Here is a 57,379-nt window from a genome sequence, read left to right on the forward strand (position 1 = left end):
CGCCATCGTCGCGCCGGCCTCCGCGGCGCCTGGCGCCAGCGACGAGGCGGCGGAATGGCTGGAGGCTCGCGGCTTCATCGCCCAAGTCATGCCCGCCAGCCGCACCCGGCTGGACACGCCCTATGACTATCTGGCCGGCAGCGATGCCGACCGGCTGGCCGACTTGCACAACGCGTTTGCCGCCCCCGACGTGGGCGCGGTGTGGTGCTTGCAAGGCGGGTTCGGATCATGGCGCTTGCTGGACCAGCTGGATTACACGCTGCTACGCAAGCACGCCAAGCCTTTCATCGGCTACAGCGACATCACGGCGCTGCATCTGGCCTTGCAGCGTCATGCCGGTTTTGTGACGTTCCACGGGCCGATGCTGGGCCAGGACTTGCTGGCCGGCAAACGCGAACCTACGGAATCCAGCCTGCTGGCGATGGTCACCGGCCAGATGGGTAACGGCGCATGGATAGCGCCCCCGCAGGACGCCTTGGCCACCGAACTGGTGCCGGGCGTGGCCAGCGGGCGGCTGATCGGCGGCAACCTGGCGCTGATAGCCGCGCTGACCGGTACGCGCAATGAGATCGACACGCGCGATGCCATCCTGTTCATCGAAGACGTCAACGAAGCCGTGCCGCGCGTCGACCGCTTGCTGGGCCAATTGGCGGCCGCCGGCAAGTTCGATGGCGTGAAGGGCCTGTTGGTGGGCAATTTCACCCGCCTGGGCGTGCAGATGGATGACGCGCAGGCGCAGGGCCTGCTGTATCCCCTGATTCTGGACCAGTTCCGGTCCCGTGGGATTCCGGTGCTGGCCGGTTGGCCCAGTGGGCACGGCGACCCGAACCTGACGCTGCCCTTGGGCGCACGCGTCACGCTGGACACGGGCCGCGGCGCTTTGCGGCTGGATCAAGCCGTGGTGGTGTGAGGAATTCCTCGGAATCTGAGCTATTAATGAGTCAAAATGTGTATTTATGACTCATTAATGGGGCATAAATGAAACACCCTGTGCCTCATTAATCATGCAATAGGGCGGTTTCCGCACTATTATCAAAGCATGAAAAAGAAGATCGAACCCAGCTTCGATGCGGCCGATGCACTCGCGCGGCTAGGCGCAAACCTGCGCACGGCGCGCCTGCGTCGCGCCGAATCGGAAAGCGCGCTGGCCAGCCGCCTGGGCGTGTCCCGGGCCACTATCGCGCGTCTGGAACGCGGCGACGGTGGGGTATCCCTGGCGCTGGCAGTGGAAGCGCTGCTGCAATACGGCTTTGGCGACCAGCTGTTCACGCTTGCCGATCCCGACCAGGACGGCGTGGGCAAGCGCTTGGACGCGTTGCGGCGGCCCAGCCGGGGTGGCGCAGCAACGCCCGCGCACCGCATCGACCCCACCAAACTCTAGGGTCAAGGCTCGGCATGGCGCGCGCCCGCAAACACAAATCCGTTGAAAGCCAGCTGTTTGTCTACGTGGACATCCGCGGCGAAGCGGTCCTGGCCGGCGTGCTGACGCTGGACGACTCGGACGAGAATCACTTTTTTGCCGAGTTCACCTATGTGCAGTCGTATGTGAACGACCCGCGCGCCTTCGCGCTGGACCCTTTGAACCTGCCCCTGATCGACGCCAAGACGACCTTCCGCACGGAAAGCCGCTACGAAACGCTGGGGGCGATCTTCGACGCCGCGCCGGATGCCTGGGGCCGCAACGTGATGCGCGTGGACAAGGCGGGCGCCCGGGTGACCGAAGACGAAGTCCTGCTGCGCGGGCGCGGCATGGGCGTGGGGGCGCTGTTCTTCAGCGCGCGCCAGCTCACGCCCAATATGCGCAAGACCTATCGCTTGCCCGAGATCAGCCAGTTGGAATCGTTGGCGGATTTGCTGACGGACATCGACCAGGGCGTGAAGCCGAAAGGCCTGTACCGCGACATCCTGGGCAGTTCGTGGGATATCGGCGGGGCGCGCCCCAAGACCATCGTGCGCGACGAGCAAGGCGAGATGTGGATCGCCAAGTTTCCGCGCCAAGGCGATTCCTACGACCGGCAACGCGTAGAGTTTGCCAATCTGGAGATGGCCCGGGCGATCGGGCTGACCGTGCCCGAGATCCATCTGACGCAAACCCATCTGGGCGCCGTGCTGCTGACCCGCCGCTTCGACCGGGAGCGGCTTGCGGCCGAGCGCGGCGGCGAACCCGTGGTGGCCCGCCGCCATTTCCTGAGCGGCGCGTCGCTGATCAGCCCGTCGGCACAGATCGGCAAGCGCGAACTGGACGGCGCGCGCGGCAAGGCCACGTATTCGTACGCGCGCCTGGCGGACGTGGTGCGCCGCGTCTCGTCGAACCCGGTGCAAGACCTGAAAGAACTGTATGCCCGCATGATCCTGAACGTCGCCGTGCACAACACCGACGACCATCTGAAGAACGTGGGCTTCGTGAAGGACGAGGGCGCGGGCACGTATCGGCTGTCGCCCTTGTTCGATGTGGTCACGCAGGAAGGGTCGGCCAAGCATTACCTGCACATCGGCGCGGCGGGGCGCGACAGCACGTTCGAAAATTGCCTGACCGAATACCGCCGCTTTGGCTTGCGCTCCGAAGTCGTGGCGCAGTCGATCCTGGACCGCGTGCGGAAGGTGGTGGCCGAGCGCGCCGGCTTCTATGACCGCGCCGGGATGAGCCGCGCGGAAATCACACAGGTGGAAGCGACGTTGACGGCATGGCGGCACGGTATATTGCCGGTATGAAAAAGCTGGATATTCCTGCCCTGGAAATCTTCGTCGCGGCCGTCGAAGAAAAGAGCCTGTCGAAAGCGGCCGAACGGGAAAACCTGGTGACGTCCGCCGCCAGTAAACGGGTGGCCGAGTTAGAGCGCCACCTGGACCGCACCCTATTGCATCGCCATGGCCGCGGGGTCGAGCCCACGCCTGCCGGCGCCTTGCTCTATCAACGCGCGAAAGCCATCCTGCGCAGCGTGCAACTGACCGAGCAGGCCATCAACGGCTACTCCGTCAATGGGCAGGCCAAGATCCGGCTGGCCAGCAACCCGTCGACCATCCTGCAATTCCTGCCCGGCGTGATGGGCAGGTTCCTGGCGGGCCGCAGCGACGTCAGCGTGGACCTGCTGGAAGGCCACAGCTACGACATTCCGCGTCTGGTCGCCGAGGCGTCGGTGGATATCGGCATCTATCACGCCGATCATCCCGTGCCCGGCGTCGCGTCGTTCCCGTTCCGCCGGGATCGTGTGGGGCTGGTCGTGCCGGTCGGCCATCCGCTGGCGGACCGGACGGAACTGTTCCTGGAAGACGCGCTGGACTATGACCTGCTGGGCTACTTTCCCCGGCATTCGCTGGACCAGTTCCTGGCGTATGCGGGGCAGACGCTGTCGCGGCCGCCCAACGTCAAGCTGCAGGTGTCCAACTTTGAGACGCGGTGCCGGATGATCCGCGAAGGCCTGGGCATCGGCGTGGTGCCGGAAGGCATCGCGCGCCACTATCTGGCGTCGATGGGCCTGGTGCTGCTGCGGCTGCGGGATGACTGGGCGGAACGCCAGTTCTATGTCTGCGTGCGCGACACGGCGCAACTGGCGCGCCCGGTGGAAGAATTGCTAAAGGCGCTGACGACACCCGACACGCCGGCGCAGTAACGGCGCCGGCGTGTCGCGATGGCTAGCCGGTCAGGCGCGCTTCGGCCGCCTGGGCCAGCACCGGCCGCAGATAGGCAAGGAAGCGGTCGGGATCTTCGCTCATGGGAAAGTGGCCCATGCCCTCCATGATCTGCCAATGCGATCCGGCGATTCGTCCGGCCAGGAATTCGGTGTCTTGCGGCGTGCACGAATAGTCGTATTCGCCGGTCAGCAGCCACAAGGGGCAACGACGCGTATCGATCTGGGCCACGCGGTCCCGGATATCGCCATCGGCCGTATAGAAATGCAGATCGCCCTTGAACACGCCTGGGCCGCTCTGCATGTAGTGCCACAGCGTTTCCCACCGGTGATTGTCGGGGCTGCCCGGGCCCACCAGGCCGGACACGATGCCGGCGCAGACTTCGCCGCCGTGCACGTCGGGCCGGTTCAGCCATTCCAGGTCATAGTAGGGGTCCACGTGGGCGCCCGACTGCAGCCCGATGGCGCCGCCGAAGCGGTGCGCGTGTTCCAGCGCAAGATGCAGCACGATGCGTCCGCCGATGGAGCACCCCATCACCAGCGGCCGGTCGAGCGCCAGCGCGTCGGCAACCGCGATGATCGCTTGCGCGTAATCCTCGGAAGTGAGTCGGTAGGTTTCCTGCTGCCAGCCTTCGGGCGGTGACGATTTGCCGTGCCAGGGCAGGTCGAACGCGATCACCCGGAAGGACGCCAGGATCCTCGGGTCGTTCATCACGGCCCGGTACTGCCGGGTATCGGCGCCCGCAGTGTGCAGGCACAGCAGCGGGATGCCGGTGCCGGCTTCCTCGACATAGACGCGGTGCGTGCGGCCGCCTAGCGTCAAATGCAGGTAGCGCCCGATGATGGGTTCGAAGACGGCGGTTTGCGAATTCACGAGGACGCTCCTTCGGCGCGCGGGCAGGCCAGCACGTCCTTGAAATACAGCAGGTTGGACATCAGGGGATACAGGTCGCCTTCGGCACGCAGGCGCCGGAACTTCACCAGCGCCATCAGATCGTGGAAGCCTGGCGGGGGCAGGGGACGCCAGAATTGCGCCCAGTCTTCGGCCGAGGCGCGCAGGGCGAACTGCCAGCGCGGCATCACGAAGGGGCCTTTCCGTACGGACTGGATCCGGCCCGCCGCCACCGTGATCAGGTAGGCGTCCCCGCCGCGCTCCAGCAGGAACACCGTGTTCAGATGGCGGCCCCGCCATACCAGTCGCTCTTGACCGTTCACGGCGTCGGCCAGCCGGTTCAGGATGAAGTCGTCTTCTTGCATCGGGTTTTCCTTGTCACAAAGGGGGCGTATCCAGCCGGTAGATGCCTGCTTCGCCATCGGCGGGCGGATACTGCCGGGCGACGGCGGGATCGTGGCCCGGCACGATATGCGCGTCGGATTGCACCAGCGCGCGAATACGCCGATAGCCTTCCAGCATGTCGCCCAGGTGAAAGATAGCGGGAAACGGGTTGTCGTCGGTGAAGTTGCGGGCATAGTGCAGGGCGTCGGAAGCCAGCACGATCCAGCCGCGCGCGGTGTGCACCCGCACCACCTGCAGGCCCTGGGTATGGCCGCCGATGTGATGCAGTTCCAGCCCGGGCGCAAGCTCGGCGTCACCATCGTGGAAGCGGACGTGCCCCGCATAGACCTGGCGCACGACCGACTGCACGTCGTCCACCGAAAAGAAATGCCGCATGGCCGCAAAGCACATGTAGCGGCCCGTGGCGTACTGCATTTCGGTGTCTTGCAGATGGACCTGCGCTCGGGGATAGGCCTCGACGTTGCCGGCGTGGTCATAGTGCAAGTGCGTCAGGATTACGTGGTCGATGTCGGCCGGCGCCAGGCCCAGCCGGGCCAGCGCGGCCTCGGGATGCAGCGTGAAGGCCCGGTCGCGGGCGCGCGCCGAGCATGCGCTGAAACCGGTGTCTACCAGCACATTGCCGGCCGGGCCGCGCAGCAGCCAGCAATAGAAATCCAGCGGCATGGGCCCGTCGTGCACATCGGCGCGAGACAGGAAGTTGTCGACCGCGCGCCGGGTCACGCTGGCGTAGCGGATGGCATACGCCTCGTAGACCGGCAGTGCGGCGCCGTCGGCGGGCGCCGTGGTCATTGCTTGACCAGCTTGCATTGGCTTTCGGCCAAGGGCATGAAAGCCTGGTCGCCCGGCACCGTCTTGACGATCTTGTAGTAGTCCCACGCAGCCTGGGATTCCTTGGGCGCCTTCACCTCGACCACATAGGTGTCGTGGATCAGCTTGCCGTCTTCGCGCAGCCGGGCGTTGCGCGCAAACGCGTCATGGATCGGCATGCTGCGCAGCGTCTTCATCACGGTGTCCACATTGTCCGTACCCGATTTCTCCACGGCTCGCAGGTAGTTCAGCACGGCGGAATACTGGCCGGCCTGCAAGGCAGTGGGCATCTTGTTGGCGGCTTTGAAGAAGCGCTGCGCGAAGGCGCGCGTCTCGTCGTCCATGTTCCAGTAGAAGGTTTCGGCGAACGTCATGCCCTGGGCAGCTTCCAGACCCACGCCGTGCACGTCCGTGATGCTCATCAGCATGGCGACCAGCTTCTGGCGGTCGGCCAGGCCAAATTCGCGGGCCTGCTTGATCTCGTTCTGCAAGTCGGCGCCCGCGCTGGCGAAGCCCACCGCATCCGCCTTGCTGGCTTGGGCCGACAGCAGGAAGGACGCGAAGTCCGTCCCCGGGAAGGGATAGCGGACCGAGCCGGCCACCGTGCCGCCGCCTTCCTTTACGAAACGCATACCGTCGCTTTCCAGCGAATGGCCGAACGCGTAGTCGGCCGTGACGAAATACCATTTCTTTGCGCCGGCTTCGACCAGCGGCAGCGTGCCCACCTTGGCCAGCGCATAGGTGTCATAGACCCACTGGACGTTGTTGGGCGAGCAGTCTTCGCCCGTGATGCGGGTGGCGCCCGCACCGGTCACCATCGTCATGCGGCCTTTTTCGCGGGCGATGTTCATCACGGCCAGCGCGACCGCGCTGTTGCCCAGTTCGGTCACCACGTCGACCTTTTCGCGGTCCATCCATTCCCGGGCCCGGCCGGCGGCCACGTCGGTCTTGTTCAGGTGATCGGCCGACAGCATCTCGATCGGCTTGCCCAGCACCTGGCCGCCGAAGTCTTCGATGGCCAGTTTGGTGGCCAGCACCGAACCCGGCCCGACGTTGCCAGAATAGGCGCCCGACATGTCCGTCAGCACGCCGATGCGCACGACGCCGTCCGAAATGCCTGCCGCCACCTGGGCGTGCGTGGGCGCTTGCGCCAGCCCGGCGCCCGCAGCCAGGACGAGCAGGGTGGTGATCTTCTTATTCATGGTCTTCTCCTTTGGATGGGGCGGCTACAGTTGGCTGACGTACTTGATCTGCATGAATTCCTGCAGGCCTTCGACGCCGCCTTCCTTTCCCAGCCCGCTGTCCTTGAAGCCGCCGAAGGGGGTCTCGGGCAGGGATGCCTGGCAGTGGTTGATGCAGACGACGCCGCTTTCGATGCGTTCGGATGCCAGCCGCGCCGTCGCGGCGTCGCGCGTGAACACATACGAGGCCAGGCCGAACGGCACGCGGTTGGCCAGCGCCAGCGCTTCGTCCGTCTCGCGAAAGGGCTGCACCAGCGCCAATGGCCCGAAGGGTTCGGTGTTGGCGGCCAGGCAGTCGGGGCCGACGTCGCGCAGCACGGTCGGCGCCCAGAACCAGCCGGGCAGGTCCAGGCGCGTGCCGCCGGCGGCAAGCTGCGCGCCGTGCTTGACCGCGTCGGCCACCATGGTTTCCATGGCGGCCAGGCGCCGGGGGTTCGCCAACGGCCCCATTTGCACGCCGGCTTCCAGCCCGTTGCCGACGCGCCAGCCCCGGGCACGCTCGGCAAGACGCTGCACAAACCGCTCATAGACGCCTTGCTGCACGAACATGCGGGTGGGCGACGTGCAGATCTGGCCGGCATTGCGCAACTTGGCGGCCAGCAGGGCATCGGCGGCGGCTTCCGGGTCGGCATCGTCGAACACCAGCACCGGCGCGTGTCCGCCCAGCTCCAGCGTGGCGCGCTTCAGGCCGGCGGCGGCCATCACCGCCAGTTCGCGACCGATGGACGTGGACCCGGTGAAAGTCACCATGCGGATCACGGGCGAGGCGATCAGGCGTTTGGAGATTTCGCCGGGGTCGCCGAACAGCATGTTCAACACGCCGGCGGGCAGGCCGGCATCGGCCAGCGCGCGGCCGATTTCCAGCGCGATCGCAGGGGTTTCCTCGGACGGCTTGATCACGATGGAGCAGCCGGCCGCCAACGCGCCCGCGATCTTGCGCGACGGCGTGATGGCCGGCGCATTCCAGCCCGAGAAGGCGGCGACCGGGCCAACCGGCTCCGGGACGGCCATCTGGCGGATGCCGCCAACACGCCCTGGGATCAGGCGGCCATAGGTGCGCCGGGCCTCTTCAGCCGCCCATTCGAACATTTCAGCCGCGGTCGCCACTTCCTTCTCGGATTCGGCCAGCGGCTTGCCCAGTTCCCGGGTGATCAGCCACGCCAACAGCGGCGTGCGTTCGCGCATCAGGCTGGCGGCGCGGCGCAGGATGACCGCCCGTTCCAGCGCCGGCGTATCGCGCCAGCCGGGAAAGCTGCGGCGGGCGGCTTCCAGGGCCTCGTCGATGTCGTCCGGCGCCGCAACCGGCACGCGCCCCAGCACGGCCAAAGTGGCGGGGTCGATCACTTCCAGGCCCGGGCGGTTGCCGCCGGGCACGGCGCGGCCGCCGATCAGCAGGTTCAGTTCGGGATAGTGCATTTAGTCCGCCTTTGCGATGTGGCTGGTCTGCATGACTTGCGCCCAGCGGTCGGTTTGCGTGCTGATGTGCCGCGCGAAGTCTTCGGGGCTGCCGGTCATGGGGTATTGGCCCAGTTTCAACAGCGCGTCGCGCGCGGCTTCGGTGCCCATCACCTTGTTGATCGCGGCGTTCAGGCGCTGCGTCACGGCGGGCGGCACCCCGGCGGGCGCCAGCACGCCGTTCCACGGCTCGGCGGTGAACCCGGGGATGCCGGCCGATTCCGCCACGGTCGGCACGCCCGGCGCCACGGACGAGGGCTGGGCGGCTGCGATCCCCAGCGCCCGCATCTTGCCGGCCTGCACCTGCGGCATGGCGGCGATGGCGCTCAGGAACGCCATGTCCACCCGGCCGGCCACCAGGTCAGCGATGGCCGCCGAGTCGCCCTTGTAGGGAATGTGGGTGATATCCACCTTGGAGGCGCTCTTGAACCATTCGCCGGCCAGGTGGTTGACGGCGCCGCTGCCGGCGGACGCGAAGGTCAATGCGCCGGGCTTGACCCGCGCGCCGGCGATCAGCTCCTGTACGGTCTTGAACGGCGAATCGGCCGGCACGACGAGCAGGTACGGGTAGCTGGCCACCAGCCCGACGGGCTGGAAGTCCTTGAGCACCTGATAGTCGACCTTCTGTTTGTAGACGGGCTCGATGGACAGCGTGCCGCTGCTGCCGAGCATCAGCGTGTAGCCGTCGGCGGCGGCGCGCTTGACGGCTTGCACCGCCACGACGCCGTTGGCGCCCGGGCGGTTTTCCACCACGATGGTCTGGCCGAGTTCGGTTTCCAGCCCGCGGGCCAGATAGCGGCCGACGGCGTCGGTGGGGCCGCCGGCGGTGAATCCGATCACCAGCGTGATCGGTTTGACGGGGTAATCCGCGGCGGCGGCATTGAAGCCGAACGCGGCGGCGAGCACGGGCAGCGCCCACCGGGAGAGCATGGAGGTCATGGTTGTCTCGAATAGGGAAAGGTGCGGCGCATCAGGCGCCGCCGGCAGGAATACAGGGTTCAGGCGTAGCCGCGTTCGATCAGCTTGACCATCACCGGGTAGTACTCCTTGACGTAGCCCGCGGCGCGCGTGCGCTCCAGCAGGTCGTGCGTCAGCTTGGCGGCGCGGGCGTCGACATCGCCCTGGTTCGCCAGTTCAAGCGCCAGCAGGATGTCCTTGATCGCGTACTCCGTGGGAAAGGTCTTTTCCGGGAACGATTCCGCGGCAAGCGCCTTCTGGCCCGGATTGCGCAGTACGAAGCTGTCGGCCGAGCCCTTGCTGAGAGCTTCCAGCAGCAGCGTGCCGTCAACGCCCGCGCTGCGGCCGATCGTGATGGCTTCCGCCAGCGCATGCACCGTCATGAACACGACCATGTTGTTCATGATCTTCACGACCTGCCCATTGCCGACGCCGCCGCACAGCAGCACGTCCGTGCCCATGCACGACAGGTAGGGCAGGACCGTCTCGTAGTCCTCGCGGGTGGCGCCTACCGTGATCATCAGCGTGCCCAGCCGGGCGGCTTCGCGCATGCGCGCCACCGGCGCGTCGATCAGCAGGATGCCGTGGCCGCGCAACACCTCGGCCAGGCGGCGGGTACGGCCGACGTCGCTGGTGCTCATGTCGACCACGATGCGGACGCGCCCGGCGGCCTCCACCAGACCGCCCGGTCCGGTGCACACCTGTTCCACCTGCACGATGCTGGGTAGCGACAGGAACACGATTTCGGCGGTCTGCGCCACTTCGATGATCGATGCGCAGGCGTGGCCGCCCAATGCGCCGATGCGGGCCACCGGCTCGGGACTGATATCGGCCACATAAACCGGGTGCCCGGATTTGCGGACGAGATTGGCGCACATGGGTTCGCCCATCACGCCCAGGCCGATGAAACCCAGCGGGGTCTTTGTCTCACTCATTACTTCCTCCTTGGTATGGCGACTGTTTTTCTTGCTATTGCCATGCAGCTTACGGAAGGCCCCCGCCGGGCGGTATGAAAAATTGGCAAAGCAACTATCTCAAAATCCGTCCCCCCTGGAACAAGAACGCTCGTTTTCCTTTTTATCAATCCTGGCCGGGGGCAGGCCGCCTAGAGTGGACGGCAGATATCAGCGACGCAGTTGCCGCGCTGCAATAACAAGAGGAGAGACAAGCATGCTGCTGGACACGATCGCCGCGTATGGCGCGCAGGACACGCTGGCCAGGTTGCCGGACGAGGTCAACCACCACGCCAAGCGCGCGTTCCTGGATTGGCTGTCGGCGCTGTATCCCGGCACGCGCACGGCGCCTTGCCTGCAACTGCTGGGCGCGCACGGCGCCGAATTGGGTTCTGGCGCTTCCAGCTTGCCTGGCTGCGCCACCACCGCATTTGCGGCCACGGCGGCGTGGATCAACGGCAGCGTGTCGCACGCCGTGGAATTCGACGACATCTTCCGCGACGCGATCTATCACCCCGGCTGCCCAACCATCGCCGCCGCTCTGGCGCTGGCCGAAGAGGGCGACGCCAGCGGCCAGGCCTTGCTGAACGCCATCGTGGTGGGTTACGAGATATCGACCCGCATCGGCGCTGCCGTGCAACCGTCGCATTACCGCTACTTCCATACCACCGGCACCGTGGGCTGCTTCGGCAGCGCCGCCGCCGCGGCGGCCTTGTGCGCCCCGGGCGACGCGCAGGCGATGCTGCATGCGCTGGCCACCGCCGGCACGTTGGCCAGCGGCCTGCAGCAGGCCTTCCGGTCCGACGCGATGAGCAAGGCGCTGCACGCCGGCCATGCCGCCGAAGTCGGCGTGCGGGCCGGGCAGGGCGCGGCGCACGGCATTACCGGCGTACCGGACATCCTGGAAGGCAAGGTCGGCTTCGGGGCGGCCTTGGCAGAAGATCCCGACTGGGCCGTGGCCGTCGACGGCCTGGGCCAACGCTACAACATCCTGTCGATCACGCAGAAGAACCACGGCTGCTGCGGCCATACCTTCGCCGCCATCGACGCCGCGCTGGCGTTGCGCCAGCAGGGGCTGTGTGCGGACGACGTCGCGGCGCTACGGGTGGACGCCTATCAGACGTCCCTGGACGTCACGGGCAATTTTTCGCCCAACACCGCCTTCGAGGCCAAGTTCAGCCTGCCGTACGTGGTGGCGCACGCGCTTGTCCATGGTTCGGTACGGCTGGACGCTTTCAGCCCCGACCGTCTGCGCGACCCACAGGTACGCCAGCTGATGCAACGGCTGGAGTTGCGGGCAGACCCTGCGTTCACAGCGGGCTTTCCCCGCATGCGCGCCGCGCGGCTGACGGTCACGACCAGCGCCGGGCAGGTGCTTGAACACCATTCCCCGTTTCGCAAAGGTGACCCCGAGTCGCCGTTGTCGGATGCGGACCTTGCCGACAAATTCGACGAACTGGCCGGTCCTGTCCTGGGCCGGGCGCGCGCCCGCGCCTTGCGCGAGGACGTGTGGCGCCTGGACACGATGCCGGTGCGCGCACTGCGCCTGGCCGCGGACATGCCCCGACTTTGATTCCCGATCCCTTTGGAACCCATGACATCCGCCGCATCCATGTCCTCTTTTTCTTCCTCGTCTTCCTTCGCCGACGCATTGCTGTCCCCCCGCGCGGTCGCCCTGGTGGGCGCCTCGGGCGACGCGCGCAAGAACACCGCGCGCCCTTTGCGGTTCATGCGCAAGCATGGCTATAGCGGGGCCATCTACCCCATCAACGCCGCCCGGGCCGAGATCCTGGGCGAACGGGCGTATCCGTCGCTGGCGGGCCTGCCCGGGCCGGTCGACCACGTTTTCGTGATGATTCCCGGCATTGAAGTGGCGGCGCTGCTGCCGGCTTGTGCCGAAGCCGGCGCGCGGGTCGTGACCGTCTATTCCGACGGGTTCGGTGAAACCGGGCCGGACGGCCAGGCGCGCCAGGCCGCACTGGTGGCGCAGGCGCGCGGGCTGGGCCTGCGCCTGTTGGGACCGAACAGCATCGGCCTGGCCGACCTGCATACCGGCGGGATCCTGTCCGTGAACGCCGCGTTCGAGGCCGACACCCTGTTGCCCGGCGACATCAGCATGGTGTCCCAGAGCGGATCGATGATGGGGTCCTTGCTGTCGCGCGCCGCGGCCCGCGGCTTCGGGTTCGCCAAGTCGGTGTCGGTGGGCAACGAAAGCGATATCTCCGTCGGCGAGGTAGTCGATGCGCTGGTCGACGACCCGCACACCAAAGTCATCCTGCTGTTCCTGGAAACCTTGCGCGACGCGCCGATGCTGGCCCGGGCGCTGACGCGTGCCCGGGTCCAGGGCAAGCCGGTGGTCGCCTACAAACTGGGCCGGTCCGAACAAGGCGACGCGCTGGCGCAGTCGCATACGGGGGCCATGGCCGGCAACGACGCGGCAGTCGACGCCTTCTTGATCGCGCATGGGGTCATGCGGGTGCGGCATCTGGAGACCTTGTTCGAGATCGCGCCGCTGGCGTCGCGTTATCGCCGGCCGCACCGTGCCGCCGCTGCCGTGGCCGAGGGCGCCGCCGCCCGAGTCGCGGTGATCACCACCACGGGCGGCGGCGCTGCCACCGTGGTCGACAACCTGGGGCTGCACGGCCTGGCCGCCGTAGCGCCACCCGCGGATTTCGTGCGGATGACCGCCCAATCCGGCCTGAACATTCGGGAAACGCCCGTCATCGACCTGACACTGGCAGCCAGCAGCGCGCAATACAAGATGCTGCTTGAACACCTGCTGCGCGCCGATTGGTGCGATGCCGTCTTGAGCGTGGTGGGATCCTCGGCGCAGTTCCATCCCGGCCTGGCGGTCAAGCCGCTGTTGGAGGCGGACAAGCCGGACGGCAAACCCCTTGCGGTCTTCCTGGCGCCCGAGGCCCCGGAATCGCTGGCCTTGCTGCGTGCGGGCGGGATCGCCGCCTTTCGCACGCCTGAGGCCTGCGCCGACGCGCTTTCCGTGTTCTTCGCCGATGCCGGCCAGCCGCCGGTGGCAGGCACGCCCGTGGCGTGGCCGGACGGGCTGCCGCAACGAGGCATGCTCAGTGAACACGAGTCGGGCGCACTGTTCCGCAGCCTGGGCGTGCCGGTGGCGGCCGGCCAACTGCTGGCGCCGGACGCGCTGCAGCACAGCGTGCCGTATCCGCTGGTGGCCAAGGTCTGCTCGCCGGACCTGGCCCACAAGACCGAATTGGGCGCTGTCCGTGTCGGCATCGCGGATGGGCAGGCGCTGGCGCTTGCGGCGGGCCAGATGCTGGATGCCGTTCGCCGCCAGGCGCCCCAGGCACGTATCGACGGCATCCTGGTCCAGCCCATGGAAAGCCGGTTGATCGAATTGATCCTGGGCTATCGCCACGATCCGCTGGTGGGCCCCACCGTGCTGCTGGGTGCAGGCGGCATCGCCGCCGAGCTGTCGCCGGACTTTGCGCTGCGCCTGGCGCCCGTGTCCGTGGACGAAGCCCGCCGCATGATCGTGGAGGTCCGCCAGACCCGGCTCGTCCGGGGCTTTCGCGGCTTGCCCGAAGGCGATTGCGAAAGCTTGGCCCGCACCATCGCGGCGTTTTCCAGGCTGGCTTGCCTGGCCGGCGTGCAGGTGGAGGAAGCCGAAATCAACCCCTTGTTCGTCCGCGCCGATGGCGTGGTCGCCGTCGACGGCCTGGTTCGCATGGCCTGACCCTTGCCCATTTTTTCACTCTTGCATCAGGAACTATCTAGATGGACTTCAAGCTGACTCCGGAACAACAGGATTTCCAGACCGCCGTGCGCCGCTTCGCCGAACGCGAATTGCGCGACGGCGCCGTCGAACGTGCCCACTCCGACGACTATCCCTGGGATGTGGCCCGCAACATGGCCGGGCAGGGCTTGCTGGGCATCACCGTGGCGGAACAGGACGGCGGCGTCGGCGGTTCGCTGATGGACGCCGTCATCGCCATCGAAACCGTGGCATCCGTGTGCCCGCGCAGCGCCGACGTGGTGCAGGCGGGCAACTTCGGCGCTATCCGGGTGCTGGCCGAATACGGCAGCGCACTGCAAAAGCAGAAGTACCTGACCGCGCTGCTGGCCGGCGAAGGCCTGATTTCGGTCGGCATGACCGAACCCGATGCGGGCTCGGCCGTCACCGAACTGAAGACCAGCGCCACCCGTGCCGATGGCGGTTGGCGCATCAACGGCACCAAGATCTTCACCACCCACGGCCCGCACGCCAGCGTGATCCTGACCTATGTGCGCTTCGGCCCGGGAACGGGCGGCATCGGGTCCGTCCTGATCGACACCAAGGCCGAGGGCGTGAAACTGGGCAAGCGGTCCGCGTTCATGTCTGGCGAGGAATGGGTCGAGATCTTCTTCGACAATGTGTTCGTGGCCGACGACATGGTCGTCCTGGGCGAGGGCGGCTTCAAGAAACAGATCGCCGGCTTCAACGTGGAACGCATCGGCAACACGGCGCGGTCGCTGGCGCTGGGCCGCTATGCCTACGAAGAAGCGCGCAATTGGGCGATGCAGCGCAAGCAGTTCGGCCGCCTGTTGTGTGAATTTCAGGGGCTGCAATGGAAATTCGCCGATATGCGGATCAAGCTGGATGCCGCCCAATTGCTGCTGTACCGGGCGGCCATCGGTGCGGACACCGGGTTCCCGTCGGCTACCGACACGGCCATTGCCAAGGCCTACTGCAACCAGGTGGGCTTCGACGTCGCCAATGACGCCTTGCAGGTGCTGGGCGGATTGGGCTACAGCCGGGAGTCACTGGTCGAGTACTGCGTGCGCCGGTGCCGCGGATGGATGATCGCCGGGGGATCTATCGAGATCCTGAAGAACCGCATCGCCGAAGGCATCTTCGAACGCAGCTTTTCGCAGCGTCCTCCGCGCTGAAGGTCACTCGGCGTGGGCCGTCGCCAAGTCAAAGCCCCGGCCGTGGCGCACCATGCCGGCGTGGAAGTCCTTGCTGAGCGCGGCCAGGGTGACGGCGCCGAACCGCTCCATCAGCAAGGCTTCGGCATCTTCGAAGGCGCCGGTCAACGCCTTGTTCACAGCCGCTTCGACCAGGCAGCCGGGCGCATCGCTACGGTTGCCCATGGCGAAGATCTCGGGCGATCCCAAGGCTTCATAGATATCGCGCAGCGTCACGTGGTTGAAGTCGCACGAGATCGTCCAGCCGCCGCCATGGCCTTTTTCGGAACGCACCAGCCCCTGGTCGCGCAGCCCGGCCATGATGCGGCGGATGACAACGGGGTTGGTCTGCATGACGCGGCCCAGGTCTTCCGAGGTCATGGGGCCGGGCGCCTCGGCCATATGCAGCAGGACATGGAGCACGCCGGATAATTTGCTGTCTCTTCTCATGCAACGCATGCTATTGCATGAGAAGCGGCCCGGTCAAACGGCGCCGCCCCGTGCCCGGTCAACTGCGCTTGGCGGACCAGTTGCCCTTGCCGGCCGCCGTGCCGCTCATGGTCTTGCCGTTGACTTCACCGGTGTAGCGCACGCCGTTGGCGCTGAAGGAAATCGCGGTGCCGTTCAGCCGGGCGTCCGAAATGTCGGCCGATCCCAGTTTGCCCGACAGCATCTGGTAATGCTGCGTCAGCTGCAGCGTCTGGCCGTCCACGACCCATTTGCCCTCTACCTTGGCCGGCACGATCCAGAGCAGCGCGGTGCAATACGTCGAGCAATCCTGGGTGACGGTTTCAGCCGCGTCGGGTTCCCAATCGCCCATGCGGAACGTGTTGGACACCACGCGGGTGCCCGGCGGCAGTTGCAGCAGCGTGGGCCGCAGCTTCTCGTTGATGGTCGACAGCAGGAACATGGTGATCACGTCTGCCTTGGACAGGTCGGTCTGGAACAGGTCGGCCGCCACAAAGGTGGCGCGGTCCGCGACGCCGGCCCGTTGCGCGTTACGGCGCGACAACTCCACGAGGTCGGGGTTGTATTCAATGCCTTGGGCGGTCAGGCCGCGCTGCGCGGCGGTGATCACGGTGCGGCCGTCGCCGGATCCCAGATCCATCAGCCGGTCCTTCGGCGTGACTTTGGCCATGTCCAGCATCTTGTCTACCAGCGTCTGCGGCGTGGGCACCCAGATCACGTCCTTGCCGTCCTGGCCGACGTCCGGCACGTATTCCTCTTGGGTGCCTGCCGTGGCGGCAGGCTTTGCCGCAGGTTGGGCGGTGGCGATGGCCGCATAAGCCAGGGACAGCGCCATGGCGGTGGCCACTAAGATGGCCCGGCGCCTGGGCAAGCGCGAAAGGCGGCCGGCGACTAGGGGTTGAGTCGAGGGTTGCATGGTGGGCTCTCCTTGTAGGTCAACAACTGGGAACGAACCGCGGGCGTGGCAGCGCCCGCCAGGAAAAACATGCGTCAGCCCGACATCCCGGCAGGCTTGAGTAAACGCAGCATGGGGATGCCGGCCGCCAGGACGGCCAGACCGATCAAGGCGCCGGCGCCCGCATAGACCGCGCTGGAATAGACCAGGCCGGCGCAGGTCAGGCCCAGCAGCAGCGGGGGCAGGGGATAGAGCGGCACGCGGAACGGCCGCGGCCGCTCGGGATCCAACTGCCGCAGGCGCCACACCGACGCTGCCACCAGCAGCATGAAGATCCAGAACACGGGCGCGGTGTACGCCACCAGCGTCTGCACGCTGTTCTGGCTGAACGCGCCCAGGGCCACCAGCACCAGCGTGATCGCGCCTTGGGCCAGCAGCGCGGCGACCGGCGTTTCCTTGCGGGCGCTCCAGCCCGCCAGCGCGTGCAGGCGCGGCACGTCGCGGCCCAAGGCGTAATAGACGCGGGCACCGGTGATGATGGTGCCGTTGATGGTGCTGAGCGCGGTGGCGCAAATGGTCAGGCTGAGCAGCGCGGCGGCATAGGGGCCGGCCGCCAGCTGCATGACGTCGGCGCCCAGCGCGGGGGTGTCGCGCAGGCCTTGCAGGCCGAAGATCTCCAGCAGCGCAAGGTTCGTCAGCACGTAGGCGCCCGTCACGATGGCCGTGCCGATCAGCAGCACCCGGCTCATGTTGCGGCCAGGGTTACGCAGTTCGCCGCTGAGGTAAGCGGCTTCGTTCCATCCGCCGTAGGTCAGCAGCACGAACACCATGCCCATGCCCATCAGGCCGGCCGGGCTGCCGACAAGCGGGGTGGGTGTGGCGGCGGCGGCCGCGGTGTCGCCCGAGGCGGTCAGGCTGGCGACCAGGACTGCCGCCAGCGCCCCGAGGGTCAACACGGTGAACACCCATTGCAGCCGTTTGGAATAGCGCGTGCCCACGATATTGAGCGCGGTCAGGGCGGCGACCGAGATCGCGGCATGCGCCGCCGGGCCATAGGTACCCAGCGGCATCAGCCGCTGCGCATAATCGCCGTAGATATAGGCGACCACGGCGATCGCGCCGGTCTGGATCACCGTACAGCGGGCCCAGGCAAACATCAGGCCGACGCGCGGGCCCCATGCCCGGGTCAGGTACAGGTATTCGCCGCCCGCACCGGGATAGGCCGAGCCCAGTTCCGCATAGCACAGGGCGCCGACCAGCATCACCAGGCCGCCCGCGCACCACAGCGCGATATACATGGCTTCGGAACCCGCGTGTTGCGCGACCAGCGGCGGAAACCCGAAGATGCCGATGCCGATCACGACCCCGACCAATACGACGATGGCGTCCATCACCGATAACCCCGGTTGCGCCTCGTCAAGCATACGGGTCGGTATCGCGGCGGTGCGCGGACGGATCAGTGTCATGGGGGCTCTCGGAGGGGCGGCGGGAGACAGGTGCGGCGCGTGCCGGAGAAGGCGCCTGACGATAACCTGAACAATTAGCGACCGTTACGAAAGCAAGAAAGTTTCTTCGGGTTTTCCCCAAAAAGACGGTGCATTCGTGCAAAAGCGCCGAATAATATCGTCTATTTAACTTTAAAATAAACAGCTAATTTACTGATTTATATATATAAATATCCTAACTTAAAGTGAATTAGTTAAAGTGATCTATTAGGATGAACGCCGCGATTTTTTTATCGCTGACCGTCATGAACCGAGACAGCGTCCTTGGTCAGACCCCCTAATCGGGAATGCACGCGGCCCCCCGTGCCCATCACCAGCGCGAACAGGATTTCGCCCGCACGCGGCGCATCCTGAATGCCGATTTCGATGCTGTTGAAGTGGCTGCGCACGTACGACGCATGGATGTAATGCACCGGCACGATCAGGCGATAGCCGGCCACCGCAACGGCCTTCACGGCGGGCACCATCGCCTTGGGTTCGCCCAGCACCGTGCGCATCGCCCAGCCACCGGCTTCATGCCAGACGGCGCCATGCTCCATCTCGCCATCCAGGCCGACGATCGCGGCCTTGCTGTAGACCTCGATGTTGTCCTTGCCCAGCGTGTCCACCAGCTCGGTGGCCAGCAACGTGCCCAACGAGCGCAACTCGGCCATGAACGGCATCAGGTCCGGTTCGTAGCGCCCTGCGTAGGGGTTCTTGATGACGGCGCACGAGGCGGCCAGCTTCAGCGGCTGGGCGGGCGCGGGGCCGTTTTCGTGGAAAGTGGTTTCAACAATCAGGCAACGCTTGCGGATTTCAATCAACGACATGGAAGTCTCGTTACGTAGAGGGAATGAAGGGGGTCATTGCGGGGGAATGCCGGTTTCCTTGACGATCGCGGCCCATTTGTCGATCTCGGCCACGACGAAGGCGCCGAACTCGGCCGGGCTTTGCGTCTTCACGGTCAGCCCCTGGCGCGCGTAGGTTTCCTGCAGTTCCTTGTTGGCCAGGGCAATATCCAGGGAACGGGCCAAGCGGTCGGCCACGGGCTGGGGCAAGCCTGCCGGCCCCATCAGCCCGAACCAGACCGTCAGGTTGAAACCGGGGGCGCCGGATTCGTTCAAGGTGGGAATGTCGGGCGCCAGCGGGAAGCGGTCCGGCGTGCTGACGCCGTACGTCTTGACCTTGCCGGCGCGGGCTTGCTGCAAGCCGTTGGCCAGGTCCGTGAACGTCAGGTCGACGGTGCCGCCGATGACGTCGGTCAGCGCTTGGGGGCCGCCGCGGTACGGGACGGCGGTGACGGTGATGTCGCCCATGGCGGCGAGCTTGGCGCCGAATACCTGGGCACTGCCCGATCCGTAGGCGTAGGTGAGCTTGCCGGGATGTTGGCGGCCATAGGTGAACAGCTCGCCCACGTTGGCGCCTGCCGTCTTGGGCGAGCCCACCAGCAGATACGGCGTTTCCGCGACCGCGCCGATGGGCGCAAGGTCTTTCGCCGGGTTGTAGGGCAGGTCCTTGAACAGGCTGACGCCGCTGGCGGCGGTAGAGACGCCCACCACCACCAGCGTATAGCCGTCGGGTTTCGCCCGCGCCACGTCGTGGGTGCCGATGATGCCGTTGGCGCCGGGCTTGTTCTCCACGACCACGGGCTGGCCCAGGTCGGTGGCCATATGCTTGCCCAGGCTGCGCGCCACCACGTCGGTGATGCTGCCGGGCGGGAAGGGGACGACCATCCGGATCGGGTGGTCGGGAAAAGAAGGGGCCGCCAGCGCTGAGGCGGCGGCGGTCAGCCCCAGCGCCAGGGCGATGGAGGTGGCGGTTCTGTGCATGGTGTTGTCTCCCTTATGGCGGATGTGCCTTTGTTATAGGGGTGTTGCTGCGCGTTCAACCCGCGCCGTGCCGCGTTTCCAGATACCGGTAGATCTCCGTGTTGTCCGCGGCGGCGGGCAGGGCTTGCAACGCCTGCTGCCAGAGGCCGGTGCACAGCGACAGTTGCGGCGCCGGTACGCCCGACAGTTGTTGCAGGCTGTCCGCGGTGCGCAGGTCTTTGGCCATCAGCGCCAGGGCGAAACCGCCATTGAAGGTGCGCGGCACGATGAACTGGGCCAGCTTTGTTTCGGTGGCCACGTTGCGGCCGCTGGACGCGTTCAGCACTTGGGTGAAGATGGCGGGGTCCAGATCCATCCCCTGGGCGATCAGCATCGCTTCGCTGGCCGCCAGCAGGCCGGCCGCGTAGACATAGTTGTTCAGCGCCTTCATGGCGTGGGCCGAGCCCACCGCACCCGTATGGATCAGCGTGGCCCCCATGCGGGACAGGATCGGCCGCACGCGTTCCAGGTCGTCGGCCAGACCGCCCGCCATGATCGCCAGCGTGCCGTTGGCGGCTTTGGCTACCGCGCCGGATACCGGGGCGTCGATCAGCGTGATGCCCGCTACCTGCAGCAGCGGCGCCAGCCGCAGGGTGTCGGCGGGATTGGACGAGCCCATGTCGATCAGGGTGGCCCCGCGCGGCAGCAGGGCCGCCAGGCCGGGCGAATCTTGCCCGCCCTCAATGACGGCGTTGGTGATCGCGCTATTGGGCAACATCGTGATGACCACCTCGCAGTCGGCAAGGTCGGTCAGGCCGGCGGCCGGCAGCAGCGTGCGTCCCCAGGCGGGATGCGCCTTCAGGCGATCAAACCGCTGCGGATCGCGGTCGTAGGCGTGGATGCGGAAGGTTTCCAAGCCCACCAGGTTCTCAAGCATCGGCAGGCCCATCATGCCCAGGCCGATGAATCCCAGTTTCAACGTCATGCAATCCCTTTATCGAAACGACCGGAACGGTGCCCGGCGACGACTCTGGATGCTACCGATGCGGCGGGATTTCCTCTTATGCTAAGTTGGCCGGGGGATATAACAATTGATTATCGGAACAGGGCAATGCGGTTCAAACTGAGGCAGATGGAGGTGTTTCGGGCGGTGATGCTGACCGGATCGATGAACGGGGCGGCCAAGCTGCTGTTCGTGTCGCAGCCGGCGGTCAGCCGGCTGATTGCGCATACCGAGCAAAGCCTGGGCCTGCAATTGTTCGCCCGAGACAAAGGCAAGCTCACGCCCACGCCCGAGGCGCACCGGCTGTTCGAGGAAGTGGGGCCGCTGTTTGAAGAGGCGCTGCGCATCGATGAATTCGCACGGGACCTGGCGGCGCGCCCGGAAGGGGCGCTGACCTTGTGCTCCAGCCCCAGCCTGGGGCTGAACTTCCTGCCGCCCGTCATGGCGCGATACCTGGAGCGCTATCCGAACGTTCGGCTGAAGTACCACACGACGCTGCTGGCGGACATGGGGCACGAGCTCTTGGGACGCAAGGCCGAGCTGGCCGTGTCGGTATTGCCCATCGACCACCCCAATCTGATCGTCGAACCGTTCGCCACCGGGCAAATGGTCTGCATCCTGCCCACGGGCCATCCGCTGGCAGCCCAAGCGGAGGTCGGACTGGCCGAACTGGCCGCGTATCGGCTGGTGCTATACAGCCGCAACATCCCGTTCGGCCAATTGGTGGCGGCGGCGTTTCAGCGGGCCGGCGTGGCCTGGACCGCGTCGGTTGACATCGTCCGAGCCGAGCTGGCTTGCGCGCTGGTGCGGGCGGGCGCCGGGGTGGCGATCGTGGACCAGTTCTCGGTCGGGCAAGACGGTTGGCCCGGGCTGGTCGTGCGGCCGCTGCGCGAATCGATTCCGCTGGCGTTGAGCCTGGTGCGGTCACGATTTGATGCGCCCAGCCGCCACGCGCAGCGTTTCGTGCGGGTGTTGAAGGAATACGCGGGAACCTAGGCTGGGTCGCGCGGCCGGGATTGCCTAGCTGGCCAGCTGCCGGCAGACTTCGGCTGCGTACTCCTGGCCGTTGCGCATCCGCAGGTAGTCCGCATAGCGCTGCCGGTACACCGAATTGAATGTGTCCAGCCGCTGACGTCCGCGGAACAGTTCTTCCATGCCGGCGCGTTTCCAGATCATCGTGTCCGCGCGGACCTCGGCACGGGTCTTCATGCCTTTTTCCTGCATGCTGCGGTAGCTCGCCAGACGTTCGGGTGATGCGTCGCAGGTGGCCAATACGGCAGCAGGCGCTGCGTGCGTCGCGGGCGCCAGGGGTTGGCCTTGAGCGGTTGCGCCGAAAGCGGCAAGCGCCAGCGCCAGAATCAGGGGGCGAGAGATCGTCGTCATGGCATTCACCGGTTGGGGTTGGCCAGGCCGCGCTCAAGCTCAAGCGCCTGTTGGTATTCGGGACCCGTGCGCATCCGCACGTACTCGGCATACCGCGTGCGGTAGTCCAGCCCGAACACATCGGGTTCCAATTCGCCACGATGCAGCTCGGCCAGGCCGGCCTGGGTCCAGAGCCGGAGGTCGGCGCGGACTTCTGCGCGGGTCTTGGATGACGGCTGGTAGACCTGGGCCGGGTAATCCTGTTCGCCGTAAGTGACGAGGCCTGCGGCTTTGGCCTGCTGCAGCTCGGCGACGACCTGTTCGCGGGTCTTCGGCTCGGCCTGCACGGCGGGGGCCGCGGCAGCGACAGACACGGCAAGGACCAGCAGCATCGAAAGGCGTTGAGTCGGACGGTTCATTGTTTCTCCATGGAACGAGTTGGGCGTACCAACAAGTCTATGGAGGGGCCCCCGACAGGAAGCGGACCGGCAGATTAGTTTTCTGTAATGTCGTGCGCGGCGTCGCCGGCCGGCGGCGTCGACACGCTGAAGCCGATGACGGTCGTCCGTCCTTCGGACCGCACGAAGCTGCTTCCGCCGTGCATGCGGGCGATGGCGGCCACGATGGCCAGGCCCAGCCCGTGATGGTCGCCGTCGAACCCCCGGGCCTCGTCCGTGCGGTAGAAGCGGTGGAACAGGCGCGGCAGATGCTCCGGCGGTATGGGTTCGCCGGCATTGCGCACGGCAATCTGCACTTCGCGCGCACCGCGTTGGGAGACGCTGATGTCGATCACGCTGCCCTGGTCGGCATAGCGGACTGCATTCGACACCATGTTCGACACGGCCCGCTGGAACAGCCGGCGGTCGATGGCAGCGGTGGCCCCACCCAGGACGCGAATCTGCAGCTCGGCCTCCAGGGCTTCCGCCTCGTGGTACTGACCGACTTCCTCGACCACGCCGGCCAGATCGCCCTCCCAGGTGGCGCGAGCCTGCGCGCCCCGGTCGGCTTGCGACAGGAACAGCATGTCGTTGACGATGCTGGACAGCCGGTGCAGTTCCTCCAGGTTGGACCCCAGGATCTCGCGCAGGGCGTCCTGAGACGGACGGGTCTTGAGCGCCAGTTCCGTTTCGCCGATCAGAGTAGCCAGCGGCGTGCGCATTTCGTGTGCCACGTCGGCATTGAAGCCTTCCATCTGGACGTAGGCGCGCTCAAGCCGTTGCAGCACCGCATTGAACTGGCGCACCAGCGGGCGGACTTCGTCGGCCTGGCCGCTTTCGTCCAGCCGTTCGCCGATGCGGTCGGGTGACAACTGGGCGGCTTGGGTGGCCAGGGCATCCAAGGGCGCCAGCCCCCGACGGACCAGCATCGTGGCGACCTTGGCGGCCACGATGGCGCCGACCAGCGCGCAGCCGAACAGGGTCCAGGCCAGGGCGCGGCGCAACCGGATGTCGGGCGTGATGTCCAGCACGAGTTCCGCGCTCATGGAATCGCCCGGGGTGCTGGGGTGGGGCAGCGAAAAGGTGATGCGGCGGTCGTGGTCGACGTCGTTGTCGCGGCTGATCGGGCTGCCGTAGGCGACTTTCTCGCCGTCGATCTCCAGTTCCAGCGAGAAGTCCGGACGTCCGTAGAAGAAGTCGTCAAGCTTGTGGCGCAATCGGGTCGAGTCGCCATTGCCGCGGTTCTCGTCGACCAGGTGGCGGATGACCTCGACCTTCTGCTGAAGCAGGGCGTCCTGGCGATAGCTCAGGTTGAGGTTGGTGGCGTAATAGACCGCGATGCACACCAGGCCCAGCGCAAGGAAAGTCTGGATGGCGAGCCAGCGCGACAGCCAGCGGCGCAGCGAACGGGGGCGGCGAACGGCGGGCATCAGTCTTCGCGGACCTCAAGCACATAACCCATGCCGCGCACGGTGTGCACCAGCTTTCTCTCGAACGGGTCGTCGATCTTGCCGCGCAGCCGTCGCACCGCGACTTCGACCACATTGGTGTTGCTGTTGAAATTGATGTCCCACACCTGTTCTGCCAGTTCCAGGCGCGACAGGACTTCGCCCTGTTTGCGCATCAACAGCGCCAACAAGGTGAATTCTTTGGCGGTCAGGTCCAGGCGCACGCCATCGCGGCTGGCGCGGCGGCGCAGCAGGTCCAGCTCCAGCCCGTCGACTCGCAACAGGTTCTGGCTGCGGGTCTCCGTATGCTGGTGCCCGCTGCGGCGGCCCAGCGCCAGGACGCGGGCTAGCAATTCAGACAGCGCAAAGGGTTTGACCAGGTAGTCGTCGGCGCCGTCGCGCAGCCCCTTGACCCGGTCTTCGATCTTGTCCCGCGCGGTCAGCATCAGGACAGGCGTGCGCGAGAAGGCCCGGATGTCGCGCAGCACGGAAAACCCGTCCATGCCGGGCAGCATCACATCCAGCAGAATCAGGTCATACAGGCCTTCGCGGGCCAGATGCAGGCCGTTGACGCCGTCGTGCGCCACATCGACCACGTAGTTGTGTTCGGTCAGTGCCCGCCGCAAATATTCGGCCAGCTTTTTCTCGTCTTCGATTACCAGGACTTTCATAGAGGCCAGGAAGAGGGGGGGCATGGGCGGCAGCGCCATGCCGCCATGGCCCGGTGGCCGGGGCCGGCGGGCGATCGGCGCGCATGGGGCGTCCGTGCCGATTTTACGGCGCATTCGGGTGGGAAGAGCGGGCGCGGCGGCCGGGTCAGCGGCCGCGCCGAAGGGGCGGCGTTTCAGGCCTGGCGGGAATCAGCCCGGCGTATAGATGTCCGCCAGGCGGGCGCGCTCGGCAGGCGTGACGGCTTCGACCTCGGCCAGCGCGTCGGCGCGGGTGCGCGAGGTGGCCTGCTTGGCCCAGGCGGGCTTGGGCAGGTTGCGATAGGTCAGGAACCATTGGCGCTTGTCGGCTTTCGCCTCGGCCAGCTCGGCCTCGACCTGATCACGGGATTTGCCGTTGGCCGCGTGTTCGGGGGCGATGGCGTAGCCGATCTCGGTGTCCGTCTGGTGCCAGACATTGTTGGCGCTGGCCAGGGCGGGCACGCTGATCAGGGCGGTCAAAGCGAGGGTGGCGGCGATACGGGTCTTCATCAGGAATCTCCTCGATGCGTGTGTCGGACTGGCGGCGGTTGCCTGGCCAGCGCCTACACGCTGTTTGTGAAACGGTGGAGACACTTTACGAATTCAAGTTCGTCAATTCGCAAACACCCTGATTACGAATTCGTAATGCCGCGAACCTTACAGAAATGTCATGTAGCGGTCGAGATTTTGACGAGGGCGCCTGGATACAGTGCCGGCAAACCCATCCTCTTGATCCCCGCCTGGCATCGCCGCAGGCCGTCTCCGTTGGTTGACCCATGCGTTTATCCGTCTTACCGCTTGCCGTCGCGGCCTTGGCCGCGGCGTTCGCCTTGCCTGCCCGCACCGAGGCACAGCCATTGACCCTGGAACGCGCCATGTCCGCCGCGTTCGACAACAACCCGGGCTTTGCCGCCGCACGCAACGAGGCCGCGGCCAGCGAGGGGCAACTGACGCAGGCCGGCGTGCTGCCCAACCCGTCGCTGGAGGTCAGCGTGGACGACACCCAGAAGGCCACGCGCACCACGACCACGATGCTGAGCGTGCCGATCGAAACCGGCGGCAAGCGCGGCGCGCGCATCAAGGCGGCCGGCCTGTCGCGGGATATCGCGCAGCGCGACCTGTCGGCCGCGCGCGCCGGCCTGCGGTCCGCGGTGATTGCCGCATTCTTCGAAGCGGCCGTGGCGCAGGAGGCCGTGCGCGTCGCCCGCGGCAACATGGATATTGCCAATAGCGCATTGCGCCTGGCCGAGCGGCGCGTGGCGGCAGGCAAGGCGCCGCCGCTGGAAAGCAGCAAGGCCCAGGTGGAGCTGGCCAACGCGCGCATCGAGGCCCGCTCGGCAGACGCGGCGCTGGAAGCCGCCCGACGCAAGCTGGGCTTGCTATGGGGCAACGCCCAGCCCGACTTCGACAGCGTCGACGGCAAGTTGGACGCCTTGCCTCAGCGCGGTTCGCTCGACGAACTGAGCGCGGCCCTGGGCGATGCGCCGTTGATGCAAGGCGGCCGGCTGGCCGTGGACCTGGGCCGTGCGCAACTGGAAGTCGAAAAGAGCAAGCGCTATCCGGACATCACGTTGAGCGCGGGCGTGGCGCGTGACAACGAGGCCGGCCGCAACAAGGCCCAACTGGGCGTATCGATTCCGCTGCCGCTGTTCGACCGGAACCAGGGCAACGTCTATGCGGCCACGATGCAGGCCTACAAAGCGCAAGACACCTATCGCGAACTGGCGGCGCGCCTGACGGGCGACTTGCTGCAGGCCGTATCGCAGTTCGACCTGGCGGTGGGATCGGCCCGCGAGTACCGGGGCGCCGTGCTGCCGGGCGCGGCCCAGGCCTATGACGCCGCACGCAAAGGATTCGAGGCCGGCAAGTTCGGCTTCCTCGAGGTGCTGGACGCCCAGCGCACGCTGTCCCAGGGAAACATCGCCTACCTGACGGCGCTGGCTTCGGCCTACCAGGCCTCCGCGGAAATCGACCGCATTCTTGGACGTTGAAAAGAACCCTACCCATGGCAAAGCATCGAATTGAATCCGTCCGCGCGCGCAACGCGCTGGCTGTCGCCGTCTTGTCCGGCCTGCTGCTGGGCCCGGCGGGCGCCGCGTGGGCGGATGCGCCGGCCAAACCCGGCCCATCCGCGCAATCCGTCAAAGACGCGGACCACGGCCACGCCGAGGGAGAGGCCGACCACGACGAAACCGGAAAGGAAGAAGAGGGGAAGGTGACGCTATCGGCCGAACAGATCGCGGTGGCGGGGATCAAGGTGGCCGTTGCCGCGCCAGCCACGCTGGCCCGGTCCGCGGCGTTCCCGGGCGAAATCAAGTTCAACGCCGACCGCACCGCCCACGTCGTGCCGCGCATGGCGGGGGTGGTGGAAAGCGTGTCGGCCGACCTGGGCCAGCAGGTCAGGAAGGGCGATCTGCTGGCCACGATTTCCAGCGCGGGCTTGTCCGAACTCCGTAGCGAATGGCTGGCGGCCGTGAAGCGGCGCGACCTGGCGGCGCAGAACCATCAGCGCGAGCGCCGGCTCTGGCAAGAAAAGGTGTCGGCCGAGCAGGACTATCAACAGGCCCGTACCGCGCTGGAAGAAGCGCGCATCGCCGTCCAGAACGCCGAGCAGAAATTGCGCACGGCGGGCGCATCGCCCCAGTCCAAAGACCTGGGCATTCTGGAGATCCGTGCGCCGTTCGACGGCGTCATCGTGGAAAAACATATTGCGCTGGGCGAAGCGCTGGCCGACACCGCCAGCATCTTCACGCTATCGGACATGCGCACGGTGTGGGCGGAATTCGTGATCGCGCCCAAGGACCTGCAGGACGTGCGGGTGGGCGAACGGGCCCGTGTCGCCTCGGCGGCATTCACCGAAACCGCGGACGGCAAGGTGTCATACATCGGTTCGCTGCTGGGGCAGCAGACACGCACCGCGACCGCCCGCGTCACGCTGGACAACCCCGACATGGCCTGGCGTCCTGGCCTGTTCGTGTCGGTCAACGTCGTGGTCCAGACCTCTGACGCGGCAGTGGCCGTTGCCGCCGAGGCTGTGCAGACGATCGAAGACCGGCCGGCGGTGTTTGTCGAAGTGCCCGGCGGTTTCCAGGCGCAGCCCGTCACGCTGGGCAAGCAGTCGGACGATCAGGTTGAAGTGCTGGCGGGCCTGGAAGCCGGCACGCGGTATGTCACCCGCAACGCCTTCGTCCTGAAATCCGAGCTGGGCAAAGCCAGCGCCGACCACGCACACTGAGCCGGAGCCAAGCATGTTTGAACGCCTTATCCGTTTCGCCATCGAACAACGCTGGCTGGTGCTGTTCGTCACCCTGGGCATGGCCGCCATCGGCGTCTACAACTATTCCAAGCTGGCCATCGACGCCGTGCCCGACATCACGAACGTCCAGGTGCAGGTCAACGTGGGCGCGCCGGGCTATTCGCCGCTTGAGACCGAGCAGCGCATCACCTATCCGATCGAAACAGTCATGGCGGGCCTGCCCGGCCTGCAGCAGACCCGCTCGACGTCGCGCTACGGCTTGTCGCAAGTCACCGTCATTTTCAAGGACGGCACCGACATCTATTTCGCCCGGCAACTGGTCAACCAGCGGCTGCAGGAAGCCCGGGAAAGCCTGCCGGAAGGCGTGACGCCGACCATGGGCCCGATTTCGTCCGGACTGGGCGAGATCTATCTTTGGACGGTGGAAGCCGACCCGGGCGCGCGCAAGGAGGACGGCACGCCCTATACGCCGACCGACCTGCGTGAAATCCAGGACTGGGTCATCAAGCCGCAATTGCGCAATCTGGCCGGCGTGACCGAAATCAATTCCATCGGCGGCTACGCCAAGGAATACCAGGTGGCGCCCAGCACCGAGCGGCTGGCGTCCTACGGCCTGACGCTGGCGGACGTGATGACGGCGCTGGACCGCAACAACGCCAACGTGGGCGCGGGCTACATCGAGCGCAATGGCGAGCAATACCTGATCCGCGCGCCGGGTCAGGTCCGTTCGATCGACGACATCAAGGACATCGTCCTGACTTCCGTGCAGGGCCAGGCCATCCGGATCCGCGACATCGCGGACGTCGGGATTGGGCGCGAACTGCGCACGGGCGCGGCCACCGACAACGGCGAAGAAGTCGTGCTGGGCACGGTGTTCATGCTGATCGGAGAAAACAGCCGCAGCGTCTCGCAAGCCGTGTCTGCGCGGCTGGACACCATCAACAAGTCGCTGCCGCAGGGCGTGAAGGCGGTGACCGTCTACGACCGCACCAACCTGATCGACAAGGCCATCGCCACCGTCAAGAAGAACCTGCTGGAGGGCGCGGCGCTGGTCATCGTCATCCTGTTCGTCTTCCTGGGCAATATCCGGGCGGCGCTGATCACGGCCATGATCATCCCCTTGTCGATGCTGTTCACCTTCACCGGCATGGTCGCCTACAAGGTCAGCGCCAACCTGATGAGCCTGGGCGCGCTGGACTTCGGCATCATCGTGGACGGGGCGGTCGTGATCGTGGAGAACTGCGTGCGGCGCCTTGCCCACGCCCAGGAACACCACCGGCGGCCGCTGACGCGCGCCGAACGGTTCCACGAGGTGTTCGCGGCGGCGCGCGAGGCTCGCCGGCCCCTGTTGTTCGGCCAACTGATCATCATGGTGGTCTACCTGCCGATCTTTGCACTGAGCGGGGTGGAAGGGCGGATGTTCCACCCGATGGCGCTGACCGTGGTGCTGGCCTTGCTGGGCGCGATGATCCTGTCGGTAACCTTCGTGCCGGCGGCGGTGGCCCTGTTCATGGGCAACAAGGTGTCCGAAAAGGAAAACCGGCTGATGCTGTGGGCCAAGCGCCGGTACGAGCCGCTGCTGGAAGGGGCGTTGCGCCGCACGCCGCTGGTGCTGGCCGGCGCGACGCTGTTCGTGGTGCTGTGCGGCGTGCTGGCCTCGCGCCTGGGCAGCGAATTCATCCCGAACCTGAACGAAGGCGACATGGCGATCCAGGCGCTGCGCATTCCGGGCACCAGCCTGACGCAGTCGGTCGAGATGCAAAAGCAGATCGAAAAGCGCCTGAAGGACAAGTTCCCCGAGATCGAGCGCGTGTTCGCCCGCACCGGCACGGCGGAAATCGCTTCCGACGCCATGCCGCCCAGCATCTCTGACGGCTACATCATGCTCAAGCCCGTGGACCAATGGCCCACGCCGCGCAAGACGCACGCCGAGCTGCTGGCGGGCATCCAGGCCGAAGCCGCCCAGGTGCCCGGCAACAACTATGAGTTCTCGCAACCCATCCAGCTGCGCTTTAACGAACTGATTTCTGGCGTACGCAGCGACGTGGCGGTGAAGGTCTTCGGCGACGACAACGACGTGCTGAACAAGACGGCGGCGGAAATCGCGGCAGTCCTGCAGAAGGTGCCTGGGGCCTCCGAGGTCAAGGTCGAGCAGACCACGGGCCTGCCCATGCTGACCGTCAACATCGACCGGGCGCGCGCGGCCCGCTACGGACTCAGCCTGGGCGACGTGCAGGACACCATCGCCATCGCGGTCGGCGGACGCGAGGCGGGCACCTTCTTCCAGGGCGACCGGCGCTTTGACATCGTTGTGCGCCTGCCGGAATCCGTGCGCGAGAACCTGGAAGCACTGCGCAAGCTGCCGGTGGCCCTGCCCAAGGCAGAAGGGCAGGCACAAACCGCGTACATCCCGCTCAGCGAGGTGGCGTCGTTTGACCTGGCGCCGGGCCCCAACCAGATCTCGCGCGAAGACGGCAAGCGCCGCATCGTGGTCAGCGCCAACGTGCGCGGCCGGGATCTGGGCTCCTTCGTGGCGGACGCCTCCACGGCCATCGGCGAACAGGTGAAGGTGCCTTCGGGGTACTGGACATCGTGGGGCGGCACGTTCGAACAGCTGCAGTCGGCGGCCAAACGGCTGCAGATCGTGGTGCCGGCGGCGCTGCTGCTGGTGTTTGCGCTGCTGTTCGCCATGTTCGGCAACGTCAAAGACGGGCTGGTGGTCTTCACCGGCATTCCGTTCGCCTTGACGGGCGGCGTGATCGCGCTGTGGATGCGGGGCATTCCGCTGTCCATCACGGCGGCCGTCGGCTTCATCGCGCTGTGCGGCGTGGCCGTGCTGAACGGGCTGGTGATGCTGTCCTTCATCAGTTCGCTGCGCGACGAAGGCAAGAGCATCGATCAGGCCGTGCGCATCGGCGCGTTGACCCGGCTGCGTCCGGTGCTGATGACCGCGCTGGTCGCCTCGCTGGGCTTCGTGCCCATGGCGATCGCGACGGGGACGGGGGCCGAGGTCCAGCGGCCGCTGGCGACCGTCGTGATCGGCGGCATCATTTCGTCCACCATTCTTACGCTGCTGGTGTTGCCTGCGCTTTACCGCCTGGTGCACCGGCGGGACCCCGAGGAAGAGGAGCTCGCCCATGCGAAAACTTGATCCCGCGGCGCGCTTGCCGTCGCTATCGGTCGTCATTCCCTTTCTGAACGAACGCGAGGTGTTGCCCCTGTGCCTGGCGCGCGTGCGCCGGGTGCTGGACGGCTTGGGCCTGCCGTACCAAATCGTCTTTGTCGACGACGGCAGCCGCGATGGCAGCGCTGACTATCTGCTGGGCATGCTGGCGACCGAACCGTCATTGAAACTGGTCCGGCTAAGCCGCAATTTCGGCAAGGAAGCGGCCATGACGGCCGGCATCGTCCATGCCGAAGGCGACGCGGTGATCCTGCTGGACGCCGACCTCCAGGACCCGCCGGAACTGATTCCCGAAATGGTGCGGGCCTGGCAGGAAGGGGCGGACGTCGTCTGCATGCGCCGACGCAGCCGGGCAGGGGAGAGCTGGCTGAAACGCGCCTCTGCTTACGCGTTCTACCGCCTGCTGAACCGCCTTAGCCGGGCCGCCATCCCCGCCGACACGGGCGATTTCCGGCTGATGAGCCGGCGGGCAGTGCGGGCACTGTTGAAACTGCCCGAACGCTGCCGCTATATGAAAGGCCTGTACGCGTGGGTGGGCATGCCGACCCGCATCATCGACTACGACCGCGCCCCGCGCGCGGCCGGCACGACCAAATGGAATTACTTCGCCTTGTTCCGCCTGGCGATGGAAGGCATCACGTCGTTTTCAACGGCGCCCTTGCGCTGGGCGACCGGCGCGGGCGCGATCGCGGCGATCCTGGGCGGGCTGCTGGGCGTGGCCGTCATCTTCAAGACCTTGATGTATGGCGATGACGTCGCGGGTTATCCGTCGCTGATGGCGACGATCACGTTCATGAGCGGGGTGCAGCTGCTGACCATCGGGCTATTGGGCGAATACGTGGGTAAGACCTATCTGGAAGCCAAGCAACGGCCGGTGTACCTGGTGCGCGACGTGCGCAGCAGCCGCGCGACGCCGGTCACCGAGCTGCAGTCCAGTTCCCCGCTTGACGTGCGTCACCATGCGTTTGACCGCTAAAGCCGTTCTTGCCGGCCTGGGCGTCATCCTGGGCATCCGATTGGTGGCCATGGCGGTGATGCCCTTCGCAGATACGTCGGAACCCCGCTACGCCGAGATCGCCCGGATCATGGCGGCATCCGGAGACTGGATCACACCCTGGTTCGCGCCGGGCGAACCCTTCTGGGGCAAGCCGCCTTTGGCCTTCTGGGCCCAGGCCGCCTCCGGCGTCTGGTTCGGAATGAGCGAGATGAGCCTGCGCCTGCCGTCGTGGCTGGCGATGCTGGGCATGTTGGCTATCTTGCATGAACTGGGCCGGCGCCTGTTTTCGCTTGGAGCTGCCAGATGGGCAGTGCTGGTGTTCAGCACCATGCTGCTGCCGTTGGTCGCGGCGGGTGCGGTGCTGACCGACCCGTTCCTGGCGCTGGGCATCACGCTGGGCATGGCGTCGTTCCTCCTGGCACGCGAAGCCTCGTCATGGTTCTGGCGCTATGGACTGTTCATCGGGCTGGCCATCGGATTGCTGTCCAAAGGACCGTTGGCGCTTGTCTTGATGATGGGCGCGATCCTGCCGTGGCTGCTCTGGCACGGCAATGCGCGCCGCTATCTGCGCGCCTTGCCGTGGGTCAGCGGAACCGCCTTGACGCTAGCGTTGACGCTGCCGTGGTATCTGCTTGCGGAGTGGAAGACGCCTGGGTTCCTGGAATATTTCATCGTGGGCGAACACGTGTTGCGTTTCATTGACCCGGGCTGGACGGGCGACCGTTACGGCTCCGCGCACAGCCGGCCGTATGGCGCGATCTGGCTGGATTGGGTGTTGGCGACGCTGCCCTGGAGCCCGCTGGGCTTGTGGCTGCTGCTACGCGAGCGGCGCGGCGAGTTCGTAGCGCGGATTCGGATGTTCGGCCGTTCGCCCACGGCGTCCTATCTGTTCGCATGGGCAGTTGCCACGCCCGCGTTCTTCACCTTGTCGGGCAACATTCTCTGGACTTATGTGCTGCCCGCGCTGCCGCCGGTGGCGCTGGGCATTGGCGTGAGCCTTAGCCGGCTGAACTCGGTTCTGCCGCGCCGGGTCGCCCTGGGATGCCTGATGCTGGTGCCCACTGCGGCGGTGGTGTTGGGCACCTTGTCCGTCGTGCAGCCCAACCGCTTCAAGACGGAAAAACAGTTGATCGCCCGCGCGCAGGCCGAGATGCAGGCGGGGGAACGGCTTTATTTCGTCGACAGCCGGCCGTTTTCGGCCCGCTTCTATTCGCAAGGCAACGCCGGCATCGTGCCGCGGGAAAGCGTGCGCGACGTGTTGCCGCAGCAAGGCGGCCGAGTATTGCTGGCGGTCGAGAAGGGCGATCTGGCGGACATTCGCGACCGCATTCCGGGCGTGATTGCTCCGCTTTACAGCAGCCGACGGTACGTCCTGCTGAGCGTTTCCAACAGGGAAAAACGTTCACATAACAACGATTTGCGTTAACTTGGCAACCATTTTGGCGCCTATTTACTTGCAAATGGATCCTATTTATACTCCCGCCCGGAGTCGGCCCCCGATGGTCCGGCTTTCGCGTCATTGACTCTTGCTGCTCCTAGGTCGCACTGAGGATGACCGCCAATCATGGTGACGCCTCAAACGGCGCTTGGAGAAGAGCAAGATGGCTAAGGCCAGAAATCAGAACGCGCGGGCAGGGTTCCCGCTGAACCGCCGTGCCGCGGCGATTGCCGCCGCGCTGGCCGGCCTGTCCAGCATGGCGCACGCCCAGACGGCGCCCCCCGCGCCTGCGGCCGCCACCGGACAAGCCGGGGAACTGGCTGCCGTGACCGTGACCGGCGACTGGCTGGGCACCCCCACCGAAGAAAAAGTGTTGTCCCACCCAGGCGCCCGCACCGTGGTCGAACAGCAGCAGATCCAGGAAAGCGGGTCCAGCAGCGTGCGCGACGTGCTGCGCCAGATTCCCGGCGTCCAGGTGCAGGACAGCAACGGCACGGGCGGCAGCGACGTGTCGCTCAACGTGGGCGTGCGCGGCCTGACCTCGCGCCTGTCGCCCCGGTCCACCATCCTGATGGACGGTGTGCCGATGGCCTACGCCCCCTATGGCCAGCCGCAGTTGTCGCTGGCGCCCGTGTCGCTGGGCAACCTGGAATCGGTCGATGTGGTGCGCGGCGCCGGTTCGGTCCGCTATGGCCCGCAGAACGTGGGCGGCATCATCAACTTCGTGACGCGCGCCATCCCGCAGGACTTCACGACCAGCCTGAACGTCGGCAGCGAAATCTACAGCCATGGCGGCAACGTCAAGACCACGCCCAGCCTGTTCGTGGGCGGCACCACTGACAAGGGCCTGGGCGGCGCGCTGCTGTATTCGGGCACGCATGGCGACGGCTACCGTTCCAGCAACGATTCAACCGACATCGACGACGTGATCCTGAAGGGCGCCTACCGCTTTTCGGCGACCGACGACGTGGCCGTGTCGCTGCACCACTTCGAAGGCAAGGGCCGGATGCCCGGCGGCCTGACCACCGCGCAATACTCGGAAGACCCGTTCCAGTCGACCCGCCAATACGACCAGTTCACGGGCCGCCGTACCGACGGTTCGCTGAAGTACACGCACAATGACGGCGTCAACAACTTCGAAGTGCTGACGTACTACGTGGATTCCTACCGCGGCAGCTATATCGAGCAAGGCGGCACCGGCGCCACGGCGAACCAGTTCCGCCTGACCACCGCGCCGCGCAGCTACCACTATTTCGGCTTCGAACCGCGTTATTCGCGCCTGTTCGATTCGGGTTCGTTCGTGCAGGAAGTCACCGTCGGCTACCGCTACCTGAAGGAAAGCAGCTCGGAAGTGGCCGGGCGCACCGCCTACTACAACCCGGCCGCCGGCGGCGATGCGTTCGACTTGAACATGCCCACCTACCAGACGAGCGACGGCGGCACCACCGCCCACGCCTTCTACATCGACGATCGTATCGACATCGGCAAGTGGACGATCACGCCCGGCGTGCGCTTCGAAAGCATCAGCACCTACAACAACGTCACCAACTTCAACACCGCGACCGGCGCCGTCACCAGCGCCTTGTCGCCGTCGATCGATTCGCGCGTGACCCTGCCGACCCTGTCGGTGCTGTACCGCGTGGACGACAAGTGGTCGCTGTTCGCCAACGCCGGCAAGTCGTTCGGCCCGCAGCAGTACAGCCAACTGGCGTCCACCACCGAAGGCTTGCACCCCGAAACCGCCAAGACCTATGAAATCGGCACGCACTTCGCGGGCCAGGCCTGGAGCGGCGAACTCACGCTGTTCAACATCGACTTCGACGAGGAATTGCAGCTGACGCGCTCGATCGTAGGTGAGGGCATGTGGACCGACCTGGGCGCCACCCGCCATCGCGGCGTGGAATCCGCCTTGCGCTACGACATGGGCGACCTCAGCGACGCCTTGCGCGGCCTGTCCGTCTACGCCACCTATACGTACACGCAAGCCATTGCCAAGGCCGGCGCCTTCGAGGGCCGCGACCTGCCCCTGTACTCGCGCCAGGTGGCGTCCGTTGGCGCCCGGTACGCGGTGCAGCGCTGGACCTTCAATGCCGACGTCTTCGCGCAGTCCAAGCAGCGGTCGCCGGGTTCGCCGGATGCCGGCGCGGGCTACGTCACCGAGGAAGACGCCAGCGGACGCCTGGGCGACATCCCTGGCTTCGCCACGGTGGCGTTGCGGGCAGGCTATGATTTCGGCCGCGACATGAATAACCTGAAACTCGCCGTTGGCGTGAAAAACCTGTTCGACCGCCGCTACTACACGCGCTCCACCGACAACAACGGCGGCAAGTTCGTGGGGCAGCCGCGCACGATCTACATGCAGGCCTCGATGGCCTTCTAAGCACCGTGAGCATTGCATTGACCGGATCGTTCTTGTGAAAGGCCTGCGCGGCGTATGGCTGCGGGTGCATCGCTGGCTGGCGCTTAGCGCCGGCTGGATCCTGATCTTTTCAGGCCTGTCCGGCGCGGCGCTCGTCGTCACGCCGGCTCTGGACCGCTGGGCGAATCCGCAGCTGTTCCAGGCCCGTTCGGACTTGGCTCCCGGCCAGGCGGGCGTCACGCTCGAATCCGTGCTGCGGTCGGCCCGGCAGGAATTCGGCGACGGCGCGAACCTGGTGTTCCGGCCTGCCCGCGCCCCGGGCGAAACGCTGGAAGTGCGGGTGCGCGGCGGCTGGCGCGGCACGCTCTACCTGGACCCGGCCACGGGTGCCGAGCAAGGCCGGCGCGGTGAAACCGAAGGCGCGGCCAATGTGCTGTTCAAGCTGCACAGCGCGCTGTATCTGGACAGCACCGGCAAGGCCATTCTGGCCTGGGTGGCGCTGGCCTACCTGTTCCTGCTGATCACGGGGCTGATCCTGTGGTGGCCGCGGCACTGGGCCAAGGGCTGGAACATCGCACTGGACCGAGGACTGTTGCGATCGCTGTTCGACCTGCACCGGGTGGGCGGGGCCACGCTGGGCCTGCTGATCGCGGTATCGGTCGCCACCGGCGCCTACATGGCGTGGCGTCCGCTGGGCGCGGCCGTAACGTGGCTAAGTGGCGCCGCCCCGGTCAAAGCGCCGAAATTGCCGGCCGTGGCCGCCAGCGCCGTTGCCGGGCAGCCGCTGACGCTGGATCAACTGGCCGAAAAAGCCGTGGCGCAATTCCAGGAACCGGCGCCCATCGGCTATATCGTGGTGCCGCCGCACGCCGGCGCGCCGACCCGTTTCCGCATGATGCTGGGCGATGACCCCCATCCCAACGGCATGACTTCCGTCTGGATCGACCCGCGCACGGCCGACGTGCTGGCCGTCCAGCGCTGGAACACGCTGGACCCGGGCGCACGGGCGACGGCCGTGGTCTACCCGCTGCACACGGGCGAACTGGGCGGCGTGGCGCTGGAAACCGCGGTCGCCTTGGGCGGCCTGACGCTGGGTGGCCTGGGCATCAGCGGCGTATGGCTCTGGTGGCGCCGCCGCGCCGTCAAACTGGCAACGGCCAAGGCGCGCAGCCGCTGACGTGGCGCCCGGCGGGGCGCGGGAATACTATTTGCTGATCACTTCCCGGTTTAGAGGAGTCGATCATGGCAACAAGAACCATCTGGAAGGGGGCCATTTCCTTCGGCCTCGTACACATCCCCGTCGGCCTGCACACTGCCACCACGGAGTCCGGCGTGGACTTCGACTGGCTGGACAAGCGCTCCATGGATCCGGTCGGGTATAAGCGCATCAATAAGCGCACCGGCAAGGAAATCGACAAGGACAATATCGTCAAGGGCGTGGAGTATGAAGACGGCCAGTACGTCATCATTTCCCCGGAAGAGATTGCCGACGCCTATCCGCGCACGACGCAAACCATTGAAATACAAGAGTTCGTCGATGCGGGGGATGTGCCTTTCGTCTATCTGGAGCGGCCTTACTACGTTGCGCCGATCAACAAGGGCCAGAAGGTGTATGCCTTGTTGCGCGACACCTTGGCCAAGACCGGCAAGATCGGGATCGCCAAGGTAGTTATCCAGACCAAGCAGCATCTGGCCGCGCTGATCCCGTCCGGAGATGCGCTGGTGTTGAACCTGATGCGCTGGGGTGACGACGTCAAGCCGCAAGACGAGCTGGACCTGCCCAAGTCCGGCGCCCGCGGGATGACGCCGAGTGCCAGCGAACTGAAGATGGCCAAGATGCTGGTCGAAGACATGTCTGGCAAGTGGGACCCCGAGCAGTACAAGGACGAATTCAAGGCGGCGGTCATGGGCCTGGTGGCCAAGAAGGTCAAGGCCGGCAAGACCGAGACCGTTCTTGAGCCGCAAGAGGAAACGCCCGCCTATGCGGACAACGTGATCGATCTGACCGAATTGCTGCAACGCAGCCTGAAGGGCGGAAAGAAAGCGGCACCCGCCGCAGCGAAGAAGACCGCGGCCCGCAAGACGCCCGCCAAGAAGGCACCCGCGAAAGCGGCCAAGGCGGCCAAGGCCACCAAGGCGGCGCGGCCCCGCAAGGCGGCGTGACATGGCCGACAGCCTGAAGACCTATCGCAAGAAGCGCGACTTCAAGGTCACCCCGGAACCCGCCGAGGGCGGCGAGGCAAACGAAGCGGCCCGCGCCTTCGTCATCCAGAAGCACTGGGCCAGCCGGCTGCATTATGACTTCCGGCTGGAGCTGGACGGCGCGATGAAGAGCTGGGCGGTACCCAAGGGCCCCAGCTACGATCCCGCCGTCAAGCGCATGGCCGTGCAGGTGGAAGATCATCCCATCGCCTACAACCAGTTCGAAGGCCAGATCCCCGAGGGCCAGTACGGCGCCGGCAAGGTCATCATCTGGGACGAGGGCCGCTGGATGCCGGTCGGCGATGCGCGCAAGGGCTACCGCGACGGGCACCTGAAATTCGACCTGCAGGGCACGAAAATGCAAGGCCGCTGGGCGCTGGTCCGCATGAAGGGCAAGGAATCCGACAAGCAGCCGGCGTGGCTGCTGATCAAGGACCGCGACGACTTTGCGCGCCGCGAACGCGAATTCAGCGTGGTCGACGAAATGCCCGACAGCGTGGTGCCCTTGCGCAAGAAGACGCCGGCGAAAGCGCGTCCGCAAGCGGAGCCCAAGGAGGAGAGGGCGAAATCCAAAGGGGACGAGGCGGCATTGCCGGGCCAGGCAGCCGAGCTGCCGGCGTCGTTGAAACCGCAACTGGCCACCTTGGCGGACGGCATACCGCCGGGCTCGGAAGACTGGCTTTATGAATTGAAATTCGACGGCTATCGGCTGCTGGCGCGCCTGGACGGCGACACCGTCACCCTCCATACGCGCAATGGACACGATTGGAGCGCCAAGTTGCCGCATCTGGTGGACGCCTTCGGACGGCTGCCAGCGAAATGCGCCTGGGTGGACGGCGAGGCCGTGGTGCTGGATAAGCAGGGCGTGCCCAATTTCCAGGCGCTGCAAAACGCCTTCGACGGCGAAGCCACCGGGGGCATCGTGTTCTACGCCTTCGACCTGCCGTTCATCGGCGGACGGGACCTGCGCCAGGAACCGCTGCGCGTGCGCCGGGCGTTGCTGGCGCAGTTGATGGCCGCAAGCGACGACGACCATCTGCGGTTCAGTGAAGCGTTCGACCAGACACCTGCCGATCTGGTGGCGTCCGCCTGCAAGATGGGGCTGGAAGGCATCATCGCCAAGCGCCAATCCGCCGCCTACGTGTCGCGTCGCAGCGATAACTGGCTGAAGATCAAGTGCGGGCGCCGCCAGGAGTTCGTCATCGTCGGCTACACCGCGCCGCAGGGCACGCGCGAGGGCCTGGGCGCGCTGTTGCTGGCCGTGCACGAGGACGACGGCGCATTGCGCTACGCCGGCAAGGTCGGCACCGGCTTCGACCGCCAAGGCTTGCTATCGCTTCAGCAAAAGCTTGCCCGTATCGAAACCCGCGACAAGCCGGTGACGGGAGGCGAGGGCAGGGGCGTGCAATGGGTGAAGCCGGAATTGATTGCCGAAGTGGCGTTCGGCGACTGGACGAGCGGCGGGCATATCCGCCACGCCGTGTTCCAGGGCTTGCGTACGGACAAGCCGGCGCGCGAGATCACCCGCGAAAGGGCGGCCGCAGTCACGCGAGCGCCCGCCGCGAAGGCGCAGGCCAAGCCCGCGGGCAAGATCGGCAAGCTGACCCATCCCGAACGGGTCATCGACCCGTCGACCGGGCTGACCAAGCTGGACCTGGCGCGCTACTACGGCCTGGTCGCGCCCCTGCTGCTGGAACACCTGAAATCCCGCCCCGTCTCGTTCCTGCGTGCGCCGGGCGGCATCCAGGGGGAGCTGTTCTTCCAGAAGCACCTGGAAGCCGCCATGCCGGGCGTCAAATCGTTGCCGCCCAAGCTGGACCCCGGCCATCCGCCGCTGCTGGAGGTACCGACCGCCGAAGCGGTGCTGTCTGCCGTGCAGATGAACGTGGTGGAATTCCACACCTGGAACGCCGTGAAGACCGCGATCGGCAAGCCCGACCGCATGCTGTTCGACCTGGACCCGGGTGAAGGCGTGGGCTGGCTAGCCGTGCAGCAGGCGGCCCAGCTGGTGCACACCCTGCTTGACGAAATCGGCCTGACGCCCTGGTTGAAGACTAGCGGGGGCAAGGGCTTGCACGTAGTGGTGCCGCTGCGCCGGCAGTACGACTGGGACACCATCAAGGCGTTTTCGCAAGCGATCGTCACGCATCTGGCAAGAACGCTGCCGAAGCAGTTCGTGGCCAAGAGCGGGCCGAAGAACCGGGTCGGCAAGATCTTCGTCGACTATCTGCGCAACGGTTTCGGCGCCACCACGGTGGCGGCCTGGTCCGCCCGGGCGCGGCCGGGGCTGGGCGTGTCGGTGCCGGTGGCGTGGGAAGAGTTGGCGAAACTCAGCGGCGGCGCGCATTGGACCATCGCCAATATCCATGCGCGCCTGGACGCCGGTAATACGCCCTGGGAGGGGTATGCGCCGCAGGCGGTGGGGCGGGCCATGGCCGCAATCGATTTCCGGCCTGGCAAATGACTAGGTGTTGCCCAGCAAACGGCTGATGGCCTGCGCCTCCTGGCGCACCGCCAGCCCGACGCGGCCATCCGCGGACGGATCGAAGCCGCCGGTGGCGCCCAGCGCGGTCAGCACGGCGCAGGGCCGGCCGGCATAGTTGTAGATCGGGGCCGATACGGCGCTGATGCCGCGCAAGTTCGTGTCGCGCACCACGGCGCAGCCCGCCGCCTGCACGGACCGCTGCAGCGCGCCAATCGGGTCATCGGCATGCAGCATCGCCCGCTGTTCGGCCGTGGCGGCCTCCAGCTCGGCTTCGGCCAACGCCCGCACGGCGGTCTCGTCCAGCGTCGCCAACAAGACCTGGCCGGTGGCTGACCACAGCATCGACAACACCGACCCCACGCGCACGTTTACGGTGACCGGCAACCCTGGCTCTTCAAAACGCACGATGGTGGGCCCCTTGTTGCCCATCACCGCTACGAAGCACGTGACTTCCAGCGCTTCCCGCAGCCGGATAAGCGACGCTTCAGCCAGGCGGATGGGATCGGCCTGCCGCATGGCCGCCAGGCCCAGCAGCAAGGTCTCCAATCCCAGGAAGTACTGCTGGGTGGCGGCGTCCTGACCGACCAGCCCGCCTTCCATCAGGCTGACGAGATAACGGTGCACCTTGGCGGGGCTTTCCTCGATCCGGGCGGCAATCACGCTCAATCCCGCGCGGCCGCCAAGCTCGCCCAGTGCTTTCAGGACGGCCATGCTGGTCTCGGCCGCCTGCACGCGCTGGCGGCGTTCACGGGGACGCGGAAGATCGGGGGTGGCAGTCATGGCGGGAAGTCGGAAGGGGACAGAGGCGAAGGGTAAACCGGGTTTATTGAATTACGCAATGCGTATATGATTTACGCATAAAACAGATGACTACCCGGAGTAGAGACATGTCCCAACCCGCCCAACCCGCGACCGGCTGTCCGATGCATGCGGCTGCCGCCGCCAGCGGCTGTCCCGTGCACGTCAGCGAGCGCGCCGCCGAATTCGACCCTTTCGGCGACGGCTACCAGCAGGATCCGCCCGAGTACGTGCGATGGGCGCGCGAGCAGGAACCCGTCTTCTATAGCCCGAAGCTGGGCTACTGGGTGGTGACCCGTTACGACGACATCAAGGCGATCTTCCGGGACAACATCACGTTCAGCCCGTCGATCGCGCTTGAGAAAATCACCCCGACAGGTCCGGAAGCCAACGCCGTGCTGGCGTCGTACGGCTATGCGATGAACCGCACGCTGGTCAACGAAGACGAGCCGGCCCACATGCCGCGGCGGCGCGTGCTGATGGAACCGTTCACGCCCGAAGCGCTGAAACACCATGAACCGATGGTGCGCCGCCTGACGCGCGAGTATGTCGACCGTTTCATCAACGACGGCCGCGCCGACCTGGTCGACCAGTTGCTTTGGGAAGTCCCGTTGACGGTGGCGCTGCATTTCCTGGGCGTCCCGGAAGAAGACATGGATCTGCTGCGCCGCTATTCCATTGCGCACACGGTCAATACCTGGGGCCGTCCCAAGCCCGAGGAACAGGTGGCCGTGGCGCACGCGGTCGGCAATTTCTGGCAGCTGGCCGGCAAGATCCTGGACAAGATGCGCCAAGACCCTGACCAGCCCGGCTGGATGCAATATGGCCTGCGCAAGCAACGCGACTTCCCGGACGTCGTCACCGATTCCTACCTGCATTCGATGATGATGGCGGGCATTGTCGCGGCGCACGAAACGACGGCCAACGCCTCGGCGAACGCGCTGAAGCTGCTGCTGCAGCACCCCGACGCGTGGCGCGACCTATGCGAAGACCCGTCTTTGATTCCCAACGCGGTCGAAGAATGCCTGCGGCACAACGGGTCGGTCGCGGCGTGGCGCCGGCTGGCCACCTGCGACACCACCATTGCCGGCATGCCGATTCCGGCGGGCTCCAAGCTGCTGATCGTCAGTTCGTCCGCCAACCATGACGAGCGCCAGTTCGCCGATGCCGACCTGTTCGACATCCGGCGCGACAACGCCAGCGACCAGCTCACCTTCGGGTACGGTTCGCATCAATGCATGGGCAAGAACCTGGCGCGCATGGAGATGCAGATTTTCCTGGAGGAGCTGACGCGCCGGCTGCCGCACTTGCGCCTGGCAGCCCAGCAGTTCACCTACGTGCCCAACACCTCGTTCCGCGGCCCCGAACACCTGTGGGTCGAGTGGGACCCGGCGCAGAACCCCGAACGCAACCAGCCTGAGCTGCTGGCGCAACGCCAACCGGTGCGCATCGGCGAGCCCTCGGCCCACGCCAGCGCACGCACGCTTGTCGTCGAACGCGTGGAGCCGGCCGCACACGGCATCGTCATGCTGACGCTGGCCTCGCCCGACGGCAAGGCGCTGCCGCGCTGGGCGCCGGGCGCGCATATCGACATCGAATGCGGCGACACCGGCCTGTCCCGGCAATACTCGCTTTGCGGCGACCCGGCGGACGCCACCCGCCTGCGCATCGCCGTTCTGCGGGAAACCGACGGGCGCGGCGGTTCGGCCTGGGTCCACGACAACGTGAAACCCGGCCAGCGCCTGCGGGTCCGCGGCCCGCGCAACCATTTCCGCCTGGACGAAAGCGCGGCCAAGGTGGTCCTCGTTGCGGGCGGCATCGGCATTACGCCCATCAGCGCCATGGCGCGGCGCGCACAAGCGCTGGGCATCGATTACGCGTTGCATTACAGCGGCCGCACGCGCGCCGGCATGGCCATGCTGGCGGAACTGGCCGCCCTGCATGGCGACAGGCTGCACATCCATATCAGCGAAGAGGGCAGTCGCAACGACTTCGGCGCGCTTCTGGCGCAGCCCGACGCAGACACCCAGATCTACGCCTGCGGGCCCGAACGCCTGCTGGACGCGCTGCAACAAGCCTGTGCGCACTGGCCGCAGGACGCATTGCGGGTCGAACATTTCCATTCGACGCTGGGCACGCTGGACCCCGAGCGCGAGCATGCGTTCGAGGCCGAGCTGAAAGACTCGGGGCTGGTGGTGACCGTGCGCGCCGACCAGACCCTGCTGGCTGCGTTGCGTGCCGCCAATATTGACGTGCAAAGCGACTGTGAAGAAGGCCTGTGCGGGTCTTGCGAGGTCAGCGTGCTGGCAGGAGACATCGACCATCGCGATGTGGTGCTGACCCGCGCCGAGCGCGAGGCCAATCGCAAGATGATGAGCTGCTGTTCGCGCGCCTGCGGCCAGCGCATCGTGCTGGAACTCTGAACGGCCGGGCAGGCGCGGCGTCGGTGCCGCTAGCGGGCGTCCGCCACGGCGCGCTGCACGGCCGGTCGCGCGGCGACACGGGCCAGGTAGGCAGTCAGCTTCGGAAATTGCGCCAGGTCGACCCCGTCGCCTTCGAGCCAGCTGCCGATGGTGAACAAGTAGCCGTCGGCCACGCTGTATTCCTCGCCCGCGACCCACGGGCCGACAATCTGGCCTTCCAGATACGCGGCGCAGGCCGTCATCGTCTGCGGGACCTTGGCGCGCATGGCCTCGTGCGCGGCGGCGTCGTCGGCCCAGCGCGCACCGCGCCGCTTATGCGCGTGCGCCACGTGGGCCGTCGCGGCCAGATAGCTCGTCAGCTCCTGCATTCGCGCGTAGGCAAAGGGATCGTCCAGCGGCGCCAGCCTGGCTTGCGGAAAGCGCTGCGCCACAAAGGCGAGGAGGGCGGGGGTCTCGGTCAGCACGCCCTGCTCGGTGGCCAGCGCCGGCACGCGGCCTTTGGGATTCACGCGCAGGTACTCGGGGCTTTGCTGCTGTCCCGCGGCAAAATCCAGCTTGACCAGGTCAAAATCGGCGCCTGCTTCGTGCAGCGCAATGTGGGTCGCCAGCGCGCACGTGCCAGGGGCGGAGTAAAAGGTCCAACGGGCCATCGTCATCCTCTATCGGTATGGGGCAAGAAGTCGCCGGGTCGTGTTGCGTTGGGACCCGAACCCCGATCACGATAGCAAACTCTTGTTCGGTTGGCGCGTCGCTGGGCGCAGCGGCGGCTTCCTGCGCGCGAGGCTCGTGGTCGATGGATGGCCGGAGCGCCGCGTCAGGGCGCCCCGACCATCCGGCATCATGCCGTTGCCGACTCGGTGACGCCGCACCATTGGGCAATGAACAGGGCGATTGCCTTGGTGATGAGGCGCAGGGACTCGATGTGGACGCGTTCGTCGAAACCGTGGATGTCGAGCGATTTCGGACCGTAGACCAACGTCGGCATATTGCCGTAGATCACGAACACCCGCGCATCCAGGTAGCCGGGCGTGGTGAAGCTTTCCAGGTCGCTCTGGAAGGCCTGCTTGTGGCATTCGCGCAGGGTGTTCTCGGCGTCGCTGCCTTCCTCCAGCACATAGCCTTCGGCATAAAAGCCGGTGTAGGTTACTTCGGGCGGCGTACCGCCGAACCGTGGGTCGGTGGCGGCGTCGCGCAGGCAGGCGTCGATCTGCTCGCGGGCCTCATCGGCGGTGGTACCCGGGTAGATCGCCGCGCGCACGTCGAACTCGCACCAGGGCGGCACCGTGGACGGCCAGTCTCCGCCCTCGATCTTGCCGATATTGAAGTTGATGGGATGGTCCAGGTGTTCGAAGTGGCGGTGGCAGTGGTGCTGGCCGTTCCATTTGGCCTCCAGACCGCGCAACGCCTGGATCGCGGCATAGGCGGCATCGATGGCGTTAAAGCCGTTGGCCATTTCGCGGGTGTGCGTGGGATGCCCCTGCACACGGACCTTGAACCACAGCACGCCGACGTTGGCGCGCACCAGCATGTTCTCTTCGGGCTCGGGAATGATGACGGCGTCGGCCTGGTAGCCGCGCAACAGCGCCGCCAGCGCGCCGTTGCCGGTGCATTCCTCTTCGACGACCGATTGGAAGTAGATGGGCGCGGCGGGCGCGTAACCGGCGGCGCGCACCGCGTCGTAGGCATACAGGTTGGCGGCCAGGCCGGCTTTCATGTCGGCGGCGCCGCGGCCATACATCCAGCCGTCGATGATCGCCGGATCCCACGGTGAGCGGCTCCACATGTCGACCGGGCCGGTCGGCACCACGTCGATGTGTCCATTGAGGATGAGCGATCGGCCGGCTTGCTGTTCCGGGCGATAGGTGCCGACGACGTTGAAGGCGTTTTCGTAGGAAACCGTGACGGGCCCGAAGCCGGGATGCGACTCGATGTCCTTGACGTCGATGCGCCAGCGGTCCATCGCGAAACCGCGCTGGCGCATGGCTTCATAAAGGAAATCCTGGGCGGTATGTTCCTGCTCGCGTAGCGACGGGAACCGGACCAGGTCCTGGGTGAACGCCAACTGCGCGTCGAATTGCGCGTCGACCGCCTGGAGGATGCGCCGGGTCTGCGCTTCGGTGAGCGGCTGGGGAGAGGGGGATTGCGTCATGCGGATTCCTTCAAAGAGGGTGGGATTGGGTCATGCGGCCGACACGGAGGCGCGCGGCGCGTTCAGGGCCAGGCGGCGCTTGTGGCCGGCCAGCGCCCAGAGCGAGAAGAGCGTGATGGCCGACAAGGTCGAATAGAAGATCGCCAGCGGCAGCCATTGGCCGGGATAGTGGTAAGTCAGCCAGGTGCCGACCAGCGGCGTCATGCCGCCGGCCACTGCGCCGCACAGTTGGTACGACAGCGAGATGCCGGAGTAGCGCACGTGCGTGGCGAACGCCGAGCTGATGTATCCGGCCATTGCCGAATAGATCGCGGCCATGAAGACCAGCACGATGGAGATGCCGGCGATGATGCTGAATGCGGTGCCTTGGCTGACCAGCATGAACATCGGGTAAGGAGCCAGCACCGAACACGCCGCGGCGGTGATCAGCACGCGGCTGGGCCCGAGCACGTCCGCCAGCCACGCCGCCAGCGGTTGGACCAGGAACTGGATGATGGCGACGACGAACAGGCAGTCCAGGATCAGCGTACGCGGCAGGCCCATCGTCTGCGTGGTGTACGACAGCATGAACGTGTTGGTGAAGTAGATGCCGCCGATCGCCACCGTGCAGACACCCATGCAGAGCAAGACGGTGCGCCAGGCAGTGCGCAGCACTTCCTTGGCGGGAATCTCCGCGCGCTCCTGGCGTTCGAGGACCTGCGCGAAGTCGGGCGATTCATTGACGCCAACGCGGATGAAATAGCCCACCACCAGCAGGACGGCGCTGATCAGGAACGGGACGCGCCAACCCCAACTGACGAAGTCGGCTTCGTCCAGCGTCGTCAGCAGGCGGAAGGCCAGCAACGACAGGATCAATCCCGCCGGGCTGCCCAACTGCGCGAACGACGCGGCGAACGTGCGCCGGGCCTGCGAGGCGTGCTCGCCCGCCATCAACACGGCGCCGCCCCATTCGCCGCCGACCGCCAGGCCCTGCGCCAGACGCAGCAGCAAGAGGAGGGCGGGGGCCCACAGGCCGGCGGTGGCGTAGCTGGGCAGCAGGCCGATGCCGACCGTGGCCACGCCCATGATGACCAGGGTGGCCATCAGGGCGTTCTTGCGGCCGACTCTGTCGCCGAGGTGGCCGAAGATGACGCCGCCCAGCGGCCGCGCCAGAAAGCCGGCGGCGAACGTGCCGAAAGACGCCATGGTGCTGATGAAGGGGTCGGCGGTGGGAAAGAACACCTTGCCGAATACCAGAGCGGCGGCCGTGGCGTAGATGTAGAAGTCATACCATTCGATCGTGGTTCCGACGAATGCGGCGGTTGCGGCCCGAACGGGCTGACGCGCCGTAGAAGGAGTGGCGGGAGCGGCCATGTTTTCCTCTTGGCTGAATATCGTTGTTCGAAGGCGCGTTTATCGCTCCGAGCTCGACATAACGTCAATTTATGCTTTCTAATAATCGACTTTAGCCAATTTGATGTCCGGCGAAAACACGGGGCCTCCCGCCTGTTTTCGCCGGGCAAGGCCAAACATCGATTAACGGCGCGCGACCCTGATGACACCTGCCACGCTTCTCGACACCCGCACCGGCGATCGGCTGGACTGGAACCTGCTCCGTACGTTTCTGGTCATTGTTCAGGAACGCAGCATCAGCGGCGCCGCCACCAAATTGCACCTGACCCAATCGGCGGTCAGCCAGGCGTTAAAGCGCCTGGAAGATCAGCTGGGGCGGCGGCTGATCGAGCGGCACAACACCGCATTCACGATCACGAACGCCGGCGAGGAAGCCTGCCGGGCGGCAGAGGCCATCTACGGCAGCGTGTCCCAGTTGCTGACGGATGTCTCGCAAACGAAGGTGGAAGCCACGGGGCGGATCCATCTGCTTGTGGCCAGCCGGATCCACTCGACCGTTTACGACAACTTCTGGGCGGATTTCCATCGTGCTTTTCCGCGGATTGAAGTGCAGATGGACGTGATGCCTAGCAGCGAAATCGTCACGCTGATGCAGCAGCGGGCCGCCACGGCGGGTATCGCATTAAGCCGCCGGATGCCCAAGCGGCTGGAGAGCAAAGTGTTCCTGCAACAGCGGTATGCGCTGTTCTGCGGGCGCAACCATGCCTTGTTCGGCAAGCCCGACATCCGCATCGAGGATTTGCTGGGCGAGAATTTCGTGTCGTTTGCGAGCGATGCCCTGGGCGACAGCCTGTCCCCGTTGACCATCTTCCGCGACCAGCGTGGCTTTTCAGGCCGCATCGTGGCGTCATCGACGCAGCATGACGAGGTCAAGCGCCTGCTGATCGCGGGGTTCGGCATCGGCTGCCTGCCGGAGCACAGCGTCCAGGCGGACCTGGAACAAGGGCGGCTGTGGCGCCTGCCGCCCGGGGAAGGGGTCTGCTCGGTCGAGCTGCATCTGCTGTGGCACCGCGACGCGCAGCTGACGCCCGCCGAGACGGCGTTCCTGAAGCATTTCCGGGACTACATCGACGGCTATTCCATGGCGGAACGCCTGGCTTCCCATGAACTGGCCGTGCAATAGGCCAGAGCGCCGGGCTGGAACTACAGGCGCTGCCCGCCGGTTGCGTCGATGCTTTGGCCGGTGATCCAGCGGCCCTCGTGCGATGCCAGGAACGCGACGATGTCCGCGATGTCTTCCGGCTGCCCCACGCGGCCCAGCGCAATCGTCTTGGCAATGACTTGGCTGATCTCGGGGTCGCGCGCGCGCTGGTTCAGGTCGGTGCTGGTGGCGCCCGGCAGGACCGCGTTGACCGTGATGCCGCGTGCGCCCAGTTCGGCGGCCAGCAGCAGGCTAAGCGCTTCCAGCCCCGCTTTCGCAGGCGCATAGACGCTCATCTCGGGATAGGCGGCCCGGGTGCCCATCGACGAAATGTTGATGATGCGGCCGTTGTCGCGCAGGAACGGCAGGCAGTGCTGGATAAGGAAGAACGGCGACTTCAGGTTGACTTGCAGCACACGGTCGAAGTCTTGGGGGGTGACGTCCGCCAGCAGCGCCCGCAGGCCGACGCCGGCATTGTTCACAAGAATGTCCAGGCCGCCGTCGCCGTTGCGTTCAAGCAGGGTCTGGCGCAGGTCGCGCGCCAGGTCGGACGCCGCCTCGGGCGCGGACAGGTCGGCCCGCAGCGTCCAGGCCTGGCCGCCGGCTGCGCGGATGAGGTCGGCGACGTCGTCGGCGGCGTCGCTGGCGGCGTTGTAGTGGACGGCGACGTGCGCGCCACGCCGCCCCAAAGCCAGGGCGATGGCGCGGCCTATGCCGCGGCTGGCGCCGGTAACCAATGCGGTCTTGCCGGTCAAGCTGTCAGATGCGTGGCTCATGCGGCCTCCGTTTCAGGGGTTGTCCAGGTCTGGCGGGCTTCCAGTGCGCGCGCCTGCAAGAGCAGGGCGTTGCGGTCGACCTTGTTGGTGCCGGCCCACGGCAGTTCGTCGACGAAGCGGATGCGCCGCGGGTGCTGGTACGCGGGGCCGTTGGCCAGCGCATGGCGCTTCAGGCTGTCCGCGTCTAGGGCGCTGCCGTCGCGGCGCACCACGAAGGCGACGGGGATTTGGCCGCGCTCTTCGTCGGCCAGGGGCACAACGCAGCTTTGGCGTACATCCGGATGCAGTTCCAGCAGCTTTTCCACTTCGACGGGATAGATGTTCTCGCCGCCGCAGACGAACATGTCGTCCGCGCGGCCCACGAAATAGTAGAAGCCCTGGGCGTCGCGGCGCATGACGTCGCCGCTGTAATACCAGCCGTCCCGCAGCACTTGCGCGCTCTTTTCGGGCAGGTTGTGATAGCCCGACAAGACGGCCGGATTCTTCATCAGCAGCACGCCTTCATCCGGATTGGGGCCGTCGGCCAGGTGGACGTGGGACGGATCGATCGGATGGCCCACCGCCAGCGGCGGCGTGGGCAAGCCGTCGGGATGCGGGCCGAACACGGCCGGCCCGGCTTCGGTGGTGCCGTAGCCGTGGGTGATGCGCACCTGCGGCAGGGCCTGCTGGATGCGCTCGTAAAGCGCCACGGTCATCGGCGCAGAGCCCAGCATGACGCGGCCCAACGCAGACAGGTCACGGCCCTGCAGCAAGGCAGGCTCCTTGACCAGTCGGGCGAACATGGTGGGCACGGCCGTCAGGACGGTGATGCGGTAGCGTTCCAGCGCATCGGCATAGGCGGCCACGTCGAACGCCGGCTGGATCACCAGCAGGCTATTGCTGGCGAATGCGCGCTTGGCCATGAAGAGGCCGTTCATATGGAAGAGGGGCTGGGCCAGCAGGTAGTGTTCCTGTCGATCGGGTACGGCCGCCGAGCCGGACGTGGCGCCGAGCGCCCACAGCTGGCCCGCGTGCGTCAGCGGCACGCCCTTGGGCTTGCCGGTGGAACCTGACGTGTACAGCATCTGCGCCACGTCGTCGTGCGCGGGCGTAACGGTGTCGAAGGCCGTCGGCACGATCTGCGCGGCAAAGCCCTGCGGTCCGGCTTCATCGAAATCCAGCACCGGCACCGTGGCCTCGAAGGCGGCGCGGCGCGCACTGTCTACGAAGGCCAGGGCAATTCCGGCGTCGCGGATCACGTAGTCGATGTTCTCTTGCGTCTGCTTGATGTTGATCGGCACGGCCACGAAGCCGGCGCGCATGATGCCGAAATAGGTAATCAGGTATTCGGCGCGGTTCAAGGCGGCGATGGCGATGCGCGAGCCGGCCGGCAACGCGCGGGCCGTCAGCCATGCGGCGACGCCACCGGCCAGTTGATGGATGTCGCCGTGCGTGTAGCGGACAGGCGCGTCGGCGACCCGCAGGTCGACGATGGCGGGCAGGGTGGCGGGGCGGCTGGGGTCAGCCAGATCGCCCAGGTTCTTCAGAGGATGCGTCATTGGGGAAATTCCGGGAGTTTTGGCGCTTAACGCTTTTGCAGCTTGGGGTTGAGCGCGTCATTCAGGCCGTCTCCGACCAGATTCAGAGACAGCACGGCAAGCATGATCGCGACGCCGGGGACGGCGCAGATGTACCAGGAGGACCGGATCAAGCTGCGGCCTTCGCCGACCAGGCGGCCCCAGCTGGCGATGTTGGGGTCGCCCAGGCCCAGGAAGGACACGACCGATTCGTACAGGATGGCGCCCGCCACCACCAGCGACGACATCACGATGACGGGCGGCAGCGCGTTGGGCAGGATCTCGGCGGCGACGATGCGCAAAGGGCTCATGCCCACGGCGCGGCTGGCCTGCACGAATTCCCGTTCCTTGAAAGACAGGAATTCGGCGCGGGTCAGCCGGGCGATGGGCGGCCACGACACCAGCCCGACGGCCAGCGTGATGGCTTCGATGTGCGGGCCCAGCACCGACACGATGGTCAATACGAACACGACGTTCGGAATGATCTGGAACAGTTCGGTGACGCGCATCAGCACTTCGTCGATCCAGCCGCCGGACCAGGCGGCGGCCGCGCCGATGCTTACTCCGATCACGGTTGCGGCCGCGGCGGCGACCAGGCCGATCAGCAGGGTGGCGCGGGCGCCATGCGCGATCAACGCCGCGATGTCGCGGCCCATGGAGTCCGTGCCCAGCGGATAACGCCAGGATTCGAAGGGCCAGATCTCGGGCGCGCCGACGATGCGCAGGGGATTGATGGGATACAGCCAGCCGGCGCTGGCGGCCAGCAGGGCGATCAGCAGCAGCACGACCGCGCCCGCCACCGCACCGCGGTTGCGGACGAATCGGGCGGCGAACGACGCGGGGCGAGGGGTTGCGCGGGCGACGGGCAGGGTGGCAAGCGTAGGGGATGCGGACATATCAGACAGCCTTGATGCGCGGGTCCATCCGCGTGTAGAGAAGATCGACGACGATGTTGGCCAGGACCACCACGAAGGAGCTCAGCACCAGGATGCCCAGCACGACGGGGTAGTTGCGGCTCATGACGCTGTCGAACAGCACGCCGCCGATGCCCGGCCAACTGAACACGGCCTCCACCACGATGCTGCCGCCCAACACCGAGCCCAGTTGCAGGCCCAGCAGCGTGACGATGGGCAGCACCGCGTTGCGCAGAATGTGCCGCACCACCACGGCGGTGCGCGTCAGGCCCTTGGCGTAGGCGGTGCGCACGTAGTCCATGCGGCTGACTTCCAGCATCGACGCCCGCATGACGCGGGCATAGGCCGCGGAATAGAACAGGCCCAGGGCGATGGCGGGCAGCGCCAGGTGATGCAGCACGTCCAGCGCCTGCCGCCACAAGCCGCCGTCCAGGCCGATGGTGACCATGCCGCCCACGGGAAACCAGCCCAGCTTCACCGAAAACAGGATGATCAGCATGATGCCCAGCCAGAAACTGGGCGCGGCAAAGCACAGCACGGCAAACGCCGAGACCGCGCTGTCCCACCAGGTGTTGACCTTGATGGCGGACACGATGCCCGCCGCCATGCCGACCAGCACGGCGATGGCGATGCTGGCCAGCATCAGTACCAGCGTGGCCGGCAGGTGGGCCAGGATTACGTCCAGAACTGGCAGGTTGTGCCGGTACGAATAACCGAAATCCAGGCTCGCGACCGAACCGATGTACTTCAGCAGTTGGACGGTCGGCGGCTGGTCCAGCCCATACGTCACGCGCAGGCGTTCGATCAGCGCCGGGTCGGTGACCTGCTGCTCGGCCGTCATGACGTCCAGGAACGTGCCGGGCACGGATTGGATCAGGGCGAAGTTGAGCACCACCACGCCCAGCAACAGCGGAACGGCCTGGAGCAGGCGGCGCAAGATCAAACGCAACGGCATGGCGGATCTCTTACGCTTGCAGCCACACGTCGGCCAGGGTTTCGCCCTGGACGTTGGCGCCGGTGGTGAAGTTGCGCACGTTCTTGCCGGCCAGCGTGAACGACTGGATTTCCACCAGCGGCACGATCGGCACGTCGGTCGAGGCCAGGCGCGCGAACTGCGCGGCCAGCGCCTTGCGGGCGTCGGGCGCCGTTTCTACCGCCAGCTTGCCGACCAGCGCGTCCATCTCGGGGCTGGAGTAGCCGGTGGCGTTGCGGAAGGCGGCCCCCTTCACGATGCCATCGGTGGTGAAGAACTGGGTCACGGTTGGCACCAGTTCCAGCGGCGAAGTGAAATTGGACACCGCAATGTCGTAGTCGTAGTCGCCGTAGATGCGCTTGAGCGCCGTCGCGCGGTCCACCGAATCCAGCTTGACGGCGATGCCCACGTCTTCCAGCGCCTGCTTCAGGTATTGGCCCAGCTTGGCGTTCTCTTCAAACCACGCGGCGGCCACCAGGTTGACGGTGAAGCGCTTGCCGTCCTTGACGGGCAGCCCGGCGGCGTCCAGCAGCGACGCGGCTTTCTTCGGGTCGAAGGGATAACGCGGCACGTCTTCGGTGAAGAACAGCGGGTTGCTGCTGAAGATGGGGGCAATGGCGGGTTTGCCGCGGCCGTAATAGATGGTGTCGACGATGAACTGGCGGTCGATGGCGTGCAGGATCGCCTGGCGCACCTCGCGGCGGTTGACGATGTCGCGGCGCTGGTTGAATTCGGCCGTCACCGTCCAGGCCGTGTTCTGGTAGCCGCGCGTGTCCACGACGACCTTGCCGGTCTTGACCAGGCGGTCGATGTCGCGGGCGGGAACCGGATTGGAATAGGCCAGGCCCAGCTCGCCCGTTTCCAGCGCGGCGCCGCGCGAGGCGGGGTCGGACCACCAGCGGATGACCAGCTTGTCCAGGTTGGGTTCGCCCGGGTTCCAGTACTTGTCGTTGCGCTGGTATTCCACGTGGCTGCCGCGCACCCACTTGCCGTATTTCCACGGGCCCGTGCCCACCGGCGTGTTGTTCAGCGGGTTGGTGATCAGGTCTTTGCCGTCATACAGGTGCTTGGGCACCAACAGCTGATACTGGCCGGACAACGTGGATTTCAGGAAGAATTCCGGCACGGGCGCGTTGAAGGTCAGCACGACCGTCTGCGCATCCGGCGCGGTGGCGTCCGTCAACGATTTCAGCGCGATACCCGCAGAAATCGGCTTCCAATGCTGCAGCACGTTGTAGACGACGTCGGCCGACGTGAAGGGTGCGCCGTCGTGCCAGGTGACGCCTTCGCGCAGCTTGATGGTGTAGCTGCGGAAGTCCGCCGCCGGGGTGACGCTAAGCGCCAGCGCGGGTTGGAATTTCAGGTCGGCATCCAGCTTTAACAGCCGTTCCAGGATCTTGGTGGACGTCTGGAACGGGCTGGATCCGCCGCCGCCGGGCACGAACAGCGCTTGCGGCTCCAGGCCGCCCCAGGTGGCGACGAGCGTGCCGCCCTTGCGGGCGGGGCCAGCGTCCGCGCCCGGTTGGGCGGTGGCGGCGTACAGCGCCTGCGGCAATGCGCCCAGGCCGGTGGCGGCCAGGGAGCCTGCGGCGGTGCGGGTCAGGAAGGCGCGCCGTCCGAGGCGCGGAGCTTGGGTCATGATGGCATCCTTGTTGGGTAACGCGGCTCAGCCTTGGCTGAGCGTGGCGTAGGTGGCGCGGCCGATGGCGACAAGCGCGCCCTGGTCGTTGTAGAGGTCCACGTCAGCCACGCCGACGCTGCGCCCGTTGCGGCGCACGCGCGCCACCGCGGTCAGGCCGGTGTTGACGGCGGGCCGCAGGTAATCGACGCGGAAGTTGATGGTGGGCAGGCCGCGGCCCAGCAGCATGCCGACGGCGAAATCGCCCACGGTGTCGATCACGGCGGCCAACGGGCCGCCATGCCATTGGCCGCTGGCGGCGCCGCGTTCGAATTCGGCCCGCATCGGCGCCAGCACGGTCAGTTCGCCGCGCTCGTGGTCCACGGCGCTGACCGACAGGCCCAGCCATGCGATGAAGGGAGAATCGTCGAACTTGGCCTGGATCTGGGCGGCGTTCAGCACATTGCTCATGACGTCACCAGCACTTTGCCGACGATCTTGCGATCTTCCAGCGATGCCAATGCCTCGGCCCCTTGTTCCAGTGGCCAGCTACGGTCCACTTCCACGTGCAGGCGGCCGCTGCGCACCAGTTCCAGCAGTTCATGCAGGTCTTCGCGGTCCCAGCCGTTGGAGCCGCGGATCTGCAGCTCGAACGTCCAGATGTAGCGCAGGTCTTCCTTGGGGTCGAAGCCGGCGGTGGCCCCGCAGGTCAAGAGACGGCCGCCCAGGCGCAGGCAACGCAGCGATTTCACCCAGGTGTCGCCACCCGTGAAGTTCACCACCACGTCCACGCCGCCAGACTTGGTGCCACGACGGCGGGCAGGGCGGCCAAAGCGTTCCTGCACGGCCTTCAGGAAGTCTTCCTCGGTGTAAAGGATGATGTGGTCGGCGCCCAGCGCGCGCAGCGCTTCGCCTTTCTCCGGCGTACCTGCGCAAGCGATGACTTCGGCGCCGGCCAGCTTGGCCAATTGCACCGCGCACACGCCCACGCCGCCGCTGGCGCCCAGGATCAGCACCTTTTCACCGGCCTGGATCTGGCCGATGCGATTCATCATGCGCAGCGCGGTGCCGTAGGCCACCGGCAGCGCCGCGGCCTGTTCAAAGCTGACCTCATCGGGCAGGCGCAGCAACTGGTGCGCCGGCACGCGGCACAGCTCGGCCAGGCCGCCGTGGATGGTTTCGCCCACCAGGCCGCCGTCAACGCGGTCGATCGGGTCGACCAGCACGCGGTCGCCGGCCTTCCAGTCCCGCACGTTGGCGCCGGTCTGCACAATCTCGCCGGCCACGTCCAGGCCGATGATCACGGGGAAGGGCAGTTTGATGCCGGGCATGCCGCGGCGCGTGAATACGTCGTGGTAGTTCAACGAGGACGCGCGCACGCGAATGACGACGTCGTCCGGCCCGGCGACGGGATCGGGAAATTCGGTTTCCAGACGGAGCTTGTCGTTGCCGCCGTGTTCACGCAAAACAATTGCTTTCATGACTGCCAATAGTAGGAAGAGGAAATAGGGAAAAGGCTTACCAAGCGGCCACGCCGGCGATCGCCTGGCGCGTGATGGTCAGGCCGTGGGCCAGCGCACTACGCCGCCACACGCTGGATACGGGCACGAAGGCGTCGACCAGGTCGGCGCGCAACTGGGCGTCGCGGGCGGCATCGGGCGCGTGCGGGGCCTTGAAGCGCAGCCACTGGTCCAGCCTTAGCGCGGGCCGCATCTGCAGGCCGCGCGTGCCGAATTCGACGACGGCGCCGGCCAGCGCGCGGTCACCCAGCGCCTGTTGCACGCCACGGAACACCAGGCCCTGGTAGTCGGGGCGGGCCAGGCCATGCGGGCGCTGGTCGCGGACGCGGTCGGCGCCCCACCAGTGAGCGGCCTGCGCCTGTTCGGCGCTGCCTTCGTCGTTAAAGCACAAGAAAAAGGGTTCGCCGTATTCGCCGATGCCGGTGTGCCAGTCGATAAAGGCCACGCGTTCGCTGGCGGCCAGATGTTCGTCGACGATGCGGCGCAGGGTACGGTTGGACCACTCGGGGCCGCTGCCGCCGTAGACCAGGCCATCCGGATGCGTGTACTGGCCGCTGGCGGTGGTGTTGAACAGCGCGTCGGCGCCGTGGGTCTCGCGGAACGCCTCGACGGCGCGTGCGCCGGCTTCCAGGCTGGCTTCGGTCCAGGCGTCTGGAATCAGATGCGGATGCAGCGTGGCGTAATGCGGGTTGGCCGGCGTTGGACGCGTGTGGTCAATGAAGTTGCGGTTCAGGTCGACGTTGTTTTCGGTCGTGCGGGTGTCGTACGCGTAGCCGTAAGGATTCAGCGCGTGCACCAGCACCACGTTCACGTCTTCCGGCAAGGGATTGCCGCCATCGGCGCGCAACCAGCCGATCTGCACGGCAGAGCCCGCCGCGCCTTCCAGGCCGTGCGTGCCGCTGATCGCCAGATGCGTGCGCGGGGCGTCGGCACGGCCCAGCACGGCAACATCCACGCTCAGCGCCTGGCCGTGCGGATCTTTCAGCGTGGGATGCTCATGGCGCGACAGCGCCGCGCCGCGTTGCGTCGCGGCCGCGACGAACGCCTGGCGCGCCGCCGCGTAATCGATCGAAAAGCAGTCCCAGTAATCGGGCAGGGTATCGCTCATGTCAGGCCGCCTCTTGGACGAACACCTGCAGCGCGCCGGCCCCGTCTTCGGGCGGCACCACCAGTTCGCCATGCGCGTTGGCGCGGTAGTTCACCTGATTGGCGTCGAACAGGGCGCGCGTCTTCGCCAGATCGCGCACGCCGATCACCGATCCCGCGAACCAGCCGCCGTGGGCAGATGCCGGCAAGCCGGCCGGGACGCGGACGCGCGGATACCGCTGTTCGAACGCGGCGG

General features: G+C 66.4%; 50 protein-coding genes (1 of these 50 cut by a window edge). 19 read left to right on the forward strand and 31 right to left on the reverse strand.

The window, feature by feature from the left end; translation table 11 throughout:
• The 4 genes from AC27VE_RS22680 to AC27VE_RS22695 form a co-directional block, all read left to right on the forward strand.
• A partial coding sequence (locus tag AC27VE_RS22680; RefSeq protein WP_488705034.1) for a S66 peptidase family protein occupies positions 1-910 on the forward strand: 910 nt, incomplete at its 5' end.
• Positions 911-1,039: 129 nt separating this feature from the next.
• Complete coding sequence (locus AC27VE_RS22685; RefSeq protein ID WP_088587424.1) at positions 1,040-1,381, forward strand: helix-turn-helix transcriptional regulator; 342 nt, start codon at positions 1,040-1,042, stop codon at positions 1,379-1,381.
• Between the two features lie 14 nt (positions 1,382-1,395).
• Positions 1,396-2,712: a type II toxin-antitoxin system HipA family toxin gene (locus AC27VE_RS22690; protein ID WP_488705035.1), complete on the forward strand. Its 1,317-nt coding sequence runs from the start codon at positions 1,396-1,398 to the stop codon at positions 2,710-2,712.
• Positions 2,709-3,611, forward strand: a complete 903-nt coding sequence (locus AC27VE_RS22695; RefSeq protein ID WP_427957726.1) for a LysR family transcriptional regulator — start codon at positions 2,709-2,711, stop codon at positions 3,609-3,611. Before AC27VE_RS22690 ends, AC27VE_RS22695 begins: the two co-directional genes overlap by 4 nt.
• Before the next feature lie 22 nt (positions 3,612-3,633).
• Here AC27VE_RS22695 and AC27VE_RS22700 read toward each other — a convergent pair whose 3' ends face one another.
• From AC27VE_RS22700 to AC27VE_RS22730, 7 genes are read right to left on the reverse strand one after another with little or no spacing between them, the layout of a single operon-like run.
• Positions 3,634-4,503, reverse strand: coding sequence for an alpha/beta fold hydrolase (locus tag AC27VE_RS22700; protein ID WP_315129961.1), 870 nt, complete (start codon positions 4,501-4,503; stop codon positions 3,634-3,636).
• Complete coding sequence (locus AC27VE_RS22705) at positions 4,500-4,886, reverse strand: hypothetical protein (RefSeq protein ID WP_088587428.1); 387 nt, start codon at positions 4,884-4,886, stop codon at positions 4,500-4,502. The genes AC27VE_RS22700 and AC27VE_RS22705 overlap by 4 nt, the downstream gene beginning before the upstream one ends.
• 13 nt (positions 4,887-4,899) lie before the next feature.
• Positions 4,900-5,715: an N-acyl homoserine lactonase family protein gene (locus tag AC27VE_RS22710; RefSeq protein WP_088587429.1), complete on the reverse strand. Its 816-nt coding sequence runs from the start codon at positions 5,713-5,715 to the stop codon at positions 4,900-4,902.
• Complete coding sequence (locus AC27VE_RS22715; RefSeq protein WP_488705036.1) at positions 5,712-6,935, reverse strand: ABC transporter substrate-binding protein; 1,224 nt, start codon at positions 6,933-6,935, stop codon at positions 5,712-5,714. The genes AC27VE_RS22710 and AC27VE_RS22715 overlap by 4 nt, the downstream gene beginning before the upstream one ends.
• 24 nt (positions 6,936-6,959) lie before the next feature.
• The gene (locus AC27VE_RS22720; protein ID WP_488705037.1) at positions 6,960-8,390 is read right to left on the reverse strand and encodes an NAD-dependent succinate-semialdehyde dehydrogenase; all 1,431 of its coding nucleotides are present in this window, start codon (positions 8,388-8,390) and stop codon (positions 6,960-6,962) included.
• Positions 8,391-9,368, reverse strand: coding sequence for a Bug family tripartite tricarboxylate transporter substrate binding protein (locus AC27VE_RS22725; protein ID WP_488705038.1), 978 nt, complete (start codon positions 9,366-9,368; stop codon positions 8,391-8,393). It lies immediately after the preceding gene.
• 59 nt (positions 9,369-9,427) lie between these two features.
• On the reverse strand, positions 9,428-10,321 hold the full coding sequence (locus tag AC27VE_RS22730) for an NAD(P)-dependent oxidoreductase (protein ID WP_488705039.1): 894 nt from the start codon (positions 10,319-10,321) through the stop codon (positions 9,428-9,430).
• 235 nt (positions 10,322-10,556) lie between these two features.
• Between AC27VE_RS22730 and AC27VE_RS22735 the strand changes: the two genes are divergently transcribed.
• The 3 genes from AC27VE_RS22735 to AC27VE_RS22745 are packed head-to-tail and all read left to right on the forward strand — an operon-like array spanning position 10,557 to position 15,244.
• Positions 10,557-11,912, forward strand: coding sequence for an MmgE/PrpD family protein (locus tag AC27VE_RS22735; protein WP_488705040.1), 1,356 nt, complete (start codon positions 10,557-10,559; stop codon positions 11,910-11,912).
• Between the two features lie 21 nt (positions 11,913-11,933).
• The gene (locus AC27VE_RS22740; RefSeq protein ID WP_488705041.1) at positions 11,934-14,051 is read left to right on the forward strand and encodes an acetate--CoA ligase family protein; all 2,118 of its coding nucleotides are present in this window, start codon (positions 11,934-11,936) and stop codon (positions 14,049-14,051) included.
• A 41-nt stretch (positions 14,052-14,092) separates the two neighbouring features.
• Positions 14,093-15,244, forward strand: a complete 1,152-nt coding sequence (locus tag AC27VE_RS22745; RefSeq protein ID WP_088587435.1) for an acyl-CoA dehydrogenase family protein — start codon at positions 14,093-14,095, stop codon at positions 15,242-15,244.
• Positions 15,245-15,247: 3 nt separating this feature from the next.
• Here the strand turns inward: AC27VE_RS22745 and AC27VE_RS22750 are convergent, their stop codons facing one another.
• The 6 genes from AC27VE_RS22750 to AC27VE_RS22775 all read right to left on the reverse strand — a co-directional run bounded on the left by AC27VE_RS22750 (position 15,248) and on the right by AC27VE_RS22775 (position 20,902).
• Positions 15,248-15,712: an Rrf2 family transcriptional regulator gene (locus AC27VE_RS22750; protein WP_035212164.1), complete on the reverse strand. Its 465-nt coding sequence runs from the start codon at positions 15,710-15,712 to the stop codon at positions 15,248-15,250.
• A 58-nt stretch (positions 15,713-15,770) separates the two neighbouring features.
• Positions 15,771-16,646 carry an SAM-dependent methyltransferase gene (locus AC27VE_RS22755; RefSeq protein ID WP_488705042.1) on the reverse strand — a complete coding sequence of 292 codons (876 nt, stop codon included), beginning with the start codon at positions 16,644-16,646 and terminating at the stop codon, positions 15,771-15,773.
• A 74-nt stretch (positions 16,647-16,720) separates the two neighbouring features.
• Positions 16,721-18,016 carry an APC family permease gene (locus AC27VE_RS22760; protein WP_488705065.1) on the reverse strand — a complete coding sequence of 432 codons (1,296 nt, stop codon included), beginning with the start codon at positions 18,014-18,016 and terminating at the stop codon, positions 16,721-16,723.
• A 344-nt stretch (positions 18,017-18,360) separates the two neighbouring features.
• Positions 18,361-18,939, reverse strand: a complete 579-nt coding sequence (locus AC27VE_RS22765; RefSeq protein WP_488705043.1) for an amino acid synthesis family protein — start codon at positions 18,937-18,939, stop codon at positions 18,361-18,363.
• A gap of 33 nt (positions 18,940-18,972) precedes the next feature.
• Complete coding sequence (locus AC27VE_RS22770) at positions 18,973-19,938, reverse strand: Bug family tripartite tricarboxylate transporter substrate binding protein (RefSeq protein ID WP_088587437.1); 966 nt, start codon at positions 19,936-19,938, stop codon at positions 18,973-18,975.
• Positions 19,939-19,993: 55 nt separating this feature from the next.
• Positions 19,994-20,902, reverse strand: coding sequence for an NAD(P)-dependent oxidoreductase (locus tag AC27VE_RS22775; protein WP_488705044.1), 909 nt, complete (start codon positions 20,900-20,902; stop codon positions 19,994-19,996).
• 126 nt (positions 20,903-21,028) lie between these two features.
• Between AC27VE_RS22775 and AC27VE_RS22780 the strand changes: the two genes are divergently transcribed.
• Entirely contained in the window at positions 21,029-21,916 is an 888-nt protein-coding gene (locus AC27VE_RS22780) for a LysR family transcriptional regulator (protein WP_006222058.1), read from the forward strand.
• Positions 21,917-21,940: 24 nt separating this feature from the next.
• Here AC27VE_RS22780 and AC27VE_RS22785 read toward each other — a convergent pair whose 3' ends face one another.
• The 5 genes from AC27VE_RS22785 to AC27VE_RS22805 all read right to left on the reverse strand — a co-directional run bounded on the left by AC27VE_RS22785 (position 21,941) and on the right by AC27VE_RS22805 (position 25,366).
• Positions 21,941-22,303 (reverse strand): hypothetical protein, encoded by a 363-nt coding sequence (locus tag AC27VE_RS22785; protein ID WP_488705045.1) that lies wholly within the window; start codon positions 22,301-22,303, stop codon positions 21,941-21,943.
• Positions 22,304-22,308: 5 nt separating this feature from the next.
• On the reverse strand, positions 22,309-22,701 hold the full coding sequence (locus AC27VE_RS22790; RefSeq protein ID WP_427960954.1) for a DUF4148 domain-containing protein: 393 nt from the start codon (positions 22,699-22,701) through the stop codon (positions 22,309-22,311).
• A gap of 74 nt (positions 22,702-22,775) precedes the next feature.
• On the reverse strand, positions 22,776-24,149 hold the full coding sequence (locus AC27VE_RS22795; protein ID WP_488705046.1) for a heavy metal sensor histidine kinase: 1,374 nt from the start codon (positions 24,147-24,149) through the stop codon (positions 22,776-22,778).
• On the reverse strand, positions 24,149-24,838 hold the full coding sequence (locus AC27VE_RS22800; protein ID WP_006222054.1) for a heavy metal response regulator transcription factor: 690 nt from the start codon (positions 24,836-24,838) through the stop codon (positions 24,149-24,151). Before AC27VE_RS22800 ends, AC27VE_RS22795 begins: the two co-directional genes overlap by 1 nt.
• Positions 24,839-25,027: 189 nt before the next feature.
• Entirely contained in the window at positions 25,028-25,366 is a 339-nt protein-coding gene (locus tag AC27VE_RS22805; RefSeq protein WP_006222053.1) for a DUF4148 domain-containing protein, read from the reverse strand.
• Between the two features lie 266 nt (positions 25,367-25,632).
• Here AC27VE_RS22805 and AC27VE_RS22810 point away from each other — a divergent pair, with 266 nt between their 5' ends.
• From AC27VE_RS22810 to ligD, 9 genes are all read left to right on the forward strand, one after another.
• Positions 25,633-26,847, forward strand: coding sequence for a TolC family protein (locus AC27VE_RS22810; protein ID WP_488705047.1), 1,215 nt, complete (start codon positions 25,633-25,635; stop codon positions 26,845-26,847).
• Positions 26,848-26,861: 14 nt separating this feature from the next.
• The gene (locus tag AC27VE_RS22815) at positions 26,862-28,091 is read left to right on the forward strand and encodes an efflux RND transporter periplasmic adaptor subunit (protein WP_488705048.1); all 1,230 of its coding nucleotides are present in this window, start codon (positions 26,862-26,864) and stop codon (positions 28,089-28,091) included.
• Positions 28,092-28,104: 13 nt separating this feature from the next.
• Positions 28,105-31,263, forward strand: coding sequence for a CusA/CzcA family heavy metal efflux RND transporter (locus AC27VE_RS22820; protein ID WP_006222050.1), 3,159 nt, complete (start codon positions 28,105-28,107; stop codon positions 31,261-31,263).
• The gene (locus AC27VE_RS22825; protein WP_006222049.1) at positions 31,250-32,272 is read left to right on the forward strand and encodes a glycosyltransferase family 2 protein; all 1,023 of its coding nucleotides are present in this window, start codon (positions 31,250-31,252) and stop codon (positions 32,270-32,272) included. The genes AC27VE_RS22820 and AC27VE_RS22825 overlap by 14 nt, the downstream gene beginning before the upstream one ends.
• Positions 32,256-33,719 (forward strand): ArnT family glycosyltransferase, encoded by a 1,464-nt coding sequence (locus AC27VE_RS22830; protein ID WP_488705049.1) that lies wholly within the window; start codon positions 32,256-32,258, stop codon positions 33,717-33,719. Before AC27VE_RS22825 ends, AC27VE_RS22830 begins: the two co-directional genes overlap by 17 nt.
• A 175-nt stretch (positions 33,720-33,894) precedes the next feature.
• Positions 33,895-36,111 (forward strand): TonB-dependent receptor family protein, encoded by a 2,217-nt coding sequence (locus AC27VE_RS22835; RefSeq protein ID WP_488705050.1) that lies wholly within the window; start codon positions 33,895-33,897, stop codon positions 36,109-36,111.
• 34 nt (positions 36,112-36,145) lie between these two features.
• Positions 36,146-37,267, forward strand: coding sequence for a PepSY-associated TM helix domain-containing protein (locus AC27VE_RS22840; RefSeq protein ID WP_488705051.1), 1,122 nt, complete (start codon positions 36,146-36,148; stop codon positions 37,265-37,267).
• A 65-nt stretch (positions 37,268-37,332) separates the two neighbouring features.
• Positions 37,333-38,253, forward strand: coding sequence for a non-homologous end joining protein Ku (ku, locus tag AC27VE_RS22845; protein ID WP_088587448.1), 921 nt, complete (start codon positions 37,333-37,335; stop codon positions 38,251-38,253).
• 1 nt (position 38,254) lies between these two features.
• Positions 38,255-40,756 carry a DNA ligase D gene (gene ligD / locus AC27VE_RS22850; RefSeq protein WP_488705052.1) on the forward strand — a complete coding sequence of 834 codons (2,502 nt, stop codon included), beginning with the start codon at positions 38,255-38,257 and terminating at the stop codon, positions 40,754-40,756.
• Here the strand turns inward: ligD and AC27VE_RS22855 are convergent, their stop codons facing one another.
• Entirely contained in the window at positions 40,757-41,557 is an 801-nt protein-coding gene (locus tag AC27VE_RS22855) for an IclR family transcriptional regulator (protein ID WP_488705053.1), read from the reverse strand. It lies immediately after the preceding gene.
• Positions 41,558-41,664: 107 nt separating this feature from the next.
• Between AC27VE_RS22855 and AC27VE_RS22860 the strand changes: the two genes are divergently transcribed.
• The gene (locus AC27VE_RS22860; protein ID WP_488705054.1) at positions 41,665-43,998 is read left to right on the forward strand and encodes a cytochrome P450/oxidoreductase; all 2,334 of its coding nucleotides are present in this window, start codon (positions 41,665-41,667) and stop codon (positions 43,996-43,998) included.
• 29 nt (positions 43,999-44,027) lie between these two features.
• On the opposite strand, the gene AC27VE_RS22865 is transcribed toward AC27VE_RS22860, so the two are convergent.
• The 3 genes from AC27VE_RS22865 to AC27VE_RS22875 form a co-directional block, all read right to left on the reverse strand.
• Positions 44,028-44,648 carry a glutathione S-transferase family protein gene (locus AC27VE_RS22865; protein WP_488705055.1) on the reverse strand — a complete coding sequence of 207 codons (621 nt, stop codon included), beginning with the start codon at positions 44,646-44,648 and terminating at the stop codon, positions 44,028-44,030.
• Between the two features lie 188 nt (positions 44,649-44,836).
• The gene (locus AC27VE_RS22870; protein ID WP_488705056.1) at positions 44,837-46,147 is read right to left on the reverse strand and encodes an ArgE/DapE family deacylase; all 1,311 of its coding nucleotides are present in this window, start codon (positions 46,145-46,147) and stop codon (positions 44,837-44,839) included.
• Between the two features lie 30 nt (positions 46,148-46,177).
• Entirely contained in the window at positions 46,178-47,500 is a 1,323-nt protein-coding gene (locus AC27VE_RS22875; RefSeq protein ID WP_488705057.1) for an MFS transporter, read from the reverse strand.
• A gap of 181 nt (positions 47,501-47,681) precedes the next feature.
• Here AC27VE_RS22875 and AC27VE_RS22880 point away from each other — a divergent pair, with 181 nt between their 5' ends.
• Positions 47,682-48,662: a LysR family transcriptional regulator gene (locus AC27VE_RS22880; protein ID WP_280026246.1), complete on the forward strand. Its 981-nt coding sequence runs from the start codon at positions 47,682-47,684 to the stop codon at positions 48,660-48,662.
• Between the two features lie 20 nt (positions 48,663-48,682).
• Here AC27VE_RS22880 and AC27VE_RS22885 read toward each other — a convergent pair whose 3' ends face one another.
• The 9 genes in view from AC27VE_RS22885 to AC27VE_RS22925 are tightly spaced (at most 37 nt apart) and all read right to left on the reverse strand, a layout consistent with a single transcriptional unit that may run on beyond the window.
• On the reverse strand, positions 48,683-49,456 hold the full coding sequence (locus AC27VE_RS22885) for an SDR family NAD(P)-dependent oxidoreductase (RefSeq protein WP_488705058.1): 774 nt from the start codon (positions 49,454-49,456) through the stop codon (positions 48,683-48,685).
• Positions 49,453-50,994 carry a class I adenylate-forming enzyme family protein gene (locus AC27VE_RS22890; RefSeq protein WP_488705059.1) on the reverse strand — a complete coding sequence of 514 codons (1,542 nt, stop codon included), beginning with the start codon at positions 50,992-50,994 and terminating at the stop codon, positions 49,453-49,455. Before AC27VE_RS22890 ends, AC27VE_RS22885 begins: the two co-directional genes overlap by 4 nt.
• A gap of 26 nt (positions 50,995-51,020) precedes the next feature.
• Positions 51,021-51,908, reverse strand: a complete 888-nt coding sequence (locus AC27VE_RS22895; protein WP_488705060.1) for an ABC transporter permease — start codon at positions 51,906-51,908, stop codon at positions 51,021-51,023.
• 1 nt (position 51,909) lies between these two features.
• The gene (locus tag AC27VE_RS22900) at positions 51,910-52,881 is read right to left on the reverse strand and encodes an ABC transporter permease (protein WP_488705061.1); all 972 of its coding nucleotides are present in this window, start codon (positions 52,879-52,881) and stop codon (positions 51,910-51,912) included.
• Between the two features lie 10 nt (positions 52,882-52,891).
• A complete protein-coding gene (locus AC27VE_RS22905) occupies positions 52,892-54,538 on the reverse strand; it encodes an ABC transporter substrate-binding protein (RefSeq protein WP_006227807.1) in 1,647 nt (548 codons plus the stop codon).
• A 27-nt stretch (positions 54,539-54,565) separates the two neighbouring features.
• Positions 54,566-54,988, reverse strand: coding sequence for a PaaI family thioesterase (locus AC27VE_RS22910; protein WP_006227806.1), 423 nt, complete (start codon positions 54,986-54,988; stop codon positions 54,566-54,568).
• Entirely contained in the window at positions 54,985-55,998 is a 1,014-nt protein-coding gene (locus tag AC27VE_RS22915) for a quinone oxidoreductase family protein (RefSeq protein ID WP_488705062.1), read from the reverse strand. The genes AC27VE_RS22910 and AC27VE_RS22915 overlap by 4 nt, the downstream gene beginning before the upstream one ends.
• A 37-nt stretch (positions 55,999-56,035) precedes the next feature.
• On the reverse strand, positions 56,036-57,145 hold the full coding sequence (locus AC27VE_RS22920; protein ID WP_488705063.1) for a M14 family metallopeptidase: 1,110 nt from the start codon (positions 57,143-57,145) through the stop codon (positions 56,036-56,038).
• A gap of 1 nt (position 57,146) precedes the next feature.
• On the reverse strand, positions 57,147-57,379 hold the 3' end of the coding sequence (locus AC27VE_RS22925; protein ID WP_488705064.1) for a hypothetical protein. It continues 301 nt past the right edge of the window; only the last 233 of its 534 coding nucleotides appear in the window; its start codon lies beyond the right edge, outside the window; its stop codon occupies positions 57,147-57,149.

The organism is Achromobacter sp. 18P8.1.1, assembly GCF_057799415.1.

Coding starts and splice junctions, on each gene's coding strand:
- AC27VE_RS22685 (WP_088587424.1), top strand. CDS start 1,040: ATGAAAAAGAAGATCGAACCCAGCTTCGATGCGGCCGATGCACTCGCG.
- AC27VE_RS22690 (WP_488705035.1), top strand. CDS start 1,396: ATGGCGCGCGCCCGCAAACACAAATCCGTTGAAAGCCAGCTGTTTGTC.
- AC27VE_RS22695 (WP_427957726.1), top strand. CDS start 2,709: ATGAAAAAGCTGGATATTCCTGCCCTGGAAATCTTCGTCGCGGCCGTC.
- AC27VE_RS22705 (WP_088587428.1), bottom strand. CDS start 4,886: ATGCAAGAAGACGACTTCATCCTGAACCGGCTGGCCGACGCCGTGAAC.
- AC27VE_RS22710 (WP_088587429.1), bottom strand. CDS start 5,715: ATGACCACGGCGCCCGCCGACGGCGCCGCACTGCCGGTCTACGAGGCG.
- AC27VE_RS22715 (WP_488705036.1), bottom strand. CDS start 6,935: ATGAATAAGAAGATCACCACCCTGCTCGTCCTGGCTGCGGGCGCCGGG.
- AC27VE_RS22720 (WP_488705037.1), bottom strand. CDS start 8,390: ATGCACTATCCCGAACTGAACCTGCTGATCGGCGGCCGCGCCGTGCCC.
- AC27VE_RS22725 (WP_488705038.1), bottom strand. CDS start 9,368: ATGACCTCCATGCTCTCCCGGTGGGCGCTGCCCGTGCTCGCCGCCGCG.
- AC27VE_RS22730 (WP_488705039.1), bottom strand. CDS start 10,321: ATGAGTGAGACAAAGACCCCGCTGGGTTTCATCGGCCTGGGCGTGATG.
- AC27VE_RS22735 (WP_488705040.1), top strand. CDS start 10,557: ATGCTGCTGGACACGATCGCCGCGTATGGCGCGCAGGACACGCTGGCC.
- AC27VE_RS22740 (WP_488705041.1), top strand. CDS start 11,934: ATGACATCCGCCGCATCCATGTCCTCTTTTTCTTCCTCGTCTTCCTTC.
- AC27VE_RS22745 (WP_088587435.1), top strand. CDS start 14,093: ATGGACTTCAAGCTGACTCCGGAACAACAGGATTTCCAGACCGCCGTG.
- AC27VE_RS22750 (WP_035212164.1), bottom strand. CDS start 15,712: ATGAGAAGAGACAGCAAATTATCCGGCGTGCTCCATGTCCTGCTGCAT.
- AC27VE_RS22755 (WP_488705042.1), bottom strand. CDS start 16,646: ATGCAACCCTCGACTCAACCCCTAGTCGCCGGCCGCCTTTCGCGCTTG.
- AC27VE_RS22760 (WP_488705065.1), bottom strand. CDS start 18,016: ATGGACGCCATCGTCGTATTGGTCGGGGTCGTGATCGGCATCGGCATC.
- AC27VE_RS22765 (WP_488705043.1), bottom strand. CDS start 18,939: ATGTCGTTGATTGAAATCCGCAAGCGTTGCCTGATTGTTGAAACCACT.
- AC27VE_RS22770 (WP_088587437.1), bottom strand. CDS start 19,938: ATGCACAGAACCGCCACCTCCATCGCCCTGGCGCTGGGGCTGACCGCC.
- AC27VE_RS22775 (WP_488705044.1), bottom strand. CDS start 20,902: ATGACGTTGAAACTGGGATTCATCGGCCTGGGCATGATGGGCCTGCCG.
- AC27VE_RS22780 (WP_006222058.1), top strand. CDS start 21,029: ATGCGGTTCAAACTGAGGCAGATGGAGGTGTTTCGGGCGGTGATGCTG.
- AC27VE_RS22785 (WP_488705045.1), bottom strand. CDS start 22,303: ATGACGACGATCTCTCGCCCCCTGATTCTGGCGCTGGCGCTTGCCGCT.
- AC27VE_RS22790 (WP_427960954.1), bottom strand. CDS start 22,701: ATGAACCGTCCGACTCAACGCCTTTCGATGCTGCTGGTCCTTGCCGTG.
- AC27VE_RS22795 (WP_488705046.1), bottom strand. CDS start 24,149: ATGCCCGCCGTTCGCCGCCCCCGTTCGCTGCGCCGCTGGCTGTCGCGC.
- AC27VE_RS22800 (WP_006222054.1), bottom strand. CDS start 24,838: ATGAAAGTCCTGGTAATCGAAGACGAGAAAAAGCTGGCCGAATATTTG.
- AC27VE_RS22805 (WP_006222053.1), bottom strand. CDS start 25,366: ATGAAGACCCGTATCGCCGCCACCCTCGCTTTGACCGCCCTGATCAGC.
- AC27VE_RS22810 (WP_488705047.1), top strand. CDS start 25,633: ATGCGTTTATCCGTCTTACCGCTTGCCGTCGCGGCCTTGGCCGCGGCG.
- AC27VE_RS22815 (WP_488705048.1), top strand. CDS start 26,862: ATGGCAAAGCATCGAATTGAATCCGTCCGCGCGCGCAACGCGCTGGCT.
- AC27VE_RS22820 (WP_006222050.1), top strand. CDS start 28,105: ATGTTTGAACGCCTTATCCGTTTCGCCATCGAACAACGCTGGCTGGTG.
- AC27VE_RS22825 (WP_006222049.1), top strand. CDS start 31,250: ATGCGAAAACTTGATCCCGCGGCGCGCTTGCCGTCGCTATCGGTCGTC.
- AC27VE_RS22830 (WP_488705049.1), top strand. CDS start 32,256: ATGCGTTTGACCGCTAAAGCCGTTCTTGCCGGCCTGGGCGTCATCCTG.
- AC27VE_RS22835 (WP_488705050.1), top strand. CDS start 33,895: ATGGCTAAGGCCAGAAATCAGAACGCGCGGGCAGGGTTCCCGCTGAAC.
- ku (WP_088587448.1), top strand. CDS start 37,333: ATGGCAACAAGAACCATCTGGAAGGGGGCCATTTCCTTCGGCCTCGTA.
- ligD (WP_488705052.1), top strand. CDS start 38,255: ATGGCCGACAGCCTGAAGACCTATCGCAAGAAGCGCGACTTCAAGGTC.
- AC27VE_RS22855 (WP_488705053.1), bottom strand. CDS start 41,557: ATGACTGCCACCCCCGATCTTCCGCGTCCCCGTGAACGCCGCCAGCGC.
- AC27VE_RS22860 (WP_488705054.1), top strand. CDS start 41,665: ATGTCCCAACCCGCCCAACCCGCGACCGGCTGTCCGATGCATGCGGCT.
- AC27VE_RS22865 (WP_488705055.1), bottom strand. CDS start 44,648: ATGGCCCGTTGGACCTTTTACTCCGCCCCTGGCACGTGCGCGCTGGCG.
- AC27VE_RS22870 (WP_488705056.1), bottom strand. CDS start 46,147: ATGACGCAATCCCCCTCTCCCCAGCCGCTCACCGAAGCGCAGACCCGG.
- AC27VE_RS22875 (WP_488705057.1), bottom strand. CDS start 47,500: ATGGCCGCTCCCGCCACTCCTTCTACGGCGCGTCAGCCCGTTCGGGCC.
- AC27VE_RS22880 (WP_280026246.1), top strand. CDS start 47,682: ATGACACCTGCCACGCTTCTCGACACCCGCACCGGCGATCGGCTGGAC.
- AC27VE_RS22885 (WP_488705058.1), bottom strand. CDS start 49,456: ATGAGCCACGCATCTGACAGCTTGACCGGCAAGACCGCATTGGTTACC.
- AC27VE_RS22890 (WP_488705059.1), bottom strand. CDS start 50,994: ATGACGCATCCTCTGAAGAACCTGGGCGATCTGGCTGACCCCAGCCGC.
- AC27VE_RS22895 (WP_488705060.1), bottom strand. CDS start 51,908: ATGTCCGCATCCCCTACGCTTGCCACCCTGCCCGTCGCCCGCGCAACC.
- AC27VE_RS22900 (WP_488705061.1), bottom strand. CDS start 52,881: ATGCCGTTGCGTTTGATCTTGCGCCGCCTGCTCCAGGCCGTTCCGCTG.
- AC27VE_RS22905 (WP_006227807.1), bottom strand. CDS start 54,538: ATGACCCAAGCTCCGCGCCTCGGACGGCGCGCCTTCCTGACCCGCACC.
- AC27VE_RS22910 (WP_006227806.1), bottom strand. CDS start 54,988: ATGAGCAATGTGCTGAACGCCGCCCAGATCCAGGCCAAGTTCGACGAT.
- AC27VE_RS22915 (WP_488705062.1), bottom strand. CDS start 55,998: ATGAAAGCAATTGTTTTGCGTGAACACGGCGGCAACGACAAGCTCCGT.
- AC27VE_RS22920 (WP_488705063.1), bottom strand. CDS start 57,145: ATGAGCGATACCCTGCCCGATTACTGGGACTGCTTTTCGATCGATTAC.